We start from the raw sequence: 55,793 nt of genomic DNA on the forward strand, positions 1-55,793 counted from the left end.
CCGTCCGGAGCCCAGGGAGTCGTCCGCGAGCAAGTGCACGATGGCCGGCAGGTCCGCGGGTGAAGCGTGGCGGAGGCGGAAGGTCCCGCCATCGACGTCGGCGGTCAGGAGAAAGGGCGGGGCGTCTGGTTTCCGGGTCACTCCCCCAGCATTCCACGGCCCGTCCATTGGTTCTGTGCGGAGCAGTAGGCAGGGAAGCCGGCCACGGCAAAGGTACGACGACGGCACTCAGGAAAGTGCCGTCGTCGTACTGCCCGAAACGTCCGCGAGAAATCCCGCCGGATCTGATGGAGCGTCGGGCTAAAAGCCGCAGGACCTGATGGAGCGTTGCCTGCCGGGTGGGGTCAGGCGGGGGTGCGGGCCGCCTCCGCCTGGCGCTCCTCCACCAGCGTGGAGACGGCGTTGAACAGCGGGTGTCCGGGCTCCAGGCCGGTGATCTTCGCAGTGGCGTCGGCGGGACTGCTGGATCCCAGGATCTCCGCCAGCTCGGTTGCTTCGGCATCGGCGGGATCCTTGAAGCGCAAGGCAGCGGCAATGGCGCCGAGCAGCGCCTCCGGAACCACTCCCCGCTCGGCCAGTTCCGCGGCCGGCCCAATGAACCGCTCGTGCCGGCCCAGCTTCCGCAACGGCGCACGGCCCACCCGGTTCACGGTGTCCGGCAGGTACGGGTTGGAGAACCGGACCAGGATCTTCTGGACGTAGGCCTCCTGTTCGTCATTGCTGAAACCGTGCTTGCTGACCAGCAGCTGCTTGGTCTCCTCCAGCACTGCCCGGACGTCCTCGGCAACATCCTGGTCCGCCATCGCATCCGAGATTTTCTCCAGGCCCGCCTCGAACCCGAAGTACGCAGCCGACGCGTGCCCGGTGTTGACCGTGAACAACTTCCGCTCGATGTACGGCGAGAGCTCGTCCACAAACGTGGCGCCGGGAATCACCGGTGCCACATCGCCGAAGGCAGTCCGGTCGATGACCCATTCATAGAAAGTCTCCACCGTGACATCGAGGCCTTGGCCGGCTTCCTGGTTGGGCACGATCCGGTCCACCGCCGTATTGGCGAACACGGCTTTGCCGTCCAGCGCCGCGGCGGCAGCCCCCGGCTGGGAGGCCACCTCCTTGGCCAGGATGTCCGTGGCGTTGATGGCGTTCTCGCAGGCCATCACCTGCAGCGGGGCCAGGCCGGGCTCCCGCGAGGTGATGCCCTTGGCAATCACCGGCGCCACGAACTTGAGGATATGCGGCCCCACGGCCGTGGTGACGATGTCCGCCGTCGCGATTTCGGCGATGAGTTCAGCTTCCTGGGTGTTGGAGTTCAACGCCCGGAAGTTGTCCACGGTCCGCACGGCCGGGTTTTCGCCCACCTCGTGCACCGCGTAGCTGTCCGCCGCGGAGAGCTGGTTGATGAGCTCCTCGGCGACGTCCGCGAACACCACTTCATAGCCTGCGTCGTGCAGGAGCAGGCCCACAAAGCCGCGCCCGATGTTTCCGGCCCCGAAATGTACTGCCTTCACTATGCGTTGACCTTTCCGAAGAGCTCCAGGATCTCGTCCTCCGATGTTGCGGCCTCGAGCCGCGCCACCTGTTCCTTGTTGGTGAAGACCTTCGCGATGGAGGACAGGATGTGCAGGTGTTCATTGTTGATGCCGGCGACGCCCACCACGAACTTGACCTGCTTGCCGTTCCAGTCGATGCCTTCCGGGTAGCGGATCACGGATACCGCGGACTTGCGGATGTGGTCCTTGGCCGCGTTGGTTCCGTGCGGGATGGCCAGGAAACTGCCCATGTAAGTGGACACGGACTGTTCACGCTCATGCATGGCCCGGACGTAGTCCTCATCCACGGCGCCGCGTGCCAGCAGGAGTTGGCCTGCTTCGTCGATGGCGGCATCACGCGTGGTGGCCGAACCGTTGAGCACCACGCTTTCCCGCGCCAGAATCTCCGCAGTACCGGTTCCCGCCCCTTCGGTTACGGAGGTTCCGACGGCGGTGCCGGCGCCCGCAGTGCCCGCGGCAACCGCGGTTGCGGGCCCCGAAGCCGATGCTCCCCCGGGTGTTCCCGCGCCGGCGTCCGGACCCTCGGTTGCCGTGCTGCCCTCTGTATTGCTTTCGCGGACCAGCTCAACGATTTCGTCGTACCGGGGGCTGTTCATGAAGTTGTCCACGGAATAGTGCACCGCACTGGACGTGGCCGGCTTTGCACGTTCGGTCAGGTCCTGGTGGGTGACCACAACGTCGTAGCTGTCGCTGAGGTTGGCGATGGAGGCGTTGGTGACCTTGACGTCCGGGAACCCGGCAGCCTTGATCTTGTTCCGCAGCACGGAGGCGCCCATGGCGCTGGAGCCCATGCCGGCGTCGCAAGCGAACACGATGTTGCGCACCGGGCCGGCGAGCACGCCCACTCCGCCTGCACCGGCAGCTGCGCCGGCACCGGTAAGGGTGGAGGCCACAGAGCTCTTCTTGCCCTTCATCTGCTCCATACGGGAGGTGGCGTCGTTCAGGTCCACCTCATCGCTGTGCTTGGTGGTCTTCAGGATGACCGAGGCCACCAGGAACGAAACGGCAGTGGCGAGCAGGACCGCCAGGATCACTCCGATGTAGCTGTCCCTGGAGGTCTGGGCCAGCACCGCGAAAATGGAACCGGGAGCGGAGGGCGCCACCAGGCCGGAGTTGGTGATGGCCAGGGTGGCGATGCCGGTCATGCCGCCGGCGATCGTGGCCAGGATGAGCAGCGGGCGCATCAGGACATACGGGAAGTAGATCTCGTGGATGCCGCCCAGGAAGTGGATGATGGCCGCACCGGGTGCCGAGGCCTTGGCTGCCCCTTTCCCGAAGAACATGTAGGCAAGCAGAAGACCGAGTCCCGGCCCGGGGTTGGCTTCGAGCAGGAACAGGATGGATTTGCCCTGTTCGAGGGACTGCTGGATGCCCAGCGGGGTCAGCACGCCGTGGTTGATGGCGTTGTTCAGGAACAGCACCTTGGCCGGTTCAATGAAGATGCTGGTGAGCGGTAGCAGGCCGTTGTTCACCAGGAACTGGACCACGTTGCCGGCGCCGGTGCTGAAGGCTGAAACCAACGGGGCGATCCCGTAGAAGCCAAGCAGCGCCAGCACGGCACCCCAGATGCCCGCCGAGAAGTTGTTGACCAGCATCTCGAAGCCGGGCCGGATTTTGCCGTCCCAGATCGAGTCGATCTTCTTCATGGTCCAGCCGCCCAGGGGGCCCATGATCATGGCGCCGATGAACATCGGGATGCCGGCGCCGATGATGACGCCCATGGTGCCGATGGCACCGACGACGCCGCCGCGGACGTCGTACACCATCCGGCCGCCCGTGTAGGCGATCAGGAGCGGCAGCAGGTAGGTGATCATTGGCCCCACCAGACCGGTGTTCGGCTTGCCGTTTGTCTCGCCGAAGCCGCCCAGTTCGGGGACGGGGATCCAGCCCTTTTCGATGAAGAGGGCGGTAATCAGGCCCCAGGCAATAAAGGCGCCGATGTTGGGCATGATCATCCCGGACAGGAAGGTCCCGAACTTTTGGACGTGCACGCGCGCGCTGGTGCGGGGTTTTGCAACTGTCTCTGTTGCCATGTGATTTCCTAACCGTCATTCCTGCGACTGCGCAGGATGGTCCGATATTTACGACGACGTACTGCTGGACGTTCTGGCGTTTTTAGCCCGCCGGGCTGGCGGAGATGCGGTGGAGCCATTCGAGGAACAGTTTGAGTTCCGAGCTGGAGAGCTGGTCTGAGTGCGAGGCCTGAAGTGCGGCGTTCAGGGCGATCGCGGCCACCACCACCGAGGACTTTCCGGTGTCCCCCGATGCCGCGCCGCTGGCGGGCTCGGCGGACACCGCGAAAATCATGGCGTCCCGGGTCATGGTGGACAGTTCGAGGTTGCGTTCGGAGGCGGGCTCCGCAATCAGCATCAGCGTCACACCCACGTTGGCGGCCAGGATGGACCTGGCAGCCTCCCTGGGCTGGACGTTCAGCTGGCCCGCCGCCGCTGCCTTGTTCAGCATCTCCTCCATCAGCGCCTCGGCATCGGCAACGATGGCGGGGCGGCTTTCCGGGCGGATATTGCCGAACATCACCAGGTACAGCTCCGGCTGGTTGAGCCCGAACTGCACGTGGTTGTCCCACATTCTCCGGATATCCTCGAGCGGTTGTCCGGAGGGGGCGAAATCCCTTTCGCCCGCTACATACTCTTCAAACCCCGCGGCGACGACGGCGTCGAACAGACCTTCCTTGTCACCGAAGTGGTGGTACAGCGTGGGAGCCGATACCCCCGCCAGCTGGGTGATCTGGCGCGTGGAGACCGGCGCTCCCGCAGATTTAGCCAGCAGCTCCGCCGCAGCACGAAGAAGCCGCATTTTGGGGGGAAGCTGGCCATCCAAACTCATAACCGCTACCCTAGCACCTATAGCAACGCTATATGAACTGAATCACATACAATTTTTTCAGGCACGTTTCCCGCCTGGCGGACGTAGCAGTCCCCGGCGGACCGGCATCGCGCCGGACAGATCGGCGGGCCTGGCAAACCGGCAGAGAATGAGGACCTTCAGTGCAGAACTTCCCAGGAGTAGGCGTCAGTCCAGGCCGCGTCATCGGCACCGTCCGGCAGATGCCCAAACCCATCAGCGAACCCCCGGCCGGCGAGCAGCTGGCTCCGGAGACCACCGCTGAGGAAGCCACCGCAGCGCTGAAGGCGGCCGCCCAGGCCGTGCACGATGAACTGAAGGCCCGCGCAGCCCATGCCACGGGTGACGGCAAGGCGGTACTTGAAGCCACAGCACTGATGGCCAAGGACACCATGCTGATCAAGGGAGCCTCCAAACTCATTGCCCGCGGCACGTCCAGCGAGCGCGCCATCTGGGAATCCGGCTCCTCCGTCTCGGAGATGCTTCACAACCTGGGCGGATACATGGCCGAACGCGCCACCGATGTCCTGGATGTGCGCGCCCGGATCGTTGCCGAGCTGCGCGGCGTTCCCGCGCCCGGAATCCCGGCCTCCAGCACCCCCTTCGTCCTGGTGGCCGATGACCTCGCCCCGGCCGATACCGCCACCCTGGACCCGAACCAGGTCCTGGCACTTGTCACAGCGGGCGGCGGACCCCAGTCGCACACAGCCATCATTGCCCGCTCCCTGGGCCTTCCCGCCGTCGTCGCCGCTGTAGGGGTGGACGAGGTTCCGGACGGCACGGAGGTGTTTGTGGACGGGGCCGCCGGCACCGTCACCGCCGCGCCCGACGAGTCCCTGCGGGCCGCCGCAGAAGCCTGGGCAGCCACGGCTTCGCTGCTGTCCGAGTTCACCGGAACAGGTACGACGGCGGACGGCCACCAGGTGCCGCTGCTCGCCAACGTGGGCGGCGGCAAGGACGCCGTTGCTGCCGCCAAGCTTGGCGCCCAGGGCGTGGGCCTGTTCCGCACCGAGTTCTGCTTCCTGGAACGGGACACTGAGCCCAGCGTGGAGGAGCAGGCAGCTGCGTACAAGAGCGTCTTTGACGCTTTCCCCGGCAAGAAAGTGGTCCTGCGCACGCTCGACGCCGGCGCCGACAAGCCGCTGCCGTTCCTGACCGATTCCACTGAACCGAACCCTGCCCTTGGCGTCCGCGGCTACCGCACGGACTTCACCACTCCCGGCGTCCTGGACCGCCAGCTGGAAGCCATCGCCCTGGCGGCAGCCCAGTCGGAAGCGGACGTCTGGGTCATGGCGCCCATGATCTCCACCGCCGAAGAGGCCGCCCGCTTTGCCTCCATGTGCGCAGACGCCGGCATCAACACTCCCGGCGTGATGGTGGAAGTTCCGTCCGCTGCCCTCACTGCCGAAGCCATCCTGCGGGAGGTTGGTTTTGCGAGCCTCGGCACCAACGACCTCACGCAGTACGCCATGGCCGCCGACCGGCAGCTGGGCCCGCTGGCCAACCTCAACACACCCTGGCAGCCGGCTGTCCTGCGCCTCGTCGGCCTGACCGTGGAAGGCTCTCGGGCCGAGGGCAACAACAAGCCTGTGGGCGTCTGCGGTGAGGCAGCCGCGGACCCGGCCCTCGCCGTCGTACTGACCGGGCTGGGCGTGAGCACGCTGTCCATGACAGCACGCTCCCTTGCAGCCGTGGCCGCGGTGCTGAAAACGGTCACGCTGGACGAGGCGCAGCAGCTGGCCAAGCTGGCACTGTCCGCACCCAGCGCCACCGAGGCGCGTGCATGGGTGCGTGAAAAGCTGCCTGTACTGGAGGAACTGGGCCTCTGACGCTGCAGGCCCCGCCCTGCGGCGGGGCCCGTCAGGCCGTAACGCCGAAGCCGTTCACTGCCCGGACCCAGCCGTTGATGGCCTGGGCCGCGATTTCCGGGGCAGTGTGCTGGAAGACGTGGCCCTGGCCAAGGACTTCGGCCACACTGCCCTGGGGGGCAACCCCGGCGAGCTTGATGCACCAGGGGCGCCGCGCAATGGGGTCCCTGGTTCCGCGAAGCACCAGCACCGGCTGGCTCACGCCGGCCAGCCGTTCCTCCATCGGGTATTCCATCATCACCGGCAGCTCGGTCAGGTACCAGCGCGGTCCTGCGCGGAAGTAATCGCTGAACACGATGGCGTTGCAGGACGGGGACTCGCTGAGCATCGAATCCCGCGTCAGCGCCATCGCCTGGTGGGCCACGGTCTTCCTGCTGCTGTCCACCACCGGACCCATCAACACTGTTCCGGCCACCTTGCCGGGCTCCCGCAGGGCCAGTTCCACAGCGAACTGCGTTCCCATCGAGTGCCCTACGGCGACGTAGTTATGGACTCCGGCCTCGGCCAGGACCGAGCTGATAAACGCTGCAAAATCCTCGACCTGCAGCTGGCGCCCGGGCCGGGAAGTCTTCCCGAAGCCCGGCAGGTCGAACGAGTAGACGTCCGCCACCTTTGCCAGTTCGCCGTGCAGCCGGGCCAGGTAGCGATGGGAAACACCGATGCCGTGCAGGAGCACATACGTAGGCCGCACTCCACTGCCGGCCGGGTGGAGGGAGGCGTAGAGCTTCCCTTGCAAACCACCGGATTCAACGTCCTGCCCACCAGTCAATGCCATCAAGCGAGCATACCGCCCGACACCCGGTCATCGCGGCATGCTGGCAGGTCCGATAAGCAGCATGCCCGATAGGCTGCAGGCCGGATAGGCTGGGGCCATGGCACTGATTGCTCCCAGGATGGGCCCCGCCCTCCCGCCCGAGGAGGCCGAGAAGCTCCAACGGGCCCTCGCCGGCAGCGACGACATCACTGTTTTTGTGGACGGCACTGTCCACAGGCTCCCGCCCCTGGCGAGGGACGCCGTCGTCGACCTCCTCCAACGGTTCAGCCGGGGCGAGGCTGTGACGGTCAGCAGCGTGGAGGACATGCTAACAACGTCCCAGGCAGCGGAGCTGGCGGGAATCTCGCACACCTACCTGCGCAACATGACCGACCGCGGTGAGATCCCCGTGGAGTACCGCGGCAGCCACCGGCGCATCCGGCGGACCGCCATCATGGCCTGGCTCGAAGAGCAGAAGAAGGCTAGATCCGGGGACGGGCCGCCCAGCGCCGCATCTTGAGGGCGGCGTGGAGTTCCAGCCGGGGCAGCCCCTTCAGCGGATCCACGCCCAGCAACTGCCGAATCCGGCCCAGCCGGTTGTAGATGCTGCTCCTGTGCAAATGGAGTTTTGCAGCAACGTCCTGGACGGAACCATCGTTGTCGTAAAGGAGCTCCAGCACCGGGATGAGCTCGCCGTTGCGGTCGTGGTCCTCGAGCATCCGGAAGTAGACCGACCCCGGCTCAACCCACGGCCCGGCCCCTCCCCCGGCTGATGCCAGCAGCTGATAGATGCCGGTGGAGCGGCAGTCCACGAGCTCCCCGAGCTGCTGGTCAACGGCAGCGGCCTGGGCGGCCAGCTTGGACTGCCGGTAGGCCTCGGCCAACTCGCGGGGCCTGGTAAAGCCTTCGCTGATGCCAAGGATGATGCGGTGGACGGAGCGGCCGGAGCGTTTGGCCAGCTCCAGCTGGTAGTGGACCAGGACCTGCGCATGGTTTGCCCTGCCGGAGGACTCCCGGAAAAGCACCACGGAGTGGGTTTCGGTTCCCGCGCTGAAGAGGGCGGCATCCACACCGACCGTGGCCTGGAGTGCTGCGGAGCGGTGGATCAGGGTTGTGGCGATGGGATCCGGGCCTCCGGCCCAGCCGTCAGCGTCCAGCACCGTGACCATCTGCCACGGCCCCCGGCCCTGGACCTCCTTCCATCCTGCTACGGCCGCCACCGCGTTCTTCTCCCCGGCGCAGGCGGCGAGGAATTCCCGTTCCCGCCCGCGCCGGAACTCGGACTCCGCAGTGTTCGAGTCGAGCAGCAGCGCGGAGAGCATCTCGAGTTCGTTGGTGACCGCCGGCAACTGGGTGAGGATGGCCGTCGGATTTTCCTCCGCCGAGTCCTGCTGCACCCAGAGGTAGCCCACCCGGAAGCCGCGGACCATCAGCGGTACACATACCCGTCCCAACATGCCCAGGTGCGGATTGGCCGGAACCACCACCGGGCGGACGGCAGTGGCGATGCCGTGCGAAAGCTGCCAGGCGCTCACGTCCGCGGGCACCTTCTTGCTGAGCAGGAAGTTCACCCGGACGCGGTCGGCGTGGGACTGGTTGGAGCTGTAGGCCAGCAGTACGCCGTCGAGATCCTCGAGGGAAAGGCCGCGGCCCAGCTTCTGCGCCACCTGCTCAACCAGTTGCTCCACGCCCTGCTGCTGCATGGGCCCCACACTACTGCTTTCGGGGCGTCGGGCACGAACGGACACGAGGCGACACTTGACGCCCCCGGGCTGGACAAACGTCGAACCCGTTGGGACGGAATTGGCGGATTTTCGCGGTTTTCCTGTTCCACCTTGTCATGCTTAATGTCAGGTGGCTCACAACCGGATTTATCGTGGAAATACGAAATCCTTCCGTACTTTTCCGGCTTACCCGCCGAGAACCTGGAGCCCACGATGATCATCGGCGTCCCCAAAGAAATCAAGAACAACGAATTCCGGGTGGCCATCACCGCTGCCGGTGTCCACGAGTTCCGCACCCACGGCCACACCGTGCTGGTGGAACGCGGCGCAGGATTGGGCTCGGGCATCACCGACGAGGAATACGCCATCGCCGGCGCCGAAATCGTCATTGACGCCGACGACGTCTGGGGCCGCGCCGACATGGTGATGAAGGTCAAGGAACCCATCAAGGCCGAGTACCACCGCTTCCGCAAAGGCCTGATCCTCTTTACCTACCTCCACCTCGCCGCCGAGCCCGAACTCACCCGCGAGCTCATCAACTCCGGCGTCACCGCCATCGCTTACGAAACCGTCCAGGAAGGCCGCGCCCTTCCGCTGCTGGCGCCCATGTCCGAGGTTGCCGGACGGCTCTCCGTCCAGGTCGGCGCCTCATCACTGATGGCCCCCGCCGGCGGCAAGGGTGTCCTGCTCGGCGGAGTCCCGGGAGTCCGGCCCGCGAAGGTAGTTGTCCTGGGCGCAGGTGTGGCGGGAACCAACGCCGCGGCCATGGCCCTGGGCCTCGGCGCTGACGTGACCATCCTGGACATCAACATCCACCGCTTGCGCGAGCTGGACGCCCAGTACCAGGGCAGGCTCAAGACGGTCGCGTCGAACAAGTACGAGATCGAGAAGTCCGTGGTGGATGCCGACCTGGTGATCGGCTCTGTCCTGATCCCTGGCGCGAAGGCCCCCAAGCTGGTGACCAACGAACTCGTGGCCCGGATGAAGCCCGGCTCAGTTCTTGTGGATATCGCGGTGGACCAGGGCGGCTGCTTCGAGGACACCCGCCCCACCACACACCAGGAACCCACCTACAAGGTCCACAACACCATCTTCTACTGCGTGGCCAACATGCCCGGCGCCGTTCCAAACACCTCCACGTACGCGCTGACCAACGTGACTCTCCGCTACGCCGTGTCCTTGGCCAACCTGGGCGTCAAGGCCGCCTTCGACCGTGACCCCGCCCTCGCCGCCGGCCTGAACATCGCCGCCGGCCACGTGGCCCACCACTCCGTATCCGAGGCCCACAACCTGCCGCTCGTTGCGGACTGGCACGAACTCGTTTCTGCCTAATCCACCAGCTCCCGTGCCTGCTGTATCAGTTTGAGGACCTCGACGGCGTCTGCCGGTTCCACGGGGAGCGGCAACTTTGAGGCCGTCCCGCCGTCGAGGATCTTCTCTGCCAGGATCCGGTAGAACTCCGGGTAGGCGCCGCGTTCGGTGGGCAGTGCGTCCAGATGGCCGTCCCGGCCCAGGAGCCCTGCCCACTCCGGCGCCTCCTCCCCGTAATCGGCGTCGAGGGGGGTGCCGCCGGCCACGATGTAGGGTTCCTGCGGATCAACACCGTTCTTGGTGAAAGCGCCCACCGACCCCAGGACGCGGAACCGGGCGCCCTGTTGGGCACAGAGCATGTTCATGCTGAGGTGGCTCAGCACTCCGGACCCGTGCCGCAGCACCAGGAACACGTCGTCGTCGGCCCGCTCGTCCTGCCGCCGGGCCTTTAGTTCCGCGTGCACCACGGTGGCTGGGCCAAACAGCAGAAGGGCCTGGTCGATCAGGTGGCTGCCGAGGTCGAACAGCACGCCGCCGCCCTCCGCCGCAGTGGCCCGCGCCTTCCACGCCTTCGCAATGGTGGGTGACCACCGCTCGAACCGCGATTCGAACCGTGTCACCTTCCCCACCGCTTCCGCCGCCAGCAGTTTCCGCAGCGTCAGGAAATCGCCGTCCCACCGCCTGTTCTGGAAGACCGTCAGCACCCGGCCCAATCGCGCGGCCAGGGCAATAAGTTCCTTCCCTTCCTCACTGCTCACCGCAAACGGCTTGTCCACCACCACATCCAGCCCGGCCTCCAACGCAGCCTTCGCAAGCGGGTAATGCGTGGCCGGCGGGGTACCCAGCACCACAAGGTCAAGGTCCGCGGCGTGCGTGAGGACCTCATCGCCGTTGTGCACTGTCCTCACGCCGGGATACCGAGAGGTGGCAGCCTTTTGCCGCTCCGCGTTGGATGTAGCGACGAGGTCCAGGGAGTAGCGCGCATCCGCCCCGATCAAGGGCGCGTGGAAGACGCTGCCAGAAAGTCCATAGCCGACGACGGCCGTGCGGATGGTGCGTGCAGCTTCAGTCCCGGTCATGCAACCACGCTACTCCGGCGCTCTGTCATATCCTGCGCTTTTAACCCAAACGCTCTCCCACTTTCCGCCGGCTGATGCGCGGAAAGTGAGAGAGCGTTGATGCGCTCCTGCGTTAAGTGAGGGAGCGCCTGACGGTGGTTACTTCTTTTCCCAGCCGAGGGTGGTCCAGTCCGGAACCTGGGACAGGCTCTGGAACAGGGACGGTCCGTAGTTGGCCAGGCCGGTGCGGACGAAGGAGATCTGCGGGCCGTTCATGACCACGCCCATGGAGAAGTACTTCGCCATGTGCTCCTTCTCCACGTCCATGGCCGCCTTGTTGCGCGCGGCGTTGTCCTCGATGGATGTCAGGTCCGCGATTTTCTTATCCAGTTCGGCGTCGCCGAGGCCGTTTTCGTTCGTCTTGGAGTCGTAGTACTGCTTAACAGCGGACGTGGCGTCGGCGCCGACGGTGTAGCCGGAGACGCTCATATCGAAGTCGCGGCCGCCAATGACCTTGCCGAAGTCGGCGGACGCGCGCTGGTCAATGCCCACATCCATGCCGCCGGCCTGCAGCTGCTTCTGCAGGGTCTGCGTGAAGGCCAGGGTGGTGGGATCGTCGCCGAAGTTGCTGATCTTGAAGGCCGCCGGCTTGCCGTCTTTCTCCATGATGCCGTTTGCGTTCGCGGTGTACCCGGCGTCCGTGAGGACCTTCTTGGCAGCATCGGGGCCGGTCTCTTTGACCGGGTAGTTGTCCTGGTAGTACTCCGAGAACGGCAGGAGCATCATGGAGCCGGAGCTGGGCTCCTCCCAGTTCAGCCCGTTGAAGCGCACCTTGCGGAGGGCCTCGCGGTCCACCGCCGCGAAGATCGCCTTGCGGACTGCCACATCGGTGATCTTCTGGGCGTTGATGTTCATACCGCCGGCGAAGAGCCGCTGGCCGCGGCGGACCTCAGAGTCCTTGGTGCCCTCGAGCTGCTTGTAGAGGGCGATGGTGTTGGCGGACATGGCGTCGATTTCGCCGTTCTTGAAAGCAGCGATCTGGGCGCTGGTCTCAAGCTGGCGGAACACCACGTTTTCCAGCACCGGCTTGTTGCCCCACCACTTCTCGTTCGGAACCAGGCTCACGGTCTTACCGGCCGTGTCATACTGGTCCACCTTGAACGGTCCCGCCATCCACTCCGGGTGCATCTCGCCCACGAAGCCCTCGTTGAAGATTTCCGGAGTGTTCACGGCCGGGTGGATGAGGCCAAAGTAAAGGTCTTCCAACGGGTAGACGGGCTGGCTCAGCGTGGTGATGATTTCCTTGTCGCTGCTGCCGGCTTCCACCGACTCAACAAAGGCGTAGGACCCCGACGAGACAATGTCGTAGCCGGCATCCGGGCTCTTCAGGATGTTCCAAGTGTTCTGGAAGGCCTTGATGTCAATGGGTGTCCCGTCATTGAAGGTGGCTTTATCGTTCACCTTGATGGTGACGATCTGCTTGCCGTCCTTCACCTCGTTCTCCACGGATTCACAGAAATCCTTGTTGGGCGTGGCCTTGCCTTCGAAGTCCACCTTCCAGCAGCCGCCGATTCCGCCACCGGTCACCGCCACGGGGTTGATCGCCGCCATCAGCGCGGAGTTGTCCGCGCTGTTGCCGTTGTTGGAGAAACCGTTGAAGTCCGGGCCGATGTTGCCCAATGGAAGGGTGACCTTGCCGCCCTGTTCAAGATCGGCTGCCGGCTTTTCATTGATGCTGATGAGCTTGGACAGGTCGCTGCCTGCCTCCTGCCCTTTGGCCGTTTCCGGCCCGGTGGCTCCGCCACCGCCGCATGCCGTCAGGGTCAGAGCCGCAGCAATGGCCGCCGCTCCGCCGATCCTGGTCAGATTCCTCATGGTGTTCCCTTCGTTGGTGCCGGTGGTGAGTGCTGGTGATGGGTGGAAAAACCTAGGGTGCATGGTGGCCCGCCGAATCGTGGACCACCAGCATGTCCTCGTCCAGTTCCCCGTCAGGGAAGAAGCAGGCGAAGCGCTGATCCAAGGGCGGCAGTGGGCCGGCCACCAGGGACTGGGCGGCTGCGGATGGTGCCACTGGTTCCAACGGGGGTTCCAGGGTGAGGCACTTTTCCTTCTTTGCCGCGGGCAGGGCCGCGAAGACGGGGCAGCGGGTGGCGAAGTTGCAGCCCTTGGGGGCGGCCAGCGGGGAGGGCAGGTCGCCTTGGAGGATGATCCGTTCACGGGTCCGCTCCACCTGCGGGTCCGGAACCGGGATGGCAGAGAGCAGGGCGCGGGTGTAAGGGTGGCGGGGGTTATCGAACACCCGGTCCACTTCGCCGATTTCCACGATCTTGCCCAGGTACATCACGGCAACGCGGTTGGAAATGTGCCGGACCACCGACAGGTCGTGCGCCACCAGGAGGTAGCTGAGGCCCAGTTCGGCGCGGAGCTTGTCCAGGAGGTTGATCACGCCGGCCTGGACTGAGACGTCGAGGGCGGAGACGGGCTCATCGAGGACCACGAGTTTCGGATTCACGGCCAGGGCCCGGGCTATGCCGATGCGCTGGCGCTGTCCGCCGGAGAACTGGTTGGGGAAGCGGTTGACATGGTCCGGCTGGAGGCCCACCAGCTTCATCAGTTCCATGATTCGCTTTTTGATGGCCGGCCGGTCCATTCCCGCGTTCTGGAGCGGTTCGGCGAGGACTTCGTAGACGGTGAAGCGGGGGTCCAGGGCGCCGGTGGGGTCCTGGAACACCATCTGGAGTTCGCGCCGCATGGCACTCTTGGTCCGGGCATCGGCGGCCTGTTTGTTGCTGAGGCCGCCGATCACCACCTCGCCGTCCTGGTCCTTGTGGAACTCCATGATTTCGAGCAGGGTAGTGGTCTTGCCGGATCCTGACTCGCCCACGATGGAGAAGCATTCCCCCTCGCGGATGTCGAAGCTGATCCCGTCCACGGCTTTGACCGTGCCGATCGTCCGCTTGAGCAGGGCGCCCTTGGTCAGCGGGAAGTGCTTCCGGACATCCCGCAGCTGCAGGACGGTGGTGCGCTCCCCGCGGGGAATGGAGTCGAAGGCGGACACGGGAACCGGCGGGGCGGAGAAGATGTCGTGGACATCAACGTCGCCGCCGAGTGAGCCGGACTTGATGCAGGCAGCGCGGTGCAGGCTGCTTCCCGCCGTGGGTTCCAGCGCCGGCTCACCGTCCAGGCAGGCCTCGGAAGCCAGCGGGCAGCGGGGCGCGAAGGAGCAGCCGGTGGGTGTGTGGATCAGGTTGGGGGGCAGGCCTTCTATGGGGACCAGTGAGGCTTTTTGGGCGGCGTCCACCCTCGGCACGGCCCCCAGCAGGCCCATGGTGTAGGGCATCCGCGGGTCATAGTAGATGTCTTCCACTGCCCCTGTTTCCACAGGTTTCCCGGCGTACATCACCATGATGTCGTCGGCCATGCCCGCCACCACGCCGAGATCGTGCGTGATCATCACGACGGCGGCGCCCGTCTCCTCCTGGGCGGTATGCAGCACCTCCAGCACCTGGGCCTGGATGGTGACGTCCAGGGCCGTCGTCGGCTCATCCGCGATCAGTACCCGGGGGTTGTTCGCGATGGCGATGGCGATCATCACGCGCTGCCGCATGCCGCCGGAGAATTCGTGGGGGAAGGCTTTCAGCCTGTCCTTGGGGCTGGGGATGCCCACCATGGCCAAAAGTTCGACGGCGCGGGCTTCTTTGGCCTGCTTGCTCATGCCGGGATTGTGGATAGTGAGCGCTTCGATGATCTGGGTGCCCACGGTGTAGACGGGCGTCAGGGAGGAGAGCGGGTCCTGGAAGACCATGGAAAGCTCGTTGCCGCGGTAGCCGCACATTGCTTTGTCGCTAAGGCCCAGCAGCTCCTTGCCGTGAAGCCGGACCGAGCCGCTGACCTCTGCGGTGGCGGGCAGCAGGCCCATGATCGCCAGCGATGTCACGGATTTGCCGGACCCAGATTCGCCCACAATGCCGAGCGTTTTGCCGGGCAGAAGGTCAAAGTCAACCCCCCGGACGGCGTGCACCACACCGTTTTCAGTGTTGAAGCTGACGTTGAGGTCCCGCACGGACAGGACGGCGTCCGTGGGACCGTGCAGCCCCGCCACGTGCAGCCGCTCCACGACGGACTGGGGCTGCTCGGCAGGCCCCGTGACGATTTCGCTGCTCATGAAGCGTTCCTCTTCACACGGGTTTTGAGGGCCTTGCGCTTGCTGGCGCTGCCGCTGGAGCTTGAGCTGGGGTCGAAGGCGTCACGCAGTCCGTCGTTCATCATGGCCAGCGAACCGGTCAGCAGGAACATCACGGCCAGCGGGACCCAGAACATCCAGGGAAACGTCTGCACCTGTGAGGTGGCTCCTCCGATCAGGACGCCCAGGCTCACGTCCGGGACTTTGATGCCAATGCCGATGAAGGAAAACGCCACCTCGGCGAGGATGGCGCCGGTGACCCCGCGGGTGACGTCCAGGACCAGCAGGGAGCCGATATTGGGGACCAGGTGGCGCCAGACGATCCGGCGCGGCGGTACCCCCATGTACTGTGCGGCCTTGACGTAGTCCCGCTGCATCAGGGACATGGACAAGGACCGGATCAGGCGGGCGGTACCCATCCAGCTGAAGACCAGCAGCACGATGATCAGCAGCAGCCAGGAGGGCAGGTCGCGTTTCAGCCCGGCCCCTCCGCCGCTGGTGGCCACAGCCACCACCAGCAGGGCAGGCATCATGATGAGCGCCTCAAGGATGAAGAGCATCACCTTGTCCGCCTTGCCGCCGAAGTACGCCATGGTGCATCCGTAGACGGCGGCGATCAGGACAGACACCAGCCCCACCACCAGGCCGATCAGGATGGAGATCCTGGTGCCTTCGACGGTCATGGCGTAGAGGTCGATGCCTGCCTGCGACGTGCCGAGGTAGTGCTCGGCCGACGGCGGCATGCCGATGTTGAAGGGGTCGATCGTCTCCTTGTCCCATGGGGTGAAGTACCCGCCCACGAAGGAAAAGATGGTCAGGGCGAGGAAGATGACCAGGCCTGCCACCGCCGTCTTGTTGCGCAGGAACCGGCGGAAGATGATGGTGTTCTTGCCAATAACGACGTCGGCATTTTCCAGGTGCGCGTCCTGGGCGACGGCTGCCGGGTCCACGGCGTTGAGGTTGGTCATGGCTACTGCACCCGCACTCTCGGGTCAACAAGCGTGGTGGCGAAATCGGCCAGGATGGCCCCCAGGGCGAAGATGACCGAGCCGTAGGCCAATGTGGCCGTGGCGGCGTTGACGTCCTGGAGCGAGATGGCGTCGATGCTCCAGGAGCCCACGCCGGGCCAGGCGAAGATCTTCTCCGCGAAGAACCCACCGGCGAAAATGGCCGGGATGGTGAAGGCGATGCTCTGGGCCACAGGGATGAACGAGACCCGCAGCGCGTGCCGCGAGATGGCCTGGTTGCGGGTGAGCCCCTTGGCCCGGGCGGTGCGGACAAAGTCTGCGTTGACGTTGTCCAGGAGGTACTGGCGCTGGGCAATCTGGTAGGAGCCCCAGCCCACCAGGGTGATGGCAATAGTGGGAACGGCGTAGTGCGCCAGCATGTCCACAAACTGTGCCCACCCCGGAGCTGTTCCCGGGGTGGAGATGCCCGTGACGAAGAAGATGCGCTCGCCCACGGTTTCATTGATGTTGATGGCGCCCAGCTGCACCAGGAAGTAGGCGATGGGCGCGGGCACGATGTAAGCGAGGTAGCTGTAGGACGTGATCACCCGGTCCTGGAGTTTGTATTGCCGCGCTGCGGAGTAGACGCCCAGCGCCACACCGATGACGAGTGTCAGGATGATGGAGGCCAGGAAGAGGCGGGTGGAAATCCAGACGCGGTCGCCGAACTCGGCGTTGATATAAGCGCCATTCGGGCTGCGGCCCCAGTCCCAGCGAGTGATGATGGCGGTCAGCCATTCCACGTAGCGCTCCCACGGGTTGAGGTCCGGGTCCAGGCCTTTGAGCCGCATGGAGGTGGCCACCTGCTCCGGTGTGGGGCGGGGAATGCGTTCCTGTTCCAGCAAGGCCGGCTTCAGGGAGCTGACGGCCAGGAAATATCCCGCCGAGGTGGTCAGGAAGATCATAAAAACGTACGTGATGCCGCGCTTGGCCAGGTACCTGAGCATCGGGTTAGTTCTGTTTCGCCACCGGCAGCTGGACGTCAGTGCACCAGGGAGTCCGCGGGCGGGTCACGGTATCGGGCAAATCAACAATCACGTGCTGGATCCTTCCGTTTCCCGGGTCAGCGGGGGTTGTGCCGCCTTGCCGGGTCCTTTGCCAGCGGGTAGCTGGCCACCCGCAGCCTGGATGGGCCAGCCCAATGGACTATGTTGCGGGTCACATTCGAAGAGGAAACTATCACGAGCCACCCCTGAAATACGGCAGGATCCGGGCAAACCTACCCGCGCGTACCAGATTGTTATGAATGGCTTGTGAAGTGGATGTGACTGGAGGAGGCGTCCGGAAGGGGTTATTTTACTTGCCGCTGACAACCCGTGTGACAAGCTCACGCCAGGATGCACCCAAGCGGTCCGCACTCACCCCATGTACTTTGAGGAGGTTGTGGAGCCGGCCCGGGGCGAGGGTGGCGGCAAGGGAACGGGCCATCAGCCAGGGGTCTGCGTCGAACCCCTCTTCACGCAGCAGCACCTCGATGTGGCGGTGCCAAAGGGCTGCGGCAGGGGGCTCGAAACGCCCGCGCGTGGTGTTTTCCGCCGCGAGGGCCAATTCGCCGAACTCCACAATGTACGCGATGCGTTCCGCACCAAACGCGACGAGGCGATCCAGCGCGGGCGCGCCGGGGCCCAGGGGTGGCGGACCAAACATGAAGCGCTCCTGGAACGCCGCCTCGGATTCGCTCAGCAGGGTCAGCATAAGTCCGGCCCTGCTGCCGAAACGGCGGAAGACGGTGCCTTTACCCACGCCTGCCTGCTCGGCAAGGCGGTCCATCGTCAGCCCGTCCACGCCGCATTCACCGATCAGGTCGCGGGCGGCGCTGAGCAGCCGCTCCCGGTTCCGGGCGGCGTCGCTGCGTTCCGCGGCGGCCCTTGCCGGCAGCTGGGGCCGCATTGAGATGGAGCTCACAGTCCATATTCTAGCCCCGGGGAATAAGAACCGGACCGTAGTCCGTTTAGATGGGTGAAGGCATCCAAGCCTCTGATGTTCCCGGCCGGCGGCCCTTCCCGCCGCCCCTACCCCAGGAGTCACCATGACCAAGAGCACCGTACTCACCCTCGTCGGCAGCCTGCGCGCCGAGTCCACCAACCAGAAGCTGGCCGAAGCGATCAAGCTGAACGCGCCGGAGCAGGTGGAGGTTGTCATCCACGAGGGCCTCGGCAACATCCCCTTCTACAACGAGGACATCGACGTCGAAGGCCAGGTTCCCGCCGCCGCTGCCGCCCTGCGCGCCGCCGCAAGCGACGCTGACACTCTCCTGCTGGTAACCCCCGAGCACAACGGAACTGTTCCGGCTGCACTCAAGAACGCCATCGACTGGCTGTCCCGCCCCTACGGCGCCGGCGCCCTGGCAGGCAAGCCCACCGCCGTCGTCGGCACTGCTTTCGGCCAGTTCGGTGGAGTCTGGGCCCAGGATGAAGCCCGCAAGGCGGCAGGAATTGCCGGCGCCCAGATCCTCGAGGACGTCAAGCTCGCCGTTCCGGGCTCCATGGTGCGCTTCGCCGAACTGCACCCCAAGGACGATGCAGAGGTAGTGGAGCAGATCAAGGGCGTCTTCGATGCCCTTGCAGCTGTCCAGCCTGCCGCGTAAGCAGCCTTCCCAGATGCCCGGTACGACGTTTCGTGCCGGGCATTTTTTCTGCGTGTCCGGGAGGCCCGCACACTGGCTGGCGCAAGCGAACATTGCTAGCGTGACGCCATGAACCCCTCGAAGGCACCGGCCGAAATCCTCGACATCGACGGCACCGAGGTCCGCATTTCCAGCCCGGACAAAGTGGTGTTCCCCGGCCCAGGGGTGACGAAGCTGGACCTGGTGCGTTATTTCCTCGCCGTGGCGGACGGAGCGCTGCGCGGTGCCGGCGGCCGCCCCATGGTGCTGAAGCGTTTCCCCAAGGGCATTGACGCCGAACCGTTCTTCCAGAAGCGCGTGCCGGAAAACCACCCGCCGTTCATTGACACGGCAACGCTGCACTACGCCTCAGGAACGTCGGCCGAAGAGGCCGTGATCCGTGATGCTGCCGGCTTGGCGTGGGTGGTAAACCTCGGCTGCCTCGACCTCAATCCACATCCTGTCCGCGCAGAGGACCTTGAGCACCCTGACGAGCTGCGCGTGGACCTTGATCCCATGCCGGGCGTGGACTGGTCGCAGATTGTGGATGTCGCCTACGTCGCGCAGGAAGTGCTCGACGACGTGGGGCTGGCGGGGTGGCCGAAGACCAGCGGATCCCGCGGGCTGCACATCCTGGTACGCATTGCGCCGCAGTGGTCCTACCGCGACGTACGGCTGGCGGCCGAAACGCTGGCACGCGAGGTGGAGAACCGCGCCCCGGGGCTCGCCACCGCACGGTGGTGGAAGGAGGAACGCGGCGAGAGCGTATTCGTCGATTTCAACCAGAACGCAAAGGACCGCACGGTGGCATCCGCCTACTCTGTCCGGCCCCTGGCCGATGCCCGCGTTTCAACGCCGCTGGCCTGGGACGAGGTGCGCTCTGCCCGGCCGGAGCAGTTCACGGTGCGGACGGTTCCGCGCCGTTTCGCCGAGGTGGGTGATCCCCATACGGGGATAGACGAGGCGGTGGGTTCCCTGGACGGCCTCCTTGCACTGGCGGCCGAACTTGGCCCCGCGGAGAAAGCACCGCGCAGCGGCGACGGCTCCGGCCGCCGGCAGTCCATGATGCCCCTGATTGAGGTTGCACGCACCAAAACCAAACCGGAAGCCCACGCGGCCCTGGACGAGTGGAAGTCCCGGCATGCGGACCTCGTCCCCGCCCTGCATCCGGCGGACGTCCTGGTGGATGGGATGCGTGGATCCAGCTCGCTCTGGTACCGGGTCCGGATCAACCTGCAGCACATCCCCGAAGCGGACCGCCCGCCGCAGGAAAAACTCATCGCCGACTACGATCCGTGGGCCGGCAAAGTGTGGGCGGGGCGGGTTGAATCCTGACGGGCGCCCTAAAGGGCCGTGACCAACTCTTGTCCCAACCGGTACCTGCCGGACATTCTTTGGCGAATGCACCGGCCGTAACGTTAATCCACGGAACGTACCGGGACGGGATTGCGGTGCAGGAATGCCAGACAGGCGCAGCAGCGGGGGACGATGGTCGGTGCCGCGCGCCGTGGGGGCTGCCGCCCTCGCGCTCCCCCTGTGGCTGACTGCCTGCGTCAATCCTTCTCCGCCAGCGGCTGTCCCGCCCTCCCCCGCCCTGCCCTCGTCTGCCTCCTTGCTGGACGCTGGCCCTGGCCCCTCCTCGGCACCAACCATCACTGGCCCTGCCCTGCAGCCGCAGGACCCGCCTCCGCAGGTAACGGCAGCCGTCCCCGCGCCGCTGGAAACGCAGGCCGAAACAGCGCCTGCCACCTCCGCCGGACCCCTCCCTGGCAGCACTTCGCCGCCCCGTCCGGGCAAGGAAGACGTACCGGAAACAGACGCTCCTCCCACATCCGCGCCGCGTCCCTCACAGAAGGACGCTGCCAGCCAGACCGTGACTGCCTACTTCGTGCTGCCGGACGACGGCGGAAGCAACGGGGTGCGCTTCGGCTGCAATGACAGCCTGGTGGGGGTTGCCCGTCCCAATCCCGGCGCGGAGGAACCGCTGCCTGCCGCAGTAGGGGCGCTGCTGGAGGTGCCCGCCACAGCGATGCCCTCCACCCCGAAGCCTGCGGTCTACAACGCGCTCTCCGGGTCCGACCTCAAGTTCCTGTCCGGCACCTTCGACGGGACCACGGTCACGGTGTACCTGGTCGGGACGCTAAGGCTGGGAGGCGCTTGCGATGTGCCCCGGGTGGAAGCGCAGTTGACCCAAACCGCGGTGGCAGCGGTGGGAGCGATCCGGGCCGAGATCTATGTCAACGGCCGCGGGCTGGCGGAAGCGCTGCAGCTGAAGTGAGCCACCAAGGCCGCAGCTCGGCTTCCACGCCGCCCACCCGGATGCAGGCCCCGACGCGCTCCTGAGCAACAGATGTTGCTCAGTTGGCAACTCCCCGCTGTATCCTGTTGAGTGTGAGCCACGAGACACTTGATGCCGCAGCAAAGGTGCTGCCTGCCGAAGCCATTGATGCCATCGAGCGGGCGGCCACGTCCGCCCACCGCCATGAGGGACTTTTCTCAGAGCGCGCCGCAAACATCCGCCAGTCAGCGGTCAGGGACGTCTTTGATATCTCCATGCGGCCCGGACTGGTGTCCCTGGCCGGCGGAAGCCCTTATCTTCAGTCGCTTCCCCTCGAGCGGCTCGCCGCCACCGCGGCCGGTATCATCGCCGAGGACGGCCTCACGGCCCTGCAGTACGGCGGCGGCCAAGGCACACAGGAGCTCCGGGCGCAGATCTGCGAAGTGATGGCGGCCGAAGGAATCCTCGACGCGCGGCCGGAAAACGTGGTGATCACTGCAGGGTCGCAGTCGGCCCAGGACGTGGCCACCAAGGTCTTTTGCAACCCGGGCGATGTGGTGCTCGTGGAAGACCCCACCTACGTGGGCGCCCTGAACACTTTCGAGGCGTATCAGGTGCAGGTGGAAACAGTGGAGATGGACCAGGACGGCCTCATCCCGGAGCTGCTCGAGGCCAGGATCGCAGCCCTGCAGCTGGCCGGGAAGAACATCAAATTCCTGTACACAATCCCCAACTTCAACAACCCCTCGGGCATCACCCTCGCGAAGGACCGCCGCCAGCAAATCGTCGACATATGCCGGAATGCGAATATTCTTGTCCTGGAGGACAACCCTTACGGGCTGCTGCGCTACAGCGGGGAACCCCTGGCGCCTCTGCGCGCTGAGAACGCCGGCGACGTCATCTATCTGGGGTCCTTCTCGAAGATCTTCGCACCGGGTTTACGTATTGGGTGGGCCCTGGTGCCGGAGCATCTGCAGCGCCGGTACTACCTCGCCGCGGAATCGGTCACGCTCTGCCCGCCCGCCCTCAACCAGATGCTGGTTTCCGCGTACCTGCGGGACTACGACTGGAGGGGCCAGATCGAAACCTACCGGGGGCTGTATGCCGAGCGCTCCCGCGCCATGCTCGCCGCCCTCGAGGCGTACATGCCTCCCGGCACCAGCTGGACCACCCCCGAAGGCGGCTTCTTCGTCTGGGTGACGCTGCCCGAAGGCGTGGACACTTACCCGCTTCTGCATAAGGCGATCGACGCCGGAGTGGTGTTCATCCCCGGCGCCGCCTTCACGCCGTCGGACGAGCCGTCCAACAAACTGCGCCTCGCCTTCAGCGCCGTGCCGCCGGAAGCCATCACCGAGGGCGTCCGCCGGCTGGCACCGGTACTGCGGGAAGCGATCGCCGGGCTGTAGCGTAGGGCTCACCGGACTTAAGCCGCACACCAAGCAAAGGAGCAATACATGAGCGGAATCATCGTTGTAGGGGTAGACGGCAGCGGTACGGCAAAGAAGGCGGCAGAATCGGCACGCGACCTCGCCGCCGCCCTGGGCGCATCGCTGCACGTGGTCTCGGCCTTCGACAGCGACCGCACCGAAGTGTTCGGCTCCGGCAGTGACCAGTGGATCGTCTCTGACGCCGATGCCGCAGAGCAGGTGGCCCGCACTGTGGCCGAATCCCTGGGCCGGGACATCAAGGTGACCTATTCCGCAGCCCGCGGGCGCCCCGCGGATGCCCTCATCAAGGAAGCCCTGCGGATGGACGCCCGGATCATCGTGGTAGGAAACCGGCGGATGCAGGGCATCGGCCGGGTCCTGGGCAGCGTGGCCAACAGCGTGGCCCACAACGCTCCCTGCGACGTCTACATCGCCAACACCTACGACGCCGACTAGCAGTTACCGGGGACACTCCCTGTGGTGGCAGAAGTCGCTGCGGGGGGTGTCCGTTCTCACGCTCCATACGCCATTTACGCCCCTGGCGCAACGATAAAATTGGAAAAGCCCCCAACGGCGCGGACACCCACCTTCCACGACATTTCAAGGGGCTCCATTGCTCACTCTCCAGCGCCGCCAACTCGTCGGCCACGACATCCTCCTGGCCCGGCACGGCAACCACATCTGCTCCATGCGCGTCGACCGCGGCAACGGCACGGTGGTGGCGCTCCTGGACGATGGATCCGTGGACAGCGCTCCCAACGTCATAGCTCCCGGCCTGGACATGCCGGCCACCGTAGCCAGCGTCCTGCGCGAAGACTGGAAGCTCCTGAGCGCGGTTGGCGGAGTGGGGGCGGTCTTGAGCGGCTTGATGATCGCCGCTGCCGTTTCGCTGGGCACCATGGCCGATCCCACCACCATCGAACTGCTGACGACGTACTCCACGTTCTGACGGGTCCGCTGTTACGGCACCATCCAGCCGTCCAGGAGCCACCAGATACCGGCCATCACTAGGCCGCCAAACAGTGAACCTGCCACAACCTGGGCCAGAGTGTGGGCCCGCAGCACTACCCGGGACCAGCCAACGGCAGGGATAAGCAGCAGCAACGGAAGCCACGCCGGGCCGAGCATCAGCACGGCAATCACGGCCGACGACGATATGGCGGCAGCATGCCCGCTGATCTTCCAGAACGGGCTGACGGCGGCCAGCACCACCACCCCGCCCACCACGGCAAGAACCATGGCAAGAACACTCTGCGGGGCACCGGCTGCTTCCAGCACCAGCAGCCCGGCCACGATGCACCCCAGCGCCATCAGCAGCACCGGGGCGCGCTGCTTTCGGTTACTGACGTGATGGTCCGTAACTTTTCCCAGGCGCACCAGGACCAGCAGCAGGAACAACGGGATCACGCACACGAACAATGCCGCCAGCGCCCCATACGCCATGGTGCCGGGAAACCCTGGTTGCGTCAGGGGGCTCACCAGCAACTGCACGCTCACCACCACGGGCGGCTGGAGCGCCTCGGTAATCCATCGGGCAGCCTTGTTCCTGGCACGGATGGCACCGGCGTCGATCACCACACTTGGTTTCCTAATCAAGCAGCAGCGCCGGCTCCTCCAGGATGGCGGCGACGTCGGCCATAAAGCGGGCGGACAGGTCGCCGTCCACAACACGGTGGTCGAACGAACCCCCCAAGGTGGTGATCCAGCGCGGAATCACTTCCCCGTCCAACACCCAAGGCTTCTGCTTGATGGTTCCGAAGGCAACGATGGCCACTTCGCCCGGGTTGATGATCGGCGTACCGGTATCGATGCCGAGCGCTCCAATGTTGGTGATGGTCAGCGTCCCGCCCTGCATCTGAGCAGGCTGCGTCTTTCCGGCCCGGGCGGTAGTGGCCAGGTTGTTCAGGGCCAGCGCCAGCTCCTTCAGCGACAGGTCCTGGGCGTTCTTGATGTTGGGCACCATCAGGCCCCGCGGGGTTGCCGCAGCGATCCCCAGGTTCATGTAGTGCTTGACATGGATTTCGGCTGCGCCCTCCCCGGTATCCACCCAGGTGGCGTTGACGCTGGGGTTCCGGGCAGCGGCCCAGATCACTGCCTTGGCCAGGATGAGCAGGGGTGAAACGCGGATGCCCTCAAAATCCCTGGAGGACTTGAGCCGCTTGACGAACTCCATGGTGCGGCTGGCGTCCACATCCACGAAAATGCTGACGTGCGGTGCCGAGAAGGCCGAATCGACCATTGCCTTGGCCGTGGCCTTGCGGACCCCCCTGACGGGGAACCGCTCGATGCGCTGGTCCTGGGGCTTTCCGGCCTTGCCCCAGAAGCCGTCGGCCTCGTCCAGTTCCGCGTCCCGCTGCGCCTGGTAGCTGACCAGGTCCTCGCGGGTTACTTCGCCGCGGGAGCCCGTTGCCACCACGTCCGCCAAGTCGATCCCCAAATCGCGGGCGATCTTGCGGACCGGAGGTTTGGCCAGGACCCTGTTCACGAGGCCGGTAATGGCTCCGCCGAAGGTGGGCCGGTTGTCCGCCCCGCCGTCGTTGGTGTGGCCAGGAACGGCGTTGCCGGCTGCGGGCGCCATCGGTCCGGCAGTCACCGCAGCCGGCGTCAGGGGCTGGACGGGCTCCACTTCCGGGGTGTTAACGGTGAGGGCATCGGCGGGGCGGGCCTTGCGCGGGCGGCGTTTGACGGCGTCAGCCTTGGGGCCGGACCCCACCAGCGGACCGCCAGCCATCGCACCGTCCTGCCCGCCGCCGTCGGCCGTGGCCACGTCCGACCCGGCAGCCGCAAGCTTGCCGTACATCGGTTGCGGCACCTCGGGTGCGCGGACGTCAGCAGGCGTTGGATCTCCGGAGACTTCGTTGCTGACGCTGATGATGGCGGTTCCGACGTCGATGGTGACGCCCTCGGGGACCAGCAGTTCAGTGACGGTGCCGGCGTACGGCGAGGGCAGTTCCACGATCGACTTGGCGGTTTCGATTTCACAAAGGACGTCATTGATGGCGACGGCGTCACCGGGCTTGACTTTCCAGGAGACGATCTCCGCCTCAGTCAGGCCCTCGCCCACGTCAGGGAGATTGAACTTGTTCAGGGTCATGGTGTCCTCAGTAGGAGAGGGCGCGGTCCAGCGCCTCGAGGATGCGGTCAATGTCCGGAAGGTAATCTTCCTCCACCTTGGCCACGGGATAGGGCATGTGGAAGCCGCCGACGCGGATCACCGGCGCCTCCAGCGAGTGGAAAGCCCGCTCGCTGATCCGGGCCGCAATTTCGCCGCCGATTCCCCCGAAGGTAGGGGCCTCGTGGGCCACAATCAGCCTGCCGGTCTTCTGAACCGAAGCGGTGACCGTATCGAAGTCGATGGGCGAGATGGAGCGAAGGTCGATGACTTCCAGGCTGTGTCCGTCTTCCGCCGCGGCGTTGGCTGCCGCAAGGGCAACCGGAACCAGTGGCCCGTAAGCCACGATGGTGGCGTCCGTTCCACCGCGGAGGACGTGGGCTTTGAAGGGATCTTCGGACGCGCCCGGAGCCTCAACGTCAACCTCACCTTTGAGCCAGTAGCGCCGCTTGGGCTCGAAAACGATCACCGGGTCCTGGCACTGGACTGCCTGCTGGATCATCCAGTAGGCGTCATGCGGGTTGGAGGGGGTGATGATCCGCAGCCCTGCCGTGTGGGCGAAGAGCGCTTCGGGTGACTCGGAATGGTGCTCGATGGAACCGATGCCGCCACCATAGGGGATGCGGACCACCACAGGGACGGTGAGGTTGCCGTTGCTGCGGGAGTGAATCTTCGCCAGCTGGGTGGTGATCTGGTTGAAGCCGGGGAAGACGAAGCCGTCGAACTGGATCTCGCACACAGGCGAATAGCCGCGCAGGGCGAGGCCGATTGCCGTTCCGATGATGCCGGACTCCGCCAACGGCGTGTCCACCACGCGTTCCGGGCCGAACTCCCGGATCAGGCCGTCGGTCACACGGTATACGCCGCCCAGCGCGCCGATGTCCTCACCCATCAGCAGGGACTTCGGATTCTCTGTCAGCGCAGCGCGAAGTCCTTCGTTGATGGCCTTGGCAATGGTCATGGTGGTCATCAGTGGCCTGCCTTGGGGGATGCCTGGGCAGTTACTGCCTGCCTGCCTGGTTCTTCCATGGATTCCCCACCTGCGAAGCCCGCGGAATACTCCTCGAACCATGCAAGTTCTTCGGCCACGAGGGGGTGGGCTTCTGCATAGGTGTTGGCGAAGGCGGTGCGGATATCCGGGGTTTCAAGGTCGTGCGTGGTCCGGCGGACATAGGCTGCGAGTTCGTCACCCTCGGTTTTGACCTGGGCGAAGAAGGCATCGTCAGCCAGGCCTTCGGAGCGGAGGTACTTCTCCAGGCGGGCCAGCGGGTCTTTGGCCCGCCAGGCCTCCTCTTCAGCCGCTTCCCGGTATTTGGTGGGGTCGTCCGCAGTGGTGTGCGCACCCACCCGGTAGGTGAAGGCCTCGATCAGGACAGGTCCTTTGCCTTCCCGTGCGTGCTCCAACGCCCATTCGGTAACGGCGTGGACCGCGATGACGTCGTTGCCGTCCACGCGGATGCCGGGGAAGCCATAACCCTTGGCCCTGTTGGACAGCGGCACCCGGGTCTGTACGGCGGTGGGGACGGAGATGGCCCAGTGGTTGTTCTGGCAAAAGAACACCACCGGGGCGTTGTAGGAAGAGGCGAACACCATGGATTCGTGGACGTCACCCTCAGAGCTGGCGCCGTCGCCGAAGTAGGCGATCACCGCTGCGTCCGGCTCCGCGGCCCCTGCCCCGGCGGCGTGGGAGGCAGCCAGTTTCTGGTCCCGCTGGATGCCCATGGCATAGCCAACGGCATGGAGCGTCTGCGCGGCCAGGACCAGCGTGTACAGGTGGAAGTTGGTGTCCTTGGGGTTCCATCCGCCGTTGGAAACACCGCGGAACTGGCGCAGGAGCTCAGCCAGGTCCACGTTGCGGGTGAGCGCGACGCCGTGTTCCCGGTAGGTGGGAAAGATGTAGTCCTGCGGCTGGCTGGCGCGGCCGGAACCGATCTGTGCGGCTTCCTGGCCCGTGAGCGGAACCCAGAGCGCCAGTTGGCCTTGCCGCTGCAGGGCTGTCGCTTCGACGTCGAACCGGCGGATGGCAGCCATGTCCGAGTAGAGTCCGCGGAGGACTTCCGGGGTGAGCTTGCTGGCATAGTCGGTGAAAACGGGATCGAAGCCCAGCTTCCCGTCCGGGCTGAGGAGCTGGACCATCTGCGCCGGCGGCTCACCCATGACTGCTTCGGCGTCAGCCTCGCGCTGGTCGTCTACAGCTGTTCCGTCGAACTCGGTGGAAGGCAGATGTGTACCCATACCGTCTCCTTGCTTGCCGCATCCGAATGCAATGCAAATGTCGCTGGGATATATGCCTCAAGAGGAATAGATTCCTGCGGGGGCATATACATTGGCTTACTGATCCTAACTTTATCTTCAGTAGCTAAGCGCGAAGCTACTTGTTAAGTGCTAGGAACCGCGCGGGGCCTTTGTATAGTCCGCACACAAGGCCAGGAAACGGCTGTTCGCTTCCTCCTCGCCGATGCTCACCCGCACGCCCTCATTCGCGAATGCCCGCACCGACAATGCCTGCCTGCCCGCCAGTTCGGCAAATTCGACGCTGTCACTACCCAGATCCAGCCAGACAAAGTTGCCCTGGGCATCCGGAATTGCCCAGCCCAGGCTGCGGAGCGCTGACGTAACGCGGTCCCGCTCATCCACCAGCCTTTGTACCCTTTCCACAACCTGGGGGTAATTCCGGAGGGAGGCAATTGCTGCCGTTTCCGCAATCTGGGACACGGCGAAGGGTGTTGCCGCAACCCGCAGGTGTTGTGTCAGCTCCGGATTGGAGATGCTGTAGCCAACGCGCAGCCCAGCCAGCCCGTGTGCCTTTGAAAAGGTGCGAAGCACCACCACGTTGCCGTATTTGCGGTAGAGGCTGATCCCGTCCACAGCATCCGGTTCCCGCACGAACTCCTGGTAGGCCTCGTCGACGACCACCACCACGTCAGTGGGGACAGAGCGGATAAAGGCCTCGGTTTCGGCAGTGCCGAGGGCGGGACCGGTGGGATTGTTGGGGGTGCACAGGAGGATCACTTTGGTCCGGGCGGTAACCGCCGCTGCCATTGCCGGCAGGTCATGGCGGCCCTCCGGGGTGAGCGGGACGGGAACACCTTCCGCACCGGAGAGGCCGACGCTGATGGGGTATGCCTCGAAGGAGCGCCATGCGTAAACCACTTCATCAGCCTTGCCGTCTTCGTTCCGTCCGGCGAAAGCGGCCAGCAGCTGGTTCAGGGCCCCGAGGCTGCCGGCGCCCGTAACGATATCCTCGGCGGGGACCTTGAGGAAGCCGGCGAGTTCGGTCCGCAGCCGGGTGCTCAATGGATCTGGATAGCGGTTGAAGTCAGTTTGCTTCGCGATGGCCTCGACAACCGCCGGAATGGGTGGCAACGGATTTTCGTTCGAAGACAGCTTGTAGCTTGCCAGTCCGTCCACGGGAACCGGAGGTTTACCGGCGGCGTAGCGGGGCAGCCCCGCCACCACAGGACGCGGCTCGATACCGCCGGCAAGGGCGTTTGATGACGTCATGGAAACCAGCCTACTTCTCCCGATGCCGGAGGTAAGGCGGTCCGTCTTTGGCCTGCCTTCCAGGGCGGTGTGCAACCATGGGCGTATGCGACTGATAGCCCGGATCCTGATCAACGGCCTCGCCCTCTGGGTGGCGGGTTGGTTACTGCCGGGACTGGAAATCTCCAGCTCCGCGGCGACGGATGCAGTGGCCAGGACCGGGGTGACCCAAGGGACGGACACCATCGGAGTTGTCCTGGCCTATCTGTTCATCGGCGTTATCTTCGGCCTGGTGAACGCATTGGTCCGTCCCCTGGTGAGCCTGCTCGCCCTGCCCCTCACCATCCTGACCCTTGGCCTGTTCACCATCGTCATCAACGCGGCGATGTTGTACCTGACGTCCTGGATCAGCAGCTACACACCGGTCCACTTCACGATCGACTCCTTCTTCTGGACCGCCGTTCTAGCGGCGGTCATCATCACGCTGGTCTCGCTCGTGGCCGGCAGGATTACCGGAACCCGACGGTAGGACAAGGAGGCTCCAGCGCCGCCCCGTTACCGCCCGCCATACCCGCGCTCCTGCCTCCGGTTGTCCGCCGCGTGAAGATCTGCCGCGGGAGGTTTGGTCCGGGACAGGGAGAACCGTGTGGCCGTCGCCGTTCCACCCGCTCCCAATGCAGTACTCAGCGCCGCGGTGGAGGCCACCAGCGAGGGATCACTGCTGGCGGAAACCAGCCGTGCGCCGTCCTGGTAGCTGGTGAGGGTGTGCCCGGGCCCCAGGCTCCCTTCGCCTTCCAACGCCCTCGGTGCTTGGGTCAAGCTAACCGTCACACGCTCCTTGGTATCCGGGTTTGGTGCCCCGTCCCCTCCCGGCACCCAGTCCGCACGGTGCTCCAGGTGCAGCGACTTCACTCCTGCGGCGGGGTTGATTCCGGCGACAGGAGAGCCGGCTGTCAGCACGTACTGCAGGTCGTACTCGTGCAGAAAGCGGGGGTCGGCAGCCATGTTCATGGCGTGGATTCCGCCTTGGCTGTAGCCGACCGCTACCACCGTGGCTCCCTGCTCCGCACCCGCGGCCTGAAGCGCCTGGAGGGCCGCAAGGCTCATGTCGTCAGAGCTGTACACCATTGCTTCGAGTATCCCGACTTCATCAAACGGGTTCTCCCCACCTGCGCCGAGGCCGGCCGGTTGGGTGCCCGGCACGATCACCACGTAAACCTTTTCCCCTCCATTCGTGACTTCGACGACCTCTATGGATCCGGCACCACGGGCATCGATGCCTCGAATACGTTCCAGCAAGCCCACCGGCGATGTGTCGAGGTCCAATTCGACCGTCTCCTCCTCGTGCACGGCCAAGGGACGGCCAACGACGCCATCCTGCTCAAGGCGATCCCAAACCAGGGGATTCTCCCCCACATTCCGCTTGACGTCTGCCGCCTCGAGCCGCAGCATCGCCACAATGGTTTCTGCCGTCTTGTCATCGGCTGCGCGGTTTGCCACCAGATTCTCAAGGGAGCCGTAGATCTCTCCGGGACTGGCCATGCCCACGGACCGACCAATCGCCGCCCAGGCTTCTGCCATTTCATATTCCTGCCTGCAAGCGCGGACCTGGCTGCCCAGCCGTTGCAGCTCAAGCCGCACCGCTTGGACGCTCCGCTCAGATTCCCCTACCGCGGTCAAGGCAAGCGACCCCGACCACCGGGGCAGGTCCTGGTAGGGGATGAGGTCTTCCCAGATCCGGCGGACCTCAACCTCCATTCCGGACAGCTCGCCCGCGAGGTCGTCAAGCTTCTCTGCGCCGCCGCTCAGCTCCTCCAGCTGGAACCTGATGCCGCCCACGCCTCCGCGGATGGTGAGGAATCCGTCGTCGGGAGGTCCGGACACGTGGATAAGGCCGCTTCCCGACGGCACTACCTCGGCCATCAGCGGATGCCCGGGTTGGTGCAGCCGGCGGTGAGGGTCTCCTGGCTGTGCCGTTCCACCGCAGCTTTTGCTTCAGTCAGCGCTTCAAGGGCGCGGCGGAGGGCTGCGGACTGAAGCAAAACGGCGTCCCGGTATGCACGGCCGGCCGGCGACTCCCACTGCAGCAGCTGGATATCCCGGAAGCTGTCCAAAACCTGCTCGCCGCGGCCGATGCAGACGCCCACCCTTTCAGCCAGCTGCATTACCTGCGAGACGCGCAGCATTTCCTGTTGCAGGTCTGCCCCTGCCAGTTGGCTCCCCATAACCGGTCTCCTTCTTGACGCAGCACGCCCCGCTGATCTGCCTGGCATGAACGCTACGGAGGACAACGCCCGGACCCAACCACCGCCGACGGCTATGTGGACAAGTAACCTGCGGGAAGCGGCTAAAGCCGCCGCGCCAGTTCGTGAAAGAATCAGCACATGCCTGAAACCGCCGCCACAGCTGATACCCGTACGCCCTCAGGACGCCTGGCCCTCGCCGCGTCCCCGGAAAAAATCGCGCTTGGCCCGCTGGACGGCCGCTACCAGTCCGCGGTCGCGCCGCTCGTCGACTACCTGTCCGAGGCAGCGCTCAACCGTGACCGGGTGGCAGTGGAAGTCGAATGGCTCATCCATCTGACCAGCAACAACGTGCTTCCGGGCGCCGGGCCGCTGACGGCCCCGCAACAGGAGCAACTGCGCGCCATCGTCACCGAATTCGATGCCGCCTCCGTGGCCGAACTGGCTGACATCGAGGCCGTTACTGTCCACGATGTCAAGGCGGTGGAGTACTACATCGGCCGCCGCCTTCCGGCCATCGGCATCGAGAACCTGACCGCCATGGTGCACTTCGGCTGCACTTCCGAGGACATCAACAACCTCTCCTACGCGCTGGGCGTCAAGGGGGCTGTGGAGGACGTGTGGCTCCCCGCGGCCCGTGCCCTGGTGGCCCAGATCAGCAAAATGGCGCAGGACAACCGCGCCGTGCCCATGCTGTCCCGCACCCATGGCCAGCCCGCCACCCCCACCACCCTTGGCAAGGAGCTGGCAGTCATCGCTCACCGCCTGACCCGCCAGCTGGACCGCATCGCCAGGACCGAATACCTGGGCAAGATCAACGGCGCTACCGGCACTTATGCCGCCCACGTGGCGTCCGTTCCCGGCGCCGACTGGCAGCAGGTGGCCAAGTCCTTCGTGGAAGCCCTGGGACTGACGTGGAACCCGCTTACCACCCAGATTGAGAGCCACGACTGGCAGGCCGAACTGTACGCCGACGTCGCCCGGTTCAACCGCATCCTGCACAATGTCTGCACGGACATCTGGAGCTACATCTCCATCGGCTACTTCGCGCAGATCCCCGTGGCCGGCGCTACGGGATCCTCCACGATGCCGCACAAGGTCAACCCGATCCGCTTCGAGAACGCCGAGGCCAACCTGGAAATCTCCAACGGCCTGCTGGACACCCTGGGCGCAACGCTGGTCACGTCCCGCTGGCAGCGGGACCTCACGGACTCCTCGAGCCAGCGCAACATCGGCGTGGCGTTTGGCCACTCACTGCTGGCCATCTCCAACGTCGCCAAGGGCCTGGAACGCCTGGACGTGGCCGAGGACGTGCTGGCCGGCGACCTGGATACCAACTGGGAAGTCCTGGGCGAAGCGATCCAGATGGTGATGCGCGCCGAGGCGATTGCCGGCGTCAAGGGCATGGAAAACCCGTACGAGCGGCTCAAGGACCTCACCCGCGGCCAGCGGGTGGACGCTGCCCGCATGCAGGAGTTCGTGCAGAGCCTTGGCCTGTCAGCCGACGCCGAGGCGCGCCTGCTGGCCCTGACGCCCGGCAAGTACACGGGCATCGCGGATCAGCTGGTGGACCACCTGCAGTAGCAGGCCCGCGGCAGCAGGAAGCACAAGTACGACGGCGGCGCGGGCCTCGCGGGGCCCGGCGCCTTCTGCTGTGGAGGCCTTCCCGCGGGCCGCCCCGGCGCCGGGCTTCCAGGTGCGAGACTGGTGGGATGAAGCTGCTCCTCATCCGCCACGGACAGACCCCAGGAAACGTACTTGGCCAACTGGACACGGCCCATCCAGGCCCAGGACTGACCGAACTGGGCGAACGCCAGGCGGAGGCCTTGGCCCGTTCGCTGGCTAATGAGCGGATCGACGCCCTGTTCGCGTCCACCTTGGTCAGGACCCAGATCACCGCAGCGCCGCTGGGACGGCTGCACAACCTGGACCTTGAGGTGCTGGACGGCCTGCACGAGATCGAGGCGGGGTCGCTGGAAAAGCTGACCGACCACGAGTCACATAAGCGCTACATGGGGACCGTGATCTCCTGGGCGGCGGGGGACCTCGGCCGCCGGATGCCGGGGGGGCCGGACGGGCACGACTTCTTCGAGCGGTTCGATGCAGCAATCGCCAGGGTTCTGGAACGGACGTCGGGCCAAGCCACGGCCGCGGTGGTCAGCCATGGCGCCGCCATCCGCACCTGGGCCGGACGCCGGGCGGAGGGCGCAGACCACGAGTTCGCCGCGAAACATGTGCTCGCGAACACCGGGATCGTCGCCGTGGAAGGCGATCCGGACAACGGCTGGAAGCTTCTCCATTGGGACGGCAGCCCCGTGGGCGGACTGGCACTGGCCGATCCCACTGCGGCGGACCCCACGGGCAAGAACGTGGGGGAGCCGTAAAGGAGCCCTAAACCAACTGCCGGATCCGCCGGGACGGGAAGACGCCCATTTTCCTGCACGTTCCACTGGCCTTTTCCGGGGCTGCGGCGGGTATCAGGCGGGCGGCCATCGCAGCGGCTTCTGCCGCCGTCGGCCGCGCCTCGGTGTCCATTGCCGTCAGCGCCCGGAGCAGGTTGCGCCACCCCGGCCCGAGGGAGTCCGGAATGGCGGGGCTGCGAAGGGTCCTTGCCACCAGCGATTCGATGGCGGTGCCGGGAAAGGCCTTGGATCCCGTGAGCAGCTCCAGCAGGACCAGCCCCATCGCATAGACGTCCCAAGAGGCCCGGGCCGGGCCGCCGGCAGCCTGCTCAGGGCTCATAAAGTGCACTGTTCCAGACGAGATGCCAGGCTCCGGAGGGGAACCCGCTGCAGCCACGATGCCGAAGTCGATGATGCGTACCGGGCTCCTTCGCAGGCCGCTCAACATGAGGTTGGCGGGCTTGATATCGCGGTGCACCAAGCCCTGCCCGTGCAGGTGGGCCAAGGCACCAAAGAGGCCATAGGCCCAGCTGGCAACCTCCTGGGCCTGGGGCGGCCGTGTGCGGATCACCTCGGAGAGGTTCAGTCCGAGCGCCAGTTCCTCCACCAGGAAAGGACGCCCGGCAAGCGGCGAATCGTCATGCATAACACCTTTGGCAACGAACTTGATGATCGAGGGATGGCTCATGGACGCCAGGACGGCGGCTTCGTTGTTGGTCCGCTCAAAGTGCTTCGCGGACTCGCCTCCGGCCACCTTGACGGCCACATCCGGACCGCCCTCACGATCTGTAGCGCGGAAGACTTCAGCCAGCGAACCGCGGCCCAGGCGCTCCTTCAGTTGGTAGCGCCCTGCCACGGGATGCACGGAAACAAGAGGGGTGGGATTGCGGACAGAAACTGCGGCGCGGGTGCTCATGCGGAGAGTGCTGGGGCGTGAGGTGCGCCCAACCCGGTGTCGAGCTGGAAACCACAGCTGCAGCGCCACACGGGTGGCAGCTGGACAGGGCCGCCGTCGTCCGGCTCAAAGCTGTAGCCGACGGCGACCGGCCCCAGCGCAGGGGTCACAAGGTCCATCCCGGTGCCGCAGTGCACGGGGAGGCCGGGCCGCTCGTCGGACCGGAAAGCGCTCAGCGATGTTCGCCGGGCGAAGACATCAGGGGAACCAAGCTCAGTAAAAGTAACCAACGCACTCACGACTCCATCTGAAGGGTTCAGGGACTGATCGTAAGCATACATATTGCTAGCCAGTCTAGCTAGTCAGGCTAGTTACCTTTTTTCGTGCTCTTCGTCCAGGTGCTCTAAGGCTTCCCTCATGCGCTGCAGGAATTCCACAACTACCCGGGCCTCGTCAGCACTCAACCCTTCCGCCACCGCCATCATTCGGCGGTGCATGGCGCCGAGCGTGACCCGGACTTCCCTGTCAGATTCCGCTGTGGGAACCACTACCACTGACCGCCGGTCCGTAGGATGCGGCTCACGCCGGACGTGCCCACTGGCCACGAGCCGGTCAATGAGCGAAGTGGTGGAGGCGCTGGTGATCCCCAGGAACTGGCTGAGGTCTTTGGGTGCCGAGGGCTGGCCCGAGGCTTGGGCCCGGAGCAGATAGCGCAACGCCAGGATGTCTGTTTCCCCCATGCCCATGGAGTCCCTGGTGGACCTTCGGACGGCGGTCTCCGCTGCCCGGTAGTCGCGCAGCGACTTCAGCACCGCGGCGCTGTAGTCCAACTGGCCGTCCGGGCCGTACCAGTAGCCTGAACCTTCATTACCTGTGGAGCGCATGGAAATATCCTAGACCACCTGATTACTAGACTGCCAAGCAAACTGAAGAGAAGCGTTATCCGCGCGCTTACGCGGCAGAAACACCGGCGTAACTCCCGCCTTTTAGGCTTTTTTGGCATACCCCTTCGGCGAATCGAGGCAGACATGCAGACCAACCCGCGGCTGAACATCCGGCAGGTCACTTGGTCCAATCCCGTAGGCGCCGACCTGCGCCGCGCGCAGCAGGCTGAACTTGACGCACGCTTTGGCACCGTGGACCATGAACCGGGCCCGCCGCCGTCGGGCGCTGACTGCGCCGTCTTCCTCGTGGCCTACGACAAAGCTTCGGGCCAGCCGGTGGGCTGCGGCGGACTGCGGCTCCTGGACTCAACTACAGCAGAGATCAAGCGGCTGTACGTCCTCCCGTATACGCGGGGCTCAGGGGTAGCAAGCTCCATCCTCGCGGCACTCGAGGCTGAGGCGTTCAAGCAAGGCATCACCCGCATCAAGGCGGAGGCCGGATCAGCCCAGCCCGACGGACGGAACTTCTACCAGAACTCCGGCTTCGAGCCGGTGCCGAATTTCGGCCCCTACGTGGGTGTTGAGCACTCCTACTGCTACGCGAAGAGCATTCACGCCCGCAGCGCAGCGCACACCGCCATGGCGTAGCAGCAGGGCGACCTGACGGAGACGCTTCAGCAGGGCTGAGGCAGGGCTCCCTGCACGACGGCGGCGAGGTGGCAGAGAGTTAAGCCCCAGTTAACTATCGCGCCGCCGACCGTTTCCGCGACTGGGTCACAGTGGGCAGCCGGGCTGTTTATCGAATCGATAGCAATAAGGCCCGACTTTTGCCGCGTCCGGCTATAGGCTGACCGGACATGCTCCGATTCCAGTCCAGAAATGAGTCCTGATCGTGCGTAAATTCCAGACATTGGCTGCCGCCGTCGTCGCCGTCACCCTTCTCGCGGGATGCGGTGGGGGCCCGGCTTCGCCGGCCGCCTCGGGTGATTCTTCATCGGCTCCTGCCGGTGGCTCCGGCGAAACCCTGGTGGTCTACACCAACTCGAACGGCGAAGGCCGGGGCGACTGGCTGGCTGCGAAAGCAACTGAGGCTGGTTTCAAGATCGAGATTGTGGGTGCCGGCGGTGCGGACGCCACCAACAAGCTGATCGCCGAGAAGAACAACCCGATTGCGGATATCGCTTTCGGACTGAACAACATGTACTTCTCCCAGATCAAGGCCGAAGACGCCCTTGAACCATACGAGCCTGCCTGGGCGGGCGAAGTGGACAAGGAACTCGGCGACGGTGAAACCTACTGGCCGCTGGTCAAACAGGCCATCCTCCTTGGCTACAACTCGGACAAAATCTCGAAGGACGCTGCACCGCGGGACTGGACCGATCTCTGGACGAAGGACCAGTTCAAAACCCGCTACGAACGCGTCACCGGCCTGGGCACCGCAACGGCCCAACTGGTTTTCGCCGGCATCCTCACCCGCTACCGTGACGACTCCGGTGACTTGGGCATCTCCGATGAAGGCTGGAAGCAGGTGGAGCAGTACTTCCAGAATGGCAGCCCTGCCGTTGCCAAAACGGACCTCTTCGCCCGCATCGCCTCCGGTGAAGTGGACATGGGCCAAATGCCGTCGTCGATCATCGCCGATCGCGAAAAGTCCTTCAACGTGAACGTTGAGACCGTGATTCCATCTGTCGGTGTCCCCCTTGCGGTGGAGCAGATTGCCCTGGTGAAGGGCAGCAAAAAGAAGGAACAGGCGCAGAAGTTTATCGATTGGTTCGGCAGCGCTGATGTGCAGGGCGAGTTTGCCCAGAAGTTCAACTCCATGCCCGTCAATAAGTCGGCCCAGGCGAAAGCCAACCCCGAGGTGGTGGACTTCTTCGCCGACCTGAAGCAGCAGGACATCGACTGGGAATTTGTGCAGGAAAACATGGGCGCATGGGTAGAGAAGATCGAACTTGAGTACATGACGTAACTGCCACCGCCCGGCCCCACACCCGTTCCACCAGACAGGTTTGCCATGATCCGCTTGGACAACATCGAAGTTTCCTTCGGCAGTTTCACAGCTATCCCGCACCTGGACCTGCACGTCCGGCCTGGCGAGTTCTTTACCCTGCTGGGCCCGTCGGGCTGTGGCAAGACGACGGCGCTGCGCACCCTGGCAGGGTTCATTCAGCCGTCAAAAGGCACAGTTCAGGTAGACGGAAAAGATGTCACCCGGCTTCCAAGCGACAAGAGGCAGGTGGGCATGGTGTTCCAGAACTATGCCCTCTTCCCCAGCATGAGCGTGTGGGAAAACATTGCCTTCGGGTTGCGGGTGCGTAAAGAGAAGCCGGCAGACAGTGACCGTATGGTCCGGGATATCGCCCGGCGGGTGGAGCTCAGTGATGAGCAGCTGGCCAAGAATGTGGCGGAACTGTCCGGAGGCCAGCAGCAGCGCGTGGCCGTAGCGCGTGCCCTTGTCCTGCGGCCCAAGATCCTGCTGCTGGACGAACCTCTCTCTAATTTGGACGCGAAGCTCCGGCACCAGCTGCGGCAACAACTGAAGGACCTGCAGAGCCAGTTCGGCATCACCACGGTCTATGTCACTCACGACCAGGACGAGGCGTTGGCGATGAGCGACCGGGTGGCTGTTTTCAACAAGGGGGTTGTGGAGCAGGTGGGGACTCCGCAGGAGATTTATGATCACTCCGCGACAGAATTCGTCTGCAACTTCATAGGTGACAGTTCACCGCTCACGCCGGCATTCGTCTCGGAGTTGAACCGGCTCTCCGGAGCAGGCCTCAGCACGGATGCAAACTCCTACCTGCGGGTGGAAAAGGCGTCTTTGCACCCCGACGGGGGAACCGCCGTCGGACTTCCCGGGACGGTGGTTTCCCGTACTTACCATGGCCTGCACAGCCGCTACATAGTGCGCAGCCATGGCGCCGACATCCGCCTGCTGGTCCGGGAGGACGGCCGGCCGCAGCCGGAACCGGGGAACAATGCCGTCGTGTATCTTCAAGCCGACCACGTCCTGCAGTACCACCCCTCGACCGGGAATGCCCTGACGAGGGAAGACCAGGCGGTCCCCCTCCCATGAACGGCACTTCGGTCCGCAGCATGGCCCGCTCCCCCTTCGTTTTGGTGGTTGGCGCCGTACTCACCTGGTTCATCGCGGCGTTCCTGGTGTGGCCCAACATCAACATCCTGATGGCCACGTTCTTCCCGGACGGCAGTTTCTCCGGCCGCGCCGCGGAGAAACTTTTCTCATCCCAACGGGCCATAAAAGCGCTGGGAAACAGTTTCCTTCTCGCCGTGGCCCTGTCCATCACCGTGAACCTGGTGGGCATTTTTATTGTCCTGGTCACGCACTACTTCCGGATCAGGGGAGCTCGGATCCTCTTCCTGGGTTACGCTTCCACCTTCATCTACGGCGGCATTGTGCTGGCAGCCGGATACAAGTTCATCTACGGGGAAAAAGGCATCGTTACGTCCCTGCTGGTGAAGGTGTTCCCGGGAATGGACTCCGGGTGGTTCTCGGGTTTCTTTGCCGTACTTGTGGTGATGACCTTTGCCACCACAACCAACCACATGCTGTTTGTGGCCAATGCGTTGAAGGGCATTGACTACCAAACAGTTGAGGCGGCCCGAAACCTCGGTGCTTCCACCTGGACCATCCTCCGGCGGATTGTCCTGCCCATGCTTAAGCCCACACTGTTCGCTGTCACCATCCTGTCCTTCCTTACCGGACTCGGCGCCCTGAGCGCGCCGCAAGTCCTGGGTGGACGGGACTTCCAAACGATCACTCCAATGATCCTGACCTTCACGAACAGTCCCACCTCCAGGGACCTGGCAGCCCTGCTGGCGGTCATCCTGGGAGTGGCCACCATCCTGATGCTCGCGGTGATGTCGCGGCTCGAAAGAGGCGGCACCTACTTTTCCGTATCCAAAGTCTCCTCTGCCCTGCAGAAACAAGACATCACCCATCCGGTGGCCAACGTGGTTGTCCACGCTGTGGCATACCTGCTCTTCGCCGTGTACTCCCTGCCGGTGTTCCTGATCGTGCTGTATTCGTTTGCCGACGGCGCGGCCATCCAGACAGGGCAACTGGCCCTCCACAGCCTGACGCTGGACAACTACCTGCGGGTCCTGACCCAGCAGTCCGGGCTGCGGCCTTTCATCGTCAGTGTGGTGTACAGCGCGCTGGCAGCCGTGATCGCCGTCGGCGGACTGCTTTTTGTGGCGAGGCTGCTGCAAAAATACAGGAACTGGCTTGCCTCAGCCTTCGAATACCTGCTGCACATACCCTGGATCCTGCCCTCGGCACTGCTCGCACTGGGATTGATCGTCAGCTACGACCACCCGAATCCCCTCGTCGGCGGTGCTGTCCTGACGGGGACCACGGTGATCCTGCTGATCGCCTTCGTCACGGTCAAAATCCCATTCACACTCCGCATGCTCAAAGCCTCCTTCGCTTCGGTCAATTCATCCCTGGAGGAGGCGGCAGCCATCATGGGCGCCAAAACCCTTTACGTGTTCCGGCGTATCCTCCTGCCACTGGTGGTGCCCGCCGCAGCCGCCATTACGGCCCTGAACTTCAACAGTCTTCTGGACGACTACGACACCGCCATCTTCCTGGCCCACCCGCTGGTCCAGCCCCTGGGCCTGGTGATCAAGGCCAACACCGACGGCGCTGAGGGCACTGAAGGCATCGCCAACACCTTCGTGTACACCGTGCTCCTCATGGTCATCACCGGCGTCACCATGTACCTCGTGTACGGCCGGTCCCGGCGGGGCGGGTCCTCAAGGAAGCGGCAACAAACCGTGCCTCTCGCCCCACCAGCGAACGGCCCGGCACTGCCGGTCTCCCCTACAACCGACGAAGACACCGCGCAGCCGGCCGCACCCGTCCGCTGATCAGCCGCTGGAACTGCCGGCGACGGCGGGACGCGCCTGCCGCCGTCGGGCAAGCGCGAGCAGGCGGTCACGCAGAGGCTGCGCGCCTTCAGCCATAGCCACCCGGGCGAGCGCCGACGACGCCAGACTCAGTGCCCTGGTGCGCAGGCGGCGCTGCCGGCCGTAGGCACGGAGCGCCTGGCCCTCAGGCAACGTGTTGAGAAAGTCAGCCAGTGTCACCGCGTCCACCAATGACTCGCAGGCACCACGGCCAAGGGTAGGCAACATGGCGTGGGCCGCATCGCCGATGAGGACAGTCCGGCCGCGGACGTAGGAGCCCAGACGTGGGACTGCCCAAAGCCGCTGGACCAGGCATTCCCCGGGAGTAGCTGCGGCGAGCGCGCGGCGTATGGCAGGCGCGTGACCGGCGTAGCGCTCCCGGGCCTGCTCCAGCGCTGACGCCACGTCTATTCCGTAGGGGCCAAGCCCTGACCGGTAGCTGGCGTACCAGAAGGACCCACCCCGGGCGGCGGCCATGCCGAACAGGTCGCCGCGGCCCCAGTACTCGCCCACCTCGTCCGGGCTGACGGGAGAAGGGAGAGTGCCTCGCAGGGCAAGGTATGGCGTGAGTTTGGCGGCGGTGTGGGCGCCCCACACTTCACGGCGTACTACGCTGTGCACGCCGTCGGCTCCTACCACTAGCCCGCCATCAGCCGGAAGGGCCTGGACGCTGCCGGTAATCCGGCGGACGGTCGCCGGCACGGCCGCGTCCAGCAAACGCAGCAGGTCAACCCTCGAAATGGCGAACATATCCCCGCCGTTGACTGTGACCCAGGGGTCGCCGGCTGCGTTGCGAAGCGACCCCCTGCCAATCACCGGGCTGACTGCCCGAGCTTCTTCCAGCACCCCAACCCGGGCCAGGGCGCGTTGGGCGTTCGGCCACATCCCCAGCGCATTACCCACGGCAGGCAGCTCCGGCCGCTTCTCGTACACGGTCACTTCAAACCGGTCAGGGTCCAGACAGCATGCAAGCGCCAGGCCGGCAATGCCGCCGCCAACAATGGTGATGGTCTCCATGCTGGCGATTTTACTACTTTTGTAGTGGCATGGAAGGGGCAATTACACTGGGCCCATGCCTGACCGCCGGACCCAACTCCTGGATGCTGCCCTGACCGTGGTGGCGGACAAGGGAATGAAGGGCCTCACCCACCGGGCGGTGGATGCAGCCGCGCAACTGGCCGAAGGCACCACCTCGAACTACTACCGGAACCGCGCCGCCCTTGTCGAAGCGGTCCTGGATCGCCTGGAGCAGCTGGACGGAGCGCTCCTTCAGGACCGGGGACCGGCCGGACCACCACAGGACATTGAGGAGCTGGCAAGCCAGCTGGCTGCCCTGGTGCTCGCACTGGCGCGGCAGCACGCCGGCCTGACCCGCGCCCGGCTTGCCCTCTCGCTGGACAAGCCCGAGTCTGTGACAGCAGGGCACTTCCGGCTGGTGGGCGGCTTGGAACAGGCCCTCATTGCGTTAGGAGTCACGGATGCGTCCGCCCGGGCACGTGACGTGGCGGACTACGGCGACGGTGTGCTCCTTCACCTGCTCACCGTCCGGCGGGAGGAGCAGCCCGACGCCGGGGCGATTGCCGCCGCAGTCCGCCGGCTGCTGGGTTAGCTCGCGCCCGGCCAGCCGGTGTAGGCCTCGGCGAGGTAGGCCATGCCGTGCCGGGAGGAAACGACGGAGTGGAGTTCGCCGAGCTGCCGGGCGCGGGAGAAATCATCCGCATTGGCGGGCGTGTGCAGCATGGTGGTCATCCAGTAGGAGAACTGCTGCGCTTTCCACACCCGCTCCAGGGCGCGGTCACTGTATGTTTCCAGCAGCCCGTCAGACGACCCGGAGTTGTAGTGGCTGTCCAGCCCTTCAAAGAGGACCTTCACGTCATGGATGGCAAGGTTCAGGCCCTTGGCGCCGGTGGGCGGCACGGTGTGCGCCGCGTCGCCGGCCAGGAACAGGTTGCCGTGGCGCATGGGGGTGTGGACGAAGCTGCGGAACGGCAGCACCATCTTCTCGATGACTGGGCCTTCCTTGAGCTCAAAGCCGTTGCCGTTGACCCGGCGGCGGAACTCGCCCCAGATCCGGTCGTCGTCCCACTCCGCCACGTTCTCCTTGGGATCGCACTGGAAGTACATCCGCTGGACCGTCTCGGTGCGTTGGCTGATCAGCGCAAACCCGGCGTTGGAGTTGGCGTAGATGAGCTCATCTGAGCTGTGGGGGGCTTCGGCGAGAATGCCGAACCAAGCGAAGGGGTACTCATGGAAGTACCATTTGCGGTGCGCCTCCGGGATCTGGAACCGGCAGTGGCTGCGGGAGCCGTCCGCCCCCACCAGGAAGTCGGCCTGGATCTCATGCTCCACACCGTCGGCGTCCGTGAACCAGACCTTCGGCTTGCCCTCAAGGTCATGGACGGAAGTGTCCGTGACGCTGTAGCGGACGTCGCCGCCGTCGTCCTTCCGGCGTGCGGCGAGGTCCAGGAACACATCCGTCTGCGGGTAAAGCCAGACGGACTCCCCCACCAACTCCTTGAAGTCCACCCGGTGGCTCTCGCCGTTGAAGCGCAACTCGATGCCATCGTGCCGGTCGCCGTGGCGCAGCACCCGGTCGGAAACACCGCTGTCCACCAGCAGGTTCACGGTGCCGTGCTCCAGGATGCCGGCCCGGACGGTTTCGGAGATGTCCTTGTGGCTCCGGACTTCGATGACCGTGGACTCGATGCCTGATGTTGCCAGCAAGTGGGAGAGCATCAGCCCGGCGGGCCCCGCGCCCATGATGGCCACTTGGGTGGTGATGATCTTGCGTGCTGCCATGGAACGTCTCGCTTCGTTGCGGGCTCCGCGGGGCGGTGCCGGTGGTTGGGTCCGGCAATCAGTGTGCGCCACTGGCAGAGAACACCAACACGGCAATTCCGTTGAATGGGGGATGTCAGGGATCGGAGAGGCGCCGGGCGATGCCCCGGGCCGCGGTCTGCAGCGCGGGCACCAGGGCCTGCAGGCGCATCTCACGCAAGGGAACCACGACGCCGAGCGACGCCACCGCGCGCTGCCTGCGGTTCAGGACGGGGACGGCGATGCCCCAGGTATCCGGATCCACCACACCCTTGAGCTGGGCAAAGCCCTGGTGGGCGGTTTCGGCCAGCAGGCCCCGGAGCTCATCCCGGCTGAGTTTCCCCCCGGAGGCGGCGAACTGTTCCAGGTACTCGCCTTGGAGCGCCTTGTCCTGGTGCGCCATCAACGCCAGTCCTGCGGACGAGATGTGGATGGGCATCCTCCCTGCCACCTGGGCGCGGTTGGCCACCGAACCCCGCCGGGACAGCCGTTCCACAAAGAGCGCCTCCCAGCCGTCCAGCACCGCCAGGTTCACGTTCTGGTTCAGGACGTGCTGGATGTCCTCCATAAAAGGCATCGCCGCCTGCCGCAGTGCCAGAGCGGGGGACGTGCGGTTCACAAGCTCCCACAGCCGCAGCCCCGGCCGCACCGTGCCGCCGGGGCCGGTGTCCAGCAGTCCGTGCCCGGCGAGCTGGCGCACCAGCCGGTGGGCGGTGGTCAGCGGCAGGCCGGCGCGGGCAGCGAGTTCCGAGAGCTGCAGGGCACCGGTGTCCTGCGGGAATGCGGCGAGCAGCCTGACAATCCTGTCCACTACTGAATCGCCCGAGGCGGAATTGGCCACCACACACCCCCGATTGCCATTGAATGGGATGCTGCCAGCCTACTCCTGGCGCGTCGACGGCGACTGGAGCACTTTGCCGGGGCCCGTCGTCGTGCGTTCCCGGGAACGTCGCCAGCCGGCGGGTGCCAGCACCACGGCAATCCCCATGGCGGCCCCGATCACGGTTTCGATGATGCGGTCACGGAGCAGGACGTCGGGCGGGGACGGCACCACCAGCAGGGTGGAAATCAAGGCGAGGGGTGTGACGAAAAGCTGGGCGAGAAGGTACTGGCGGATGATGAACATCTCGGCGCCGAACTGGCACAGAGCCATCACCAGCACCGTCTGCCATGGCTCCAGGTCCAGCAGCACAATCCCGGCCAGGATCACCAGGCCAAGAATGGTGCCGATGATCCTCTGGATGCCGCGGCGGACCCTGTGCCGGGTGGTGTGTCCCACCAGCGGCACAACGGCCGCCACCATGGCCCAGTAATTGTGGCCAAAGCCCAGCAGTTCTCCGGCCCAGGTGGCCAGCGAGCCGGCCAGCCCGGCAGCGATGAGGTAGCCCAGGCCCTCCAGCCAGGCAGCGCGCTTCTCGTTGGGCGTGCGCCGGACCGGCCGCGGCCGGGCCCATGGCGTGCGGTGGCTGGGCAGGATCCTGGCGGAAAAGCCGATCAGCAGGCAGAACGCCGAGGTGAGGACGGCAACCAGCATGGCCTGCCAGAGCGGAGGCTGGTTGGGAATGGAGGCGATGGCTGCGAACGCGAAGATGTGGAACAGCGAGCCCGCCGGGCGGATCCGCCACCACGAGATGATCAGCGAACAGGCGCCCGCCACGAAGGTGGTGGCAGGAACCAGGAGCCAGGCAGTGCCGGCGCTGTTGAGGTGCAGGGCTGTGGCCGTCCGGGCTGCCAGCGTGGCCAGCAGGATGACCGCGAGCATCAGCAGGCCGGCCCTCAACTGGAGTGCGAACCGCGTGCCGTGGAGTTCGCCGCGGCCGTAGATGCCCGTGAAGGCGCCGAACGACGCGAAGATGGCAAGGTCCAGCCGCCCCAAAAGCACCAGCGTGAGGAGCGGAACGAACACCCCCACGGCGCACCGCAACGCTGGGTGGTGGTCTTTGTTGCCGGGACCAATGCTGAACATTTCGGCGAGCAGCTTCAAGGGGCGGCGCCTTCCTGCAGTGCGGGTGGACTTTTGACGGCCGGCCGCGCTGACGTTCCTGCTAAATCCTACGGCGCTGCCCCCTGCAGCCGGCCAACGGCGTTCCCCTGAATGGAACGGCGGGGCAACACCGCTGAAACAGGTGGCCACAATGCTTGAGGCATGAAGCCTTCCGCACGGAACACGCCCGCGGCCGAGTTGAGCTGCGAAGTCTGCGGCATGATGCCCGAACCCCCCAAAGCGAGGCTGACCATGGCGAACGTGGCGGTGATGCTGCCCATCGAGCTCCTGGTACACGCCCTGGTGGTGGAGACCCATCTGCCGTACGTGGCCAAGGTCCTGGTACTCACCCTGACTGCGACGGTGCTGGTGATCTGGGTAGCCGAACCTTCGGCAGCCCGGATCCTGCGCGGCTGGCTGCACGCACCGGCACTGCGCCACCGGCGGAACCTGGGCGCCGCACCTGCCCTGTGGCGGGCCCGCACCATCCTGTGCGACGAGCCGGGCTCCCTGCAGCGCCTGACCCGGGCACTGGCCAGGACAGGAGCGAATATCCTGAGCATCCATGTGCACCCAGTGGCGGGCGGCGTCCTGGATGAGTTCGTCCTGTCGGCCCCGGGGCACCTTGGCGAACGCCAACTCCTGGACGCCCTGAACGACGGCGGGGGCACCCGTTCACACGTCTGGCCCACCACCGCGCTGGCCATGGCTGACGGGCAGACCAAGGCGCTTACCCTGGCCGCCCGGATCGCGGACGCGCCGGACGAGCTTCCACTGGCCGTGGCAGAGCTGCTGCAGGCGAGGATCCTCAGCCCTGCACAGGCCGCACTGGAGAGGCACGACGCCGGCACCCGCCTCAAGATCCCCACCGCATGGCACGGCCCCATCACCTTCGTCCGGCCCGGGGAGCCGTTTACCCCCGCCGAATCGGCCCGGGCACACCGGCTCGCGGAGCTCGCCGAGATCCTGGCCCACCGGCGGACACCCTCTTCCCAGTAGCCACCGGACCCCCTCAGCAGCCGGGCAGTCACAATTTGTTTCCAGGAATCCCGGACGCCCACTTACCGAAAAGCCTTGACAGTGGCGCGGGTCACTCCTATCTTTGATTTTGGGATCCCAAGTTGGGATCCCAAAAGGATGAAAAGCCCCGGCGCTCCGGATCGCCGCCGCACACGCATCTTTGTTTTCCGTGGGCCTCTCCTGCATGGCATATCTGCCCACGCATTCCACCCATTACCTCCCATCCGTAAACTTCCCCGTGAAGGAGAAGCTGTGTCCATCCCCAACACCGAAACCACGGCGGCATCCGCCGAAGGCGCTTCGACAACCGCAACCTCAGACGAACCCGGCAAGGACGGCGTGCAACGACGCACCACAGTCCGCTGGAAGCTCTTCCTGCTGCTCCTGGTCCTGGTAGCGGTCAATTACATCGACCGCGGCTCAATTTCCGTAGCGCTCCCCATCATCCAGAAAGAATTCAACCTCGCCCCCGAACTGGTGGGCCTTCTGCTCTCCGCCTTCTTCTGGACCTACGCGCTGATGCAGATTCCCGTAGGCCTGCTGATCGACAAGTTCGGTCCCCGCAAGGTCATGACCGCATCCTGCATTGGCTGGGGTGCTGCCACAGCAGCATCCGGCATGGCCGGCGGCTTCCTCAGCATGTTCATTGCCCGCATGGGCATCGGCGTCACCGAGGCCGGCGTGATGCCCGCCGGCGGCAAGCTCAATGCCATCTGGATGCACAAGTCCGAACGCGGCCGCGGCGCCACCATCCTGGACGCCGGTGCCCCGCTCGGCGCCGGACTGGGCGGCATCATCATCGCCGGGCTGATTGCCTCCACCGGCAGCTGGCGCTGGTCCTTTGTCATCGCCGGCGCCGCCACCGTCCTCATGGGCCTGGCCGTCTGGTGGTACGTCCGGGACAACCCCCGCCAGCACCGGGGCGTTAACGAAGCCGAGGCAGCATATATCGAGGCCTCCCACACCGCCGAGGATGCCGAGGCAAAGCTCGACGGCAGCCAGGGCAAGCGTGCCCTGCTCCCCTACCTCAAATTCCGTTCCTTCTGGGCCATGTGCCTCGGCTGGCTGGGCTTCAACGGCGTGTTCTACGGCCTGCTGACCTGGGGTCCGCTCTACCTGGCACAAGCCAAGGGTTTTGACCTGAAGACCATCGGCTGGTCCACGTTCGTGATCTTCGGAGCGGGATTCGTCGGGGAAATCATCGGCGGCACCATCGCTGACAAATGGCGTGCCTCCGGCGCCTCAGCCAACCGCGTGATGCGCACCCTCCTGGGCATCTCCAGCGCTGTTGTCATCGGCGGCCTGGTGGGCGTTACGGTGGTCCCGGACCCCACAACTGCTGTGGTACTCCTCTCGCTGGTGATGTTCTTCCTGCGCTGGGTGGGCCTGTTCTGGAGCATCCCGTCCATCCTGGGCGGCCGCACCAACGCTGGCGTGCTGGGCGGCGCCATGAACTTCAGCGGCAACATCTCCGGGTTCGTCACTCCCATCGCCGTCGGACTCATTGTTGGCGCAACGGGCTCCTACACCTGGGCCCTGCTGTACTTCGTGGGCTCCGCGGTGATCATGGGCGCCTCGGTCCTGACCCTGAACTACAACAAGCGGCTCCCTGTCTAAGCTAGCCATCCAAGGCAACAAATTAACGCCCCCGGCCGCCGGGAGCGGTGTACATCAAGAATCCGAATGGAGCACCATGCTGACCGCAGAAGAGACCCAGGACAAGGAACGCCCCCTCCGCGAAACTGTCCGGGACACCCTCCGCACCCGGATTTTCGAAGGACACTACGCTCCCGGCACCCGGCTGGTGGAGCGCGACCTGGCCGCGGAGTTCTCCGTTTCCAGGCTCCCCGTCCGCGAAGCACTGCGGATGCTCCGCCAGGAAGGCCTCATCAGTGACCGGGGAGCACGGGGAGCAGAAGTCAGCACACTCAGCCCCAAGGACGTGGAGGACCTCTTTGACGTCCGGCAATCCCTTGAAGTCCTGGCCTGCCGGCTTGCCGCCGTCCGGGCCACCACAGCGGACCTCGCCTCCCTGAAAACCCTTCTGGACAACGCCGAGGACTTTCTTGCCAAGGGCGCCGTTATGGAGGCCCACCGTGCCAACAGCGAATTCCACGATGCGATCACCGGCATCGCGGACAACAACTTCCTCAAATCCGCGCTCGAGCCCCTCCAGGGCCGCATGCACTGGCTGTTCCGCCATGTCAGCGACCTGCCGGAGCTCATCCGGGAACACCGCGAGTTGTACGCCGCCATCGCCAGCGGAGATCCGGACCGGGCCGCCGCCCAGTCCGCCTCCCACATTGGAAAGTACCGCGAGCAGTTCCCGGATGACTTCCAGAAAACCGAACCCCAACTCCACCGGAAGAAATAATGCGACTCCTGGTCATCAACCCCAACATCAGTGACGATGTGACCGCCCTGATCGAATCCGAAGCCCTCCGCTCCGCCGCGCCGGGAACGGAACTGCTGGTCCGCACAGCCAGCCATGGAGTGGAGTACGTCGAAACCCGCTTTGAAGCCCTCATCGCCGCCGGAGCCGTGGCAGAAATCATCGCAGAACATACCCAACCGGGAACCGATCCGGTAGACGGTGTGGTGGTGGCAGCCTTCGGCGACCCCGGCATGCCCGCCCTGAAGGAACTGGCAGACGTTCCGGTAATCGGCATCACCGAGGCTGCGCTCTGTGCTGCTGCGCTGCAGGGCCACCGCTTCTCCATCATCGCCATTTCGGACCGGATCAAGCCCTGGTACCTGGACTGCGTGGAACGGTTCGGCCTGGCTGGCCGGCTGGCCTCCATCCGGTCCATCAACGAATCCCTCAACAGCATCGGCTCCGTCCAGCAGGACTTCAAGGAAACCCTCCTGGCACTGAGCCGGCAGGCCGTCGCAGAGGACGGCGCCGACGTCGTCATCCTCGCAGGCGCGCCCCTGGCCGGGCTGGCCCGCGAACTCAAAGGCCAGATCCAGGTACCCGTGGTGGACGGCATCTCGGCCGGCATCCGGATGGCCGAAGCAGTGGTTGGCCTCCAGTCCGGAAGCCACCAGGCAGGGGCCTTCGCTCCCCCTCCCGTCAAAGGACGCAAGGGATTGAGCCACAACCTCGAAGCCGCCCTCACCGCCGCCCAGGCCGGCGCCGTCCACGCGCTGCCCGGCGCCTAAACCCCATCTTCAGAAAGAGGACACCGATGTCCCGCCAGCCAGACCTTGTCATTGCCAACGCCACCGTGGTTAACAGCTTCGGCCGCCAGAACGCCCATATTGTGGTCCGGGACGGCCTGGTCTCCGGACTGATCGATTCCTCGGAAGCCGTCCCCGACGCCGCGCAGACCATTGACGCCGGCGGGAAGCTCGTGATTCCGGGCGGCGTCGATGGGCACTGCCATGTCGCGCAGGTGACGGGACGCTTCCGCACGCTGGACGATTACCGGACCACATCCACCGCGGCCCTGTGGGGAGGCACCACCACCATCATCGACTTCGGCATCCCCCGCGATGCCCAGGAGACCCCGCTCGCCGCCGTCCTGCACAAAAAGGAACTGGCCCTTGAATCCAGGTGCGACGTCGCCCTCCATGGCGCCGTGATCAGCTGGGACGAAACAGTGCCCTGGCAGCTGGAGCAGCTCGCGGCGGAGGGCGTGCGCTCGGTGAAGATGTACACCACCAACCGCGGCACCACCATGGCTGACGGGGACACCATCCTGAAGGTCATGCGCGAGATGGTCCGCCTGGACGGGCTCACATACATCCACGCCGAGCACGATCCCATCATCACGGACTGCACCGAACAGCATGCCCAGGACGGCCGGATAGGGATTGAGCACCTGCACCGGACGCGCCCCGAGCTTGCGGAGGAGCTGTCGGTCAAGGAGACCCTGGCCATGGCCGAGTACACCGGAGCCCCCGTCTACTTTGTCCACCAGTCAACGCCCGGAGCCGTGGATCTGGTGACAGAGGCGCGGACCCGCGGAACAGCCGCCTTCTCCGAAACCTGCCCGCACTACGTCACCCTCGATGACTCCGTCTACAGCTCTGCTTTCCCTGAGTGGTTCGCCTGCTGCCCGCCCATGCGCAATCCTGAAACAGTCGCCGCGCTCAAGGAACGGCTGGCCTCCGGGGCCATCCACACCATGTCCTCCGACCACTCCTGTTACGACCTGTCCCAAAAGCGCGAGCGCACAGACGACGTGCGCGCCATGCCCCACGGCCTGCCTGGCGTGGAAACCAGGATGCCGGTGACTTTCACAGCTATGGCGTCGGCGGGCGCCAGTGCTGAGGACTTCGTAGAGGCCTTCTCGGCCGCGCCGGCAAGGATCAATGCCGTTCCCGGCAAGGGCCGCATCGCCGCCGGATTCGATGCCGACCTGGTGATCTTCGACCCCGCGGAGGAGCGCGTGGTGGACGGGAGCGCCCTGCACATGGGAACCGACTTTTCGCCCTTCGAGGGGAAGGCGCTCACAGGCTGGCCCGCAGTCGTGATCTCCCGGGGCCGGGTGGTACTGGACGCCAACGGCTTCCACGACCCCGGAGCCGCGGGACGGTTCATCGCCCGCACCGGCTTCCGCGAGCACCAGTCCACCCAGCCCTCCGGCACCGCACAAACTACCGCAGCTGCCCACCTTTAGGAACCCCATGCCCGAGACAACACGCCCCAAGCGGATCGGCATGATCGTGCCGTCCTCCAACACCTGCCTCGAACCGCAGAGCTACCGGATCCTGGGCGGCAGGACCGATGTCACCATCCACTCCACCCGCATTCCCGTCACCAGGATCGCCCTGGACGACTCCTCCGACCGCCAGTTCGATGCAACGGTCATGCGCGATGCCGCCAAGCTCCTCGCGACGGCGGACGTTGACGTTATTGCCTGGAACGGCACCTCCGGTTCGTGGCTGGGGGCCGGACACGACCGGGAGCTGGTCCATGAAATCACCGACGCCACCGGTATCCCGGCCACCACCTCCACGCTGGCCTACCTGGATGCCTTCAAGGCCTTTCGAACCGAGCGGATTGCCTTGTTCACGCCGTACACCGAGGACGTCAACCACCGGGTGATCGCGGCCTACGAGCGTGAAGGCATCAAGACCGTGGACCACCGCGCGCTGGGCCTGAGCGACAACGAGTCCTTCGCGCGGGTGACCGACGACGAAATGCGGCCCGGTTCGTTTGAACTCGCCGCGGCCGCCCCGGATGCCCTGGTCTACCTGTGCACCAACCTCTACGGTGCGAACATTGCGGCCGAGATCGAGGACGGTACCGGAGTTCCTGTGCTGGATTCGGTGGCCGTGACGCTCTGGCACGCACTCAGGCTGGCCGGGGCGCCGCTGCTGGAATCACGCTGGGGCCGGCTGCTCAGCTAGGAAAACTTACATCCGGAGGGTCAGGGCGGACGGCTCCATGGTCATCTTGACGTGCTTGCCCTGGCCCTCGTGGTCGCCGTCGAGCTGGTAATCGTCGTTGTGTTCCAGGATGATCTCCACGGTCTTGCCCTGGTAGTACTCCACCGCGGTATCTTTGCCGCGGCCCTTGCCGATCATTCCGGCAATGACGGAGAGCCAGCCCAGCCTTCCATGGTGCGGGGCCAGCACGGCCACATCCAGCAGTCCATCGTCCATCTTCGCCTCCGGGAAGATCTCCAGGCCGCCCTGGACCTTGCCGCAGTTGCCCACCATCACGCTGCGGACGCCGCGCTGCACTGCCATCTTGCCGTCGATCACGATGGTGGCCTTGACCGGCTTGCCCGGCAGGTTCCGGATACCGGCATCCACATAGGCCAGCCAGCCCACCTTGTCCTTAAGGTCCTCGTTCGTGTCCGCCATGATCGTGGCGTCGTACCCCACGCCAGCCATCACCAGGAAGAGCTGCTCCTTGTCCGGATCGCTGCGGCGGGCCCGGACCACGTCGATCTTCCGCTCCGTCCCGATCAGCGCACCGGCCATGGCGCCGTCGTAGTCGGTAACGTCCATGCCGAGGTTGCGGGCCAGGAGGTTTCCCGTGCCAAGCGGAAGCAGGCCCATGGGGGTATCGCCGCCGGAAAGCACCTCGGCCACGCACCGGACCGTCCCGTCGCCGCCCGCGGCAATGACGATGTCGGCCCCCTGCTCGAGGGCTTCCTTGGCCTGGCCGACGCCGGGGTCTTCCTTGGTGGTCTCGAACCAGAGCGGCTCGCCCCAGCCGTTTTCGACGCAGTGCTTGGCGACGAGCCCGCGCACATCGATGTCCACCGGTTTGGCAGGATTGATGATGATGGCTGCGCGCTGGGGGGCAGTGGAATTGGCAGTCATGGTGTCCTCTGGTGGCGAATGGGAAGGGTACTTCTCACAGAAGACTAGCCTGCCCGGGGACCGGCAGGCAGCAGGGCGGCTACAAGGTCTTCACCGCTCCCAGGACCTGGGCCAGCGAGTCCTTCGCGTCGCCGAAGAGCAGGGAGGTCTGGGGTTGGTAGAGCAATTCGTTCTCGATTCCAGCGAAACCCGGCCGCATGGACCGTTTCAGGAACACTACCTGCCGGGCGTCCGCCACCTCCAGGATGGGCATGCCGTAGATGGGCGATCCGGAGGAGGTCTTGGCCGCGGGGTTCACGACGTCGTTCGCGCCGACCACCAGCGCCACGTCGGCCGTCTTGAATTCCGGGTTGATCTCGCCCATCTCCTTGAGTGATTCATACGGGACGTTGGCTTCGGCCAGGAGCACATTCATGTGACCGGGCATGCGGCCTGCCACGGGATGGATGGCAAAATCGACGTCGATGCCGCGCGCTTCCAGGGCCTGCGCCAATTCGGCGGCAGTGTGCTGGCCCTGCGCCACAGCAAGCCCGTAACCGGGAACAATGATCACGCGCTGCGCGTAGCCAAGGAGCACGGCCACGTCCTCGGGGCTGGAAGACCGGACCGGACGGTCGCTGACGGCGGTGGATCCCGCCGTCGAACCTCCTCGGAAGGCGCCGAACAGGATGCCGGCAACGTGGCGGCCCATCGCGGCAGCCATGGCGCGGGTGAGGATGGTGCCCGATGCGCCCACCAGCGTGCCCGCCACCACCAGGAGCACATTGCCGAGCACCAGGCCCGAGGCGGCCACGGCCAGGCCGGTGAACGCGTTCAGCAGCGAGATCACGATCGGCACGTCCGCGCCGCCCACGGGCAGCACCAGGAGCACCCCGGCGGCAAGCCCCAGCATCAGGAGCAGCACCGCGAGCGCGGACGACCCCGTGAGGATGACGGCAGCGCCAGCTGCCACCGACGCGAGCAGCACCAGTGCCATCACCGCCGGAAGGCCCGGGAACACCACCGGCCGACTGGTCATCAGTTCCTGCAGCTTGGCGAACGTGACGCCGGAGCCCGCGAAGGAAACGGCGCCCACCAGGAGGGTGAAGACGATGGCCAGGCGCACCCAGGGGTCGTTCGAGTGGCTGAGTTCCAGGAGGGCCACAAGCGCGGCCGCTCCGCCGCCCACGCCGTTGAACAGGGCCACCAGCTGCGGCATCTGCGTCATTTTTACCCGCCGTGCCACTGGAGCAGCCACCGCTGTGCCCACGGCTATGGCGGCGAGGATCAGGGGGACGTTCTCCAGCCGGGCGGACAGGAAGACGGCGACGACGGCGATCAGGGCTCCCAGGGCGCCGATCAGGTTTCCCCGGCGGGCGGTGCGGGGCGAGCTGAGGCCGCGCAGGGCCAGGATGAAGCACACAGCAGCGGCCAGGTACAGCAGCGAAGTCCAGACGGGGTCAAGGAGCATCATCTGCCTTCCACCTTCCGTGGCGCGGCTTGTGTGCTGTCCTTGCGGCCCACTTCTTTCCTGGCATGGAACATGTGCAGCATGCGGTCCGTCACCACAAAACCGCCCACCAGGTTGGCGGTGGCAAGGACGACGGCGAGGAGGGCCACCGCGAGCAGCCACGGGTCCGCGGCCTGGCCGGCAACAATGATGGCTCCCACCAGGATGATCCCGTGGATGGCGTTGGCGCCGGACATCAGCGGGGTGTGCAGGGTGCTGGATACCTTGGAGACCACTTCGAAGCCAACAAACACCGCCAGCACGGTGATGGTCAGCAGGCTGATTCCGTCCATCAGAGCAACCCTTCCTGCCGGGTCCTGGTCCTGGTGCCCAGGAGTTCCGCGGTGGGCTGGTGCCGCACTGCGCCGTCGTGCGTCAGGCAGGCACCCGCCAGCACTTCGTCGTCGAAATCCAGCATGGCAGCGCCGTCCTTGATCATGAGCGCCAGCAGGTTGGCCACGTTTTTCGCGTAAAGGCGGGATGCGTCGGAGGCCATCGCGGACGGCGCGTCCCTGAGGCCTACCAGGGTGACCTCGCCTGCGCCATCAGCCGTGGGTACGGGGATCTCCTGGCCCGGAACTGATCCTTCCACATTGCCGCCGGACTCGGCGGCGAGGTCGACGACGACGGATCCGGGGCGCATGCCCTGCACCATTTCGGTGGTGACAAGGAGCGGGGCGCGCCTGCCGGGGACCGCCGCCGTCGTGATCAGGACATCCGCCTGCGCCACGTGCGGTGCGAGCAGCTGCCGCTGCCGGGTGCCGGCGTCGGAACTGAGCTGGCGGGCGTAGCCGCCGGCAGCCTCGGCCGTTTCGAGGTCCAGCCGGATGAATGTGCCACCCATCGAGGCGACCTCATCGGCGGAGGCGGGGCGGATGTCGTTGGCGAAGACGCGGGCCCCGAGCCGTTTCGCGGTGCCGATGGCCTGAAGTCCGGCCACCCCCGCGCCGAGGACGAGGACACGTGCCGGCGGGACGGTTCCGGCGGCTGTCATGTACAGCGGGAAGAACCGGGGCAGCCGGATGGCGGCCTCCAGGACGCACCGGTAGCCCGCGACGAGTGCCTGGGAGCTGAGGGCGTCCATGGACTGGGCGCGGGAGATGCGGGGCACCAGTTCCAGGGCGAAGGCGGTGATGCCGGCATCCGTGAGAGCCTCGACGGTGGGGAGTTCGGACGACGGCGAGGCGAGCCCTACCGTGATGGTTCCCCTTTTGAGGGACGCGGCGATGTGCGGATCGAGGGGCCGGACATGGGCGAGGACGTCCAGCGTCGCCAGGTCCAGTTCCACCACTGTGGCTGCGCCGGCGTGACGGTAATCGTGGTCCGGGTGTCCGGCGGCTTCCCCTGCTCCGGACTCCACCACCACGTCCAGGCCCAAGGCCACCAGTTGCTTCACCGTGTCCGGCGTCGCAGCTACGCGCCGCTCACCCTCCCGGCGTTCCCGCGGTATGCCCAGTTTCACCCGCGCACTCCCCTTCCTGACGGGTGCGGCAGTGTGGCCGTCTCGATCGGGCCCCTGGATCTCTGCAACCGTTGGGCCCGGCTTCGCGGAGCGGCGCTGCTGCACGTAGTTGGCTAGAGTCTATGGCCCGCGCCCCTACGGCGGGAGTGGGGCGGCCGGCT

General features: G+C 65.5%; 53 protein-coding genes (1 of these 53 running past the window's edge). 23 read left to right on the top strand and 30 right to left on the bottom strand.

Features of this window, described 5'->3' with window-relative positions; genetic code table 11:
• From AC5RVY_RS12940 to AC5RVY_RS12955, 4 genes are all read right to left on the bottom strand, one after another.
• Positions 1-168 carry the beginning of a GNAT family N-acetyltransferase gene (locus AC5RVY_RS12940; RefSeq protein WP_493955113.1) on the bottom strand. Its footprint begins 381 nt before the window's first position, so the window shows 168 of its 549 coding nt (coding positions 1-168); the start codon lies at positions 166-168; the stop codon falls past the left edge of the window.
• A gap of 176 nt (positions 169-344) precedes the next feature.
• Positions 345-1,508 carry a mannitol-1-phosphate 5-dehydrogenase gene (locus tag AC5RVY_RS12945; RefSeq protein ID WP_493955114.1) on the bottom strand — a complete coding sequence of 388 codons (1,164 nt, stop codon included), beginning with the start codon at positions 1,506-1,508 and terminating at the stop codon, positions 345-347.
• On the bottom strand, positions 1,508-3,583 hold the full coding sequence (locus AC5RVY_RS12950) for a PTS mannitol transporter subunit IICBA (protein WP_493955115.1): 2,076 nt from the start codon (positions 3,581-3,583) through the stop codon (positions 1,508-1,510). Before AC5RVY_RS12950 ends, AC5RVY_RS12945 begins: the two co-directional genes overlap by 1 nt.
• 82 nt (positions 3,584-3,665) lie before the next feature.
• On the bottom strand, positions 3,666-4,394 hold the full coding sequence (locus tag AC5RVY_RS12955) for a TetR/AcrR family transcriptional regulator (protein ID WP_493955116.1): 729 nt from the start codon (positions 4,392-4,394) through the stop codon (positions 3,666-3,668).
• A gap of 161 nt (positions 4,395-4,555) precedes the next feature.
• On the opposite strand from AC5RVY_RS12955, the gene ptsP reads away from it, so the two are divergent.
• On the top strand, positions 4,556-6,241 hold the full coding sequence (gene ptsP / locus AC5RVY_RS12960; RefSeq protein ID WP_493955117.1) for a phosphoenolpyruvate--protein phosphotransferase: 1,686 nt from the start codon (positions 4,556-4,558) through the stop codon (positions 6,239-6,241).
• A 31-nt stretch (positions 6,242-6,272) separates the two neighbouring features.
• On the opposite strand, the gene AC5RVY_RS12965 is transcribed toward ptsP, so the two are convergent.
• Entirely contained in the window at positions 6,273-7,055 is a 783-nt protein-coding gene (locus tag AC5RVY_RS12965) for an alpha/beta fold hydrolase (RefSeq protein WP_493955118.1), read from the bottom strand.
• A 97-nt stretch (positions 7,056-7,152) separates the two neighbouring features.
• Here AC5RVY_RS12965 and AC5RVY_RS12970 point away from each other — a divergent pair, with 97 nt between their 5' ends.
• Entirely contained in the window at positions 7,153-7,554 is a 402-nt protein-coding gene (locus AC5RVY_RS12970) for a helix-turn-helix domain-containing protein (RefSeq protein WP_493955119.1), read from the top strand.
• Here the strand turns inward: AC5RVY_RS12970 and AC5RVY_RS12975 are convergent.
• Positions 7,517-8,737, bottom strand: a complete 1,221-nt coding sequence (locus tag AC5RVY_RS12975) for a PucR family transcriptional regulator (RefSeq protein WP_493955120.1) — start codon at positions 8,735-8,737, stop codon at positions 7,517-7,519. The two genes, AC5RVY_RS12970 and AC5RVY_RS12975, sit on opposite strands and share 38 nt — an antisense overlap.
• 234 nt (positions 8,738-8,971) lie before the next feature.
• Between AC5RVY_RS12975 and ald the strand changes: the two genes are divergently transcribed.
• Positions 8,972-10,090, top strand: coding sequence for an alanine dehydrogenase (ald, locus tag AC5RVY_RS12980; protein ID WP_493955121.1), 1,119 nt, complete (start codon positions 8,972-8,974; stop codon positions 10,088-10,090).
• Here the strand turns inward: ald and AC5RVY_RS12985 are convergent.
• From AC5RVY_RS12985 to AC5RVY_RS13010, 6 genes are all read right to left on the bottom strand, one after another.
• Positions 10,087-11,148 (bottom strand): Gfo/Idh/MocA family protein, encoded by a 1,062-nt coding sequence (locus AC5RVY_RS12985; RefSeq protein ID WP_493955122.1) that lies wholly within the window; start codon positions 11,146-11,148, stop codon positions 10,087-10,089. The two genes, ald and AC5RVY_RS12985, sit on opposite strands and share 4 nt — an antisense overlap.
• A 138-nt stretch (positions 11,149-11,286) precedes the next feature.
• Complete coding sequence (locus AC5RVY_RS12990; protein WP_493955123.1) at positions 11,287-13,002, bottom strand: ABC transporter family substrate-binding protein; 1,716 nt, start codon at positions 13,000-13,002, stop codon at positions 11,287-11,289.
• Positions 13,003-13,054: 52 nt separating this feature from the next.
• A complete protein-coding gene (locus tag AC5RVY_RS12995) occupies positions 13,055-15,292 on the bottom strand; it encodes a dipeptide ABC transporter ATP-binding protein (RefSeq protein WP_493955124.1) in 2,238 nt (745 codons plus the stop codon).
• Positions 15,289-16,278, bottom strand: coding sequence for an ABC transporter permease (locus AC5RVY_RS13000; protein ID WP_493955125.1), 990 nt, complete (start codon positions 16,276-16,278; stop codon positions 15,289-15,291). The genes AC5RVY_RS12995 and AC5RVY_RS13000 overlap by 4 nt, the downstream gene beginning before the upstream one ends.
• Positions 16,279-16,280: 2 nt before the next feature.
• A complete protein-coding gene (locus tag AC5RVY_RS13005) occupies positions 16,281-17,264 on the bottom strand; it encodes an ABC transporter permease (RefSeq protein WP_493955126.1) in 984 nt (327 codons plus the stop codon).
• Positions 17,265-17,613: 349 nt separating this feature from the next.
• Positions 17,614-18,222 carry a TetR/AcrR family transcriptional regulator gene (locus tag AC5RVY_RS13010; protein ID WP_493955127.1) on the bottom strand — a complete coding sequence of 203 codons (609 nt, stop codon included), beginning with the start codon at positions 18,220-18,222 and terminating at the stop codon, positions 17,614-17,616.
• Positions 18,223-18,346: 124 nt separating this feature from the next.
• Between AC5RVY_RS13010 and AC5RVY_RS13015 the strand changes: the two genes are divergently transcribed.
• From AC5RVY_RS13015 to AC5RVY_RS13040, 6 genes are all read left to right on the top strand, one after another.
• On the top strand, positions 18,347-18,904 hold the full coding sequence (locus tag AC5RVY_RS13015) for an NAD(P)H-dependent oxidoreductase (protein WP_493955128.1): 558 nt from the start codon (positions 18,347-18,349) through the stop codon (positions 18,902-18,904).
• Between the two features lie 108 nt (positions 18,905-19,012).
• Complete coding sequence (gene ligD, locus AC5RVY_RS13020) at positions 19,013-20,257, top strand: non-homologous end-joining DNA ligase (RefSeq protein ID WP_493955129.1); 1,245 nt, start codon at positions 19,013-19,015, stop codon at positions 20,255-20,257.
• A gap of 277 nt (positions 20,258-20,534) precedes the next feature.
• Entirely contained in the window at positions 20,535-21,200 is a 666-nt protein-coding gene (locus tag AC5RVY_RS13025; RefSeq protein WP_493955130.1) for a GerMN domain-containing protein, read from the top strand.
• A gap of 113 nt (positions 21,201-21,313) precedes the next feature.
• Entirely contained in the window at positions 21,314-22,606 is a 1,293-nt protein-coding gene (locus tag AC5RVY_RS13030; RefSeq protein WP_493955131.1) for an aminotransferase-like domain-containing protein, read from the top strand.
• Positions 22,607-22,654: 48 nt separating this feature from the next.
• Positions 22,655-23,083, top strand: a complete 429-nt coding sequence (locus AC5RVY_RS13035; RefSeq protein WP_493955132.1) for a universal stress protein — start codon at positions 22,655-22,657, stop codon at positions 23,081-23,083.
• 157 nt (positions 23,084-23,240) lie between these two features.
• Positions 23,241-23,576, top strand: a complete 336-nt coding sequence (locus tag AC5RVY_RS13040) for a hypothetical protein (RefSeq protein ID WP_493955133.1) — start codon at positions 23,241-23,243, stop codon at positions 23,574-23,576.
• A gap of 11 nt (positions 23,577-23,587) precedes the next feature.
• On the opposite strand, the gene AC5RVY_RS13045 is transcribed toward AC5RVY_RS13040, so the two are convergent.
• From AC5RVY_RS13045 to AC5RVY_RS13065, 5 genes are all read right to left on the bottom strand, one after another.
• Positions 23,588-24,205 carry a phosphatase PAP2 family protein gene (locus AC5RVY_RS13045; RefSeq protein ID WP_493955134.1) on the bottom strand — a complete coding sequence of 206 codons (618 nt, stop codon included), beginning with the start codon at positions 24,203-24,205 and terminating at the stop codon, positions 23,588-23,590.
• Positions 24,206-24,215: 10 nt separating this feature from the next.
• On the bottom strand, positions 24,216-25,721 hold the full coding sequence (locus AC5RVY_RS13050) for a dihydrolipoamide acetyltransferase family protein (protein ID WP_493955135.1): 1,506 nt from the start codon (positions 25,719-25,721) through the stop codon (positions 24,216-24,218).
• Positions 25,722-25,728: 7 nt separating this feature from the next.
• A complete protein-coding gene (locus AC5RVY_RS13055; RefSeq protein ID WP_493955136.1) occupies positions 25,729-26,709 on the bottom strand; it encodes an alpha-ketoacid dehydrogenase subunit beta in 981 nt (326 codons plus the stop codon).
• Positions 26,709-27,974 (bottom strand): pyruvate dehydrogenase (acetyl-transferring) E1 component subunit alpha, encoded by a 1,266-nt coding sequence (gene pdhA / locus AC5RVY_RS13060; protein WP_493955137.1) that lies wholly within the window; start codon positions 27,972-27,974, stop codon positions 26,709-26,711. Before pdhA ends, AC5RVY_RS13055 begins: the two co-directional genes overlap by 1 nt.
• A 150-nt stretch (positions 27,975-28,124) precedes the next feature.
• Complete coding sequence (locus AC5RVY_RS13065) at positions 28,125-29,243, bottom strand: histidinol-phosphate transaminase (protein ID WP_493955138.1); 1,119 nt, start codon at positions 29,241-29,243, stop codon at positions 28,125-28,127.
• Between the two features lie 85 nt (positions 29,244-29,328).
• Between AC5RVY_RS13065 and AC5RVY_RS13070 the strand changes: the two genes are divergently transcribed.
• A complete protein-coding gene (locus AC5RVY_RS13070; protein WP_493955139.1) occupies positions 29,329-29,751 on the top strand; it encodes a phage holin family protein in 423 nt (140 codons plus the stop codon).
• A gap of 26 nt (positions 29,752-29,777) precedes the next feature.
• On the opposite strand, the gene AC5RVY_RS13075 is transcribed toward AC5RVY_RS13070, so the two are convergent.
• Entirely contained in the window at positions 29,778-31,145 is a 1,368-nt protein-coding gene (locus AC5RVY_RS13075) for a hypothetical protein (RefSeq protein ID WP_493955140.1), read from the bottom strand.
• Positions 31,145-31,447: a hypothetical protein gene (locus tag AC5RVY_RS13080; protein ID WP_493955141.1), complete on the bottom strand. Its 303-nt coding sequence runs from the start codon at positions 31,445-31,447 to the stop codon at positions 31,145-31,147. The genes AC5RVY_RS13075 and AC5RVY_RS13080 overlap by 1 nt, the downstream gene beginning before the upstream one ends.
• Before the next feature lie 159 nt (positions 31,448-31,606).
• Between AC5RVY_RS13080 and purB the strand changes: the two genes are divergently transcribed.
• On the top strand, positions 31,607-33,049 hold the full coding sequence (gene purB / locus AC5RVY_RS13085) for an adenylosuccinate lyase (protein WP_493955142.1): 1,443 nt from the start codon (positions 31,607-31,609) through the stop codon (positions 33,047-33,049).
• A gap of 128 nt (positions 33,050-33,177) precedes the next feature.
• Positions 33,178-33,849: a histidine phosphatase family protein gene (locus AC5RVY_RS13090; protein WP_493955143.1), complete on the top strand. Its 672-nt coding sequence runs from the start codon at positions 33,178-33,180 to the stop codon at positions 33,847-33,849.
• 7 nt (positions 33,850-33,856) lie between these two features.
• Here AC5RVY_RS13090 and AC5RVY_RS13095 read toward each other — a convergent pair whose 3' ends face one another.
• The 3 genes from AC5RVY_RS13095 to AC5RVY_RS13105 form a co-directional block, all read right to left on the bottom strand.
• Positions 33,857-34,783: a serine/threonine-protein kinase gene (locus tag AC5RVY_RS13095; protein ID WP_493955144.1), complete on the bottom strand. Its 927-nt coding sequence runs from the start codon at positions 34,781-34,783 to the stop codon at positions 33,857-33,859.
• On the bottom strand, positions 34,780-35,052 hold the full coding sequence (locus AC5RVY_RS13100) for a hypothetical protein (protein ID WP_493955145.1): 273 nt from the start codon (positions 35,050-35,052) through the stop codon (positions 34,780-34,782). The genes AC5RVY_RS13095 and AC5RVY_RS13100 overlap by 4 nt, the downstream gene beginning before the upstream one ends.
• Before the next feature lie 81 nt (positions 35,053-35,133).
• Positions 35,134-35,646 carry a MarR family winged helix-turn-helix transcriptional regulator gene (locus AC5RVY_RS13105; RefSeq protein ID WP_493955146.1) on the bottom strand — a complete coding sequence of 171 codons (513 nt, stop codon included), beginning with the start codon at positions 35,644-35,646 and terminating at the stop codon, positions 35,134-35,136.
• Between the two features lie 144 nt (positions 35,647-35,790).
• On the opposite strand from AC5RVY_RS13105, the gene AC5RVY_RS13110 reads away from it, so the two are divergent.
• From AC5RVY_RS13110 to AC5RVY_RS13125, 4 genes are all read left to right on the top strand, one after another.
• A complete protein-coding gene (locus AC5RVY_RS13110; RefSeq protein WP_493955147.1) occupies positions 35,791-36,294 on the top strand; it encodes a GNAT family N-acetyltransferase in 504 nt (167 codons plus the stop codon).
• A gap of 244 nt (positions 36,295-36,538) precedes the next feature.
• Positions 36,539-37,615 carry an extracellular solute-binding protein gene (locus AC5RVY_RS13115; protein WP_493955148.1) on the top strand — a complete coding sequence of 359 codons (1,077 nt, stop codon included), beginning with the start codon at positions 36,539-36,541 and terminating at the stop codon, positions 37,613-37,615.
• Positions 37,616-37,660: 45 nt separating this feature from the next.
• Entirely contained in the window at positions 37,661-38,722 is a 1,062-nt protein-coding gene (locus tag AC5RVY_RS13120) for an ABC transporter ATP-binding protein (protein WP_493955149.1), read from the top strand.
• Positions 38,719-40,539: an ABC transporter permease gene (locus tag AC5RVY_RS13125; RefSeq protein WP_493955150.1), complete on the top strand. Its 1,821-nt coding sequence runs from the start codon at positions 38,719-38,721 to the stop codon at positions 40,537-40,539. The genes AC5RVY_RS13120 and AC5RVY_RS13125 overlap by 4 nt, the downstream gene beginning before the upstream one ends.
• On the opposite strand, the gene AC5RVY_RS13130 is transcribed toward AC5RVY_RS13125, so the two are convergent.
• Positions 40,540-41,595 (bottom strand): FAD-dependent monooxygenase, encoded by a 1,056-nt coding sequence (locus AC5RVY_RS13130; RefSeq protein ID WP_493955151.1) that lies wholly within the window; start codon positions 41,593-41,595, stop codon positions 40,540-40,542.
• A gap of 55 nt (positions 41,596-41,650) precedes the next feature.
• On the opposite strand from AC5RVY_RS13130, the gene AC5RVY_RS13135 reads away from it, so the two are divergent.
• Positions 41,651-42,187 carry a TetR/AcrR family transcriptional regulator gene (locus AC5RVY_RS13135; RefSeq protein ID WP_493955152.1) on the top strand — a complete coding sequence of 179 codons (537 nt, stop codon included), beginning with the start codon at positions 41,651-41,653 and terminating at the stop codon, positions 42,185-42,187.
• Here the strand turns inward: AC5RVY_RS13135 and AC5RVY_RS13140 are convergent.
• The 3 genes from AC5RVY_RS13140 to AC5RVY_RS13150 all read right to left on the bottom strand — a co-directional run bounded on the left by AC5RVY_RS13140 (position 42,184) and on the right by AC5RVY_RS13150 (position 45,379).
• Positions 42,184-43,377: a 4-hydroxybenzoate 3-monooxygenase gene (locus AC5RVY_RS13140; protein ID WP_493955153.1), complete on the bottom strand. Its 1,194-nt coding sequence runs from the start codon at positions 43,375-43,377 to the stop codon at positions 42,184-42,186. The two genes, AC5RVY_RS13135 and AC5RVY_RS13140, sit on opposite strands and share 4 nt — an antisense overlap.
• A 115-nt stretch (positions 43,378-43,492) precedes the next feature.
• Positions 43,493-44,236: an IclR family transcriptional regulator gene (locus tag AC5RVY_RS13145; protein WP_493955154.1), complete on the bottom strand. Its 744-nt coding sequence runs from the start codon at positions 44,234-44,236 to the stop codon at positions 43,493-43,495.
• Positions 44,237-44,275: 39 nt separating this feature from the next.
• The gene (locus AC5RVY_RS13150) at positions 44,276-45,379 is read right to left on the bottom strand and encodes an FUSC family protein (protein ID WP_493955155.1); all 1,104 of its coding nucleotides are present in this window, start codon (positions 45,377-45,379) and stop codon (positions 44,276-44,278) included.
• 162 nt (positions 45,380-45,541) lie between these two features.
• On the opposite strand from AC5RVY_RS13150, the gene AC5RVY_RS13155 reads away from it, so the two are divergent.
• The 6 genes from AC5RVY_RS13155 to AC5RVY_RS13180 all read left to right on the top strand — a co-directional run bounded on the left by AC5RVY_RS13155 (position 45,542) and on the right by AC5RVY_RS13180 (position 51,757).
• A complete protein-coding gene (locus tag AC5RVY_RS13155; RefSeq protein ID WP_493955156.1) occupies positions 45,542-46,378 on the top strand; it encodes an ACT domain-containing protein in 837 nt (278 codons plus the stop codon).
• A 273-nt stretch (positions 46,379-46,651) separates the two neighbouring features.
• Positions 46,652-48,016: an MFS transporter gene (locus AC5RVY_RS13160; RefSeq protein WP_493955157.1), complete on the top strand. Its 1,365-nt coding sequence runs from the start codon at positions 46,652-46,654 to the stop codon at positions 48,014-48,016.
• 76 nt (positions 48,017-48,092) lie between these two features.
• A complete protein-coding gene (locus AC5RVY_RS13165) occupies positions 48,093-48,773 on the top strand; it encodes a GntR family transcriptional regulator (RefSeq protein WP_493955158.1) in 681 nt (226 codons plus the stop codon).
• Positions 48,773-49,561, top strand: a complete 789-nt coding sequence (locus AC5RVY_RS13170) for an aspartate/glutamate racemase family protein (RefSeq protein ID WP_493955159.1) — start codon at positions 48,773-48,775, stop codon at positions 49,559-49,561. The genes AC5RVY_RS13165 and AC5RVY_RS13170 overlap by 1 nt, the downstream gene beginning before the upstream one ends.
• A gap of 26 nt (positions 49,562-49,587) precedes the next feature.
• Positions 49,588-51,024 carry an amidohydrolase family protein gene (locus AC5RVY_RS13175; RefSeq protein ID WP_493955160.1) on the top strand — a complete coding sequence of 479 codons (1,437 nt, stop codon included), beginning with the start codon at positions 49,588-49,590 and terminating at the stop codon, positions 51,022-51,024.
• A gap of 7 nt (positions 51,025-51,031) precedes the next feature.
• Positions 51,032-51,757, top strand: coding sequence for a maleate cis-trans isomerase family protein (locus AC5RVY_RS13180; protein WP_493955161.1), 726 nt, complete (start codon positions 51,032-51,034; stop codon positions 51,755-51,757).
• A 6-nt stretch (positions 51,758-51,763) separates the two neighbouring features.
• On the opposite strand, the gene AC5RVY_RS13185 is transcribed toward AC5RVY_RS13180, so the two are convergent.
• The 4 genes from AC5RVY_RS13185 to AC5RVY_RS13200 all read right to left on the bottom strand — a co-directional run bounded on the left by AC5RVY_RS13185 (position 51,764) and on the right by AC5RVY_RS13200 (position 55,632).
• Complete coding sequence (locus AC5RVY_RS13185; RefSeq protein WP_493955162.1) at positions 51,764-52,681, bottom strand: diacylglycerol/lipid kinase family protein; 918 nt, start codon at positions 52,679-52,681, stop codon at positions 51,764-51,766.
• Positions 52,682-52,760: 79 nt separating this feature from the next.
• A complete protein-coding gene (locus tag AC5RVY_RS13190; protein ID WP_493955163.1) occupies positions 52,761-54,134 on the bottom strand; it encodes an NAD(P)(+) transhydrogenase (Re/Si-specific) subunit beta in 1,374 nt (457 codons plus the stop codon).
• Positions 54,131-54,463: an NAD(P) transhydrogenase subunit alpha part 2 gene (locus tag AC5RVY_RS13195; RefSeq protein WP_493955164.1), complete on the bottom strand. Its 333-nt coding sequence runs from the start codon at positions 54,461-54,463 to the stop codon at positions 54,131-54,133. Before AC5RVY_RS13195 ends, AC5RVY_RS13190 begins: the two co-directional genes overlap by 4 nt.
• Positions 54,463-55,632: a Re/Si-specific NAD(P)(+) transhydrogenase subunit alpha gene (locus tag AC5RVY_RS13200; protein ID WP_493955165.1), complete on the bottom strand. Its 1,170-nt coding sequence runs from the start codon at positions 55,630-55,632 to the stop codon at positions 54,463-54,465. The genes AC5RVY_RS13195 and AC5RVY_RS13200 overlap by 1 nt, the downstream gene beginning before the upstream one ends.
• Positions 55,633-55,793: the final 161 nt, after the last annotated feature.

It is taken from the genome of Arthrobacter sp. Ha26 (genome assembly GCF_059091705.1).

What these genes read in the sequence shown, in the direction of transcription:
- AC5RVY_RS13120 (WP_493955149.1), top strand. Translation starts at nt 37,661, where the DNA reads ATGATCCGCTTGGACAACATCGAAGTTTCCTTCGGCAGTTTCACAGCT.
- AC5RVY_RS13195 (WP_493955164.1), bottom strand. Translation starts at nt 54,463, where the DNA reads ATGGACGGAATCAGCCTGCTGACCATCACCGTGCTGGCGGTGTTTGTT.
- AC5RVY_RS13080 (WP_493955141.1), bottom strand. Translation starts at nt 31,447, where the DNA reads ATGGGGAGCCAACTGGCAGGGGCAGACCTGCAACAGGAAATGCTGCGC.
- AC5RVY_RS12990 (WP_493955123.1), bottom strand. Translation starts at nt 13,002, where the DNA reads ATGAGGAATCTGACCAGGATCGGCGGAGCGGCGGCCATTGCTGCGGCT.
- pdhA (WP_493955137.1), bottom strand. Translation starts at nt 27,974, where the DNA reads ATGGGTACACATCTGCCTTCCACCGAGTTCGACGGAACAGCTGTAGAC.
- AC5RVY_RS12975 (WP_493955120.1), bottom strand. Translation starts at nt 8,737, where the DNA reads ATGCAGCAGCAGGGCGTGGAGCAACTGGTTGAGCAGGTGGCGCAGAAG.
- AC5RVY_RS13095 (WP_493955144.1), bottom strand. Translation starts at nt 34,783, where the DNA reads ATGAGCACCCGCGCCGCAGTTTCTGTCCGCAATCCCACCCCTCTTGTT.
- AC5RVY_RS13065 (WP_493955138.1), bottom strand. Translation starts at nt 29,243, where the DNA reads ATGACGTCATCAAACGCCCTTGCCGGCGGTATCGAGCCGCGTCCTGTG.
- AC5RVY_RS13155 (WP_493955156.1), top strand. Translation starts at nt 45,542, where the DNA reads ATGAAGCCTTCCGCACGGAACACGCCCGCGGCCGAGTTGAGCTGCGAA.
- AC5RVY_RS13165 (WP_493955158.1), top strand. Translation starts at nt 48,093, where the DNA reads ATGCTGACCGCAGAAGAGACCCAGGACAAGGAACGCCCCCTCCGCGAA.
- AC5RVY_RS12985 (WP_493955122.1), bottom strand. Translation starts at nt 11,148, where the DNA reads ATGACCGGGACTGAAGCTGCACGCACCATCCGCACGGCCGTCGTCGGC.
- AC5RVY_RS13105 (WP_493955146.1), bottom strand. Translation starts at nt 35,646, where the DNA reads ATGCGCTCCACAGGTAATGAAGGTTCAGGCTACTGGTACGGCCCGGAC.
- purB (WP_493955142.1), top strand. Translation starts at nt 31,607, where the DNA reads ATGCCTGAAACCGCCGCCACAGCTGATACCCGTACGCCCTCAGGACGC.
- ligD (WP_493955129.1), top strand. Translation starts at nt 19,013, where the DNA reads ATGAACCCCTCGAAGGCACCGGCCGAAATCCTCGACATCGACGGCACC.
- AC5RVY_RS13110 (WP_493955147.1), top strand. Translation starts at nt 35,791, where the DNA reads ATGCAGACCAACCCGCGGCTGAACATCCGGCAGGTCACTTGGTCCAAT.
- AC5RVY_RS13015 (WP_493955128.1), top strand. Translation starts at nt 18,347, where the DNA reads ATGACCAAGAGCACCGTACTCACCCTCGTCGGCAGCCTGCGCGCCGAG.
- AC5RVY_RS13050 (WP_493955135.1), bottom strand. Translation starts at nt 25,721, where the DNA reads ATGACCCTGAACAAGTTCAATCTCCCTGACGTGGGCGAGGGCCTGACT.
- ald (WP_493955121.1), top strand. Translation starts at nt 8,972, where the DNA reads ATGATCATCGGCGTCCCCAAAGAAATCAAGAACAACGAATTCCGGGTG.
- AC5RVY_RS12955 (WP_493955116.1), bottom strand. Translation starts at nt 4,394, where the DNA reads ATGAGTTTGGATGGCCAGCTTCCCCCCAAAATGCGGCTTCTTCGTGCT.
- AC5RVY_RS13180 (WP_493955161.1), top strand. Translation starts at nt 51,032, where the DNA reads ATGCCCGAGACAACACGCCCCAAGCGGATCGGCATGATCGTGCCGTCC.
- AC5RVY_RS13135 (WP_493955152.1), top strand. Translation starts at nt 41,651, where the DNA reads ATGCCTGACCGCCGGACCCAACTCCTGGATGCTGCCCTGACCGTGGTG.
- AC5RVY_RS13035 (WP_493955132.1), top strand. Translation starts at nt 22,655, where the DNA reads ATGAGCGGAATCATCGTTGTAGGGGTAGACGGCAGCGGTACGGCAAAG.
- AC5RVY_RS12965 (WP_493955118.1), bottom strand. Translation starts at nt 7,055, where the DNA reads ATGGCATTGACTGGTGGGCAGGACGTTGAATCCGGTGGTTTGCAAGGG.
- AC5RVY_RS13190 (WP_493955163.1), bottom strand. Translation starts at nt 54,134, where the DNA reads ATGATGCTCCTTGACCCCGTCTGGACTTCGCTGCTGTACCTGGCCGCT.
- AC5RVY_RS12995 (WP_493955124.1), bottom strand. Translation starts at nt 15,292, where the DNA reads ATGAGCAGCGAAATCGTCACGGGGCCTGCCGAGCAGCCCCAGTCCGTC.
- AC5RVY_RS12950 (WP_493955115.1), bottom strand. Translation starts at nt 3,583, where the DNA reads ATGGCAACAGAGACAGTTGCAAAACCCCGCACCAGCGCGCGCGTGCAC.
- AC5RVY_RS13075 (WP_493955140.1), bottom strand. Translation starts at nt 31,145, where the DNA reads ATGGCCGAGGTAGTGCCGTCGGGAAGCGGCCTTATCCACGTGTCCGGA.
- AC5RVY_RS13090 (WP_493955143.1), top strand. Translation starts at nt 33,178, where the DNA reads ATGAAGCTGCTCCTCATCCGCCACGGACAGACCCCAGGAAACGTACTT.
- AC5RVY_RS13005 (WP_493955126.1), bottom strand. Translation starts at nt 17,264, where the DNA reads ATGCTCAGGTACCTGGCCAAGCGCGGCATCACGTACGTTTTTATGATC.
- AC5RVY_RS13140 (WP_493955153.1), bottom strand. Translation starts at nt 43,377, where the DNA reads ATGGCAGCACGCAAGATCATCACCACCCAAGTGGCCATCATGGGCGCG.
- AC5RVY_RS13000 (WP_493955125.1), bottom strand. Translation starts at nt 16,278, where the DNA reads ATGACCAACCTCAACGCCGTGGACCCGGCAGCCGTCGCCCAGGACGCG.
- AC5RVY_RS13185 (WP_493955162.1), bottom strand. Translation starts at nt 52,681, where the DNA reads ATGACTGCCAATTCCACTGCCCCCCAGCGCGCAGCCATCATCATCAAT.
- AC5RVY_RS13070 (WP_493955139.1), top strand. Translation starts at nt 29,329, where the DNA reads ATGCGACTGATAGCCCGGATCCTGATCAACGGCCTCGCCCTCTGGGTG.
- AC5RVY_RS12970 (WP_493955119.1), top strand. Translation starts at nt 7,153, where the DNA reads ATGGCACTGATTGCTCCCAGGATGGGCCCCGCCCTCCCGCCCGAGGAG.
- AC5RVY_RS13130 (WP_493955151.1), bottom strand. Translation starts at nt 41,595, where the DNA reads ATGGAGACCATCACCATTGTTGGCGGCGGCATTGCCGGCCTGGCGCTT.
- AC5RVY_RS13055 (WP_493955136.1), bottom strand. Translation starts at nt 26,709, where the DNA reads ATGACCACCATGACCATTGCCAAGGCCATCAACGAAGGACTTCGCGCT.
- AC5RVY_RS13170 (WP_493955159.1), top strand. Translation starts at nt 48,773, where the DNA reads ATGCGACTCCTGGTCATCAACCCCAACATCAGTGACGATGTGACCGCC.
- AC5RVY_RS13125 (WP_493955150.1), top strand. Translation starts at nt 38,719, where the DNA reads ATGAACGGCACTTCGGTCCGCAGCATGGCCCGCTCCCCCTTCGTTTTG.
- AC5RVY_RS13175 (WP_493955160.1), top strand. Translation starts at nt 49,588, where the DNA reads ATGTCCCGCCAGCCAGACCTTGTCATTGCCAACGCCACCGTGGTTAAC.